The sequence below is a fragment of the Duganella sp. AC917 genome, assembly GCF_979258245.1.
The window spans coordinates 1829454-1887124 of the sequence record NZ_OZ409848.1 but is presented as its reverse complement, the minus strand read 5'-3'; the positions used below and the strand labels follow the sequence as shown (position 1 = coordinate 1887124).

The following is a 57671-nucleotide window of genomic DNA, read 5'->3' as shown; positions in this document are numbered from 1 at the left end:
GGTCAATTGCTCGTAGAGCGACTGCTTGGTATGCGACAACTCCAGCACCCGGCGTGCGCTCTCCTGGTTGAGTTTGGTGATCTCGTCCTGCTTGCCCCGCACGGTAAGTTGTTGCTGCCGCAGCTCTATCTTCGTCTGCTCGAGACGATCCTTCAAATCGGTCGCCTGCTGCGCGGCTGTATGGCGTGCGGCGGTCTCGGCCTGCAATGCCGCGCGCGTCTTGGCGTGGCCCGCCGTTTCGGCTTGGAGGCGCCCTTCCAGTTCACGGGAGGCCTCGCGGGCGGCAAGCAGGTCGTTTTCCAGTTTCTGGAGCGCCTGCGCATGAGCCAGTTCCCTGGCGCTGAATTCCTGTGTCGCTAGCTCAACCCGAACGTCGGCTTCTTCCGCAAGGCGCGCCGCAAGACGTGCGACCAGGTCGTGCAACGCTTCGCTGATTGGCGCTTTCTGGTCTCGGGCGCGCGCGCCGCCGTCCTCCTCGTCCAGCTCCTTCAGGTATTTATGGATCGTGGTCTTGGACCCGGTATTGCCAAGCGCGATACGCACCGCATCCACCGATGGATACTGGGATTGGGCGACCAGGCTGTCCCTTGCCTTCCTTACCTCAGACTTCTCAAGCCCCACTCTCGCCATTCTTTTCCCCGTTATCATATCGTACTGTATTACATACCACGTATTATGTACCACTTCTACTTGCTGCGCCACTCATTTGATGTCCGCCTCGTCGTCGTCCGCGACATATGGGATAACACGGCTGCGACCGGCGCTTTTTGCTTGGTATAACGCGCGATCCGCGCAAGCCATCAAGCGCTGCGAGCTCGGCGGTCGAACGTCTGCGGCGGCTGCCACGCCGGCCGAAAACGCATAGGTAAAGCCGGGCGCGACCGCGTCAACGGTTTCGCGGGCTAGTTGATCCACCACACGGCGTAATACAAACATTGCCTCTTCGATACCGGTTTCCGGCAACAGCACTGCGAACTCCTCGCCACCCAGCCGGCCGACGATGTCAGCCGCGCGCAGTCGCTGGCCAATAAAATCGGCGAAGTGGCGCAGCACGGCGTCACCGGCCGCATGACCGTAGCGATCGTTGACGTGCTTGAAGTGGTCAAGGTCAAGTATCGCCAGGCAGAGCGGATAGCCGTAACGGTCGGCCCGCGCCAGTTCGCTCTCGAATTGGGGAAAGAAATGGCGTCGGTTAGGGATGCCGGTCAGCTCGTCGGTCAGCGCCAGCCGACGCAGCTCTGCCTGCGCGCGTTTCAGTTCAAACTCGGTCTTTTTCAGACGGGTGATATCGGTGCACATCACCACCATTTCGCCGATCGCGCTCACCTGCTCGGTGATCAGCAGCCAGCGGCCGTCGATCAGGTCCACTTCGAAACTGCGAAAGCGGGCGCTGCGCTGGCGGGTATGCACATGGCACAACCACTCATCGATGCTTGCCGCTTCGATGAGCGGGCCGCAGCGCTGGGTGTAGGCCCAGATCATCATGTCGTCGTAGTGCTTGCCGACCATACTATCGCCGGGAAAGCCGAACATCCGGGCGTAGGCTTGGTTGTGGTAAAGGAAGATGTTGCCGGCGTCGAGCAAGGCAATGCCGTTATCGCTGTCGTCGGCGTTGCGCAGCAAGGTAGCTGGCAGGTTGCCGGCCGGCCGCCTGTCAACGATGGAGGCTGGGGCACCGGACTGCGCTGCACCGCCGGCCGGGCCCAAGCTGGACTTGCGTGATGTCATGCGGTGGTTTCCGTTCAGCGGGTTCTCGGCCGATCGCCGCAGGAACCTGGACATATTTCTGATCGAGAAATAGGTTCCCACGGCAATTACGGTACCACATCCGGGAATGCCACGGCACAAACATCCGCCAAATCCGCCGCGCGAAAATCAAACGTTTCTTACAAATGCGTGTGGATCAGTCCGCCGCGCGGGCGCTCCGGCGACGCGCCACCATGCCCAGCATGCCCAATCCGGCCAGCAGCATGCCGTAGGTCGCCGGCTCCGGCACCGCCGTGACGTTGATGTTGGCATCGGGCGCGAAGTCGGCCAGGCGGCCGAGCCCAGCGACGTTGGTATCGATCGACCACACGGTCCAGGTGTAATCCTTGAACGCAAGGCCGTTCGATGGCAGCAGCGATGCCGACACCGTGGTGAAGATCCGGTTGCCGACAATTTGCTCGGTGATCGGCGTCGCGCCGACACCAGCGGTGCCATTGGCGCGCAAGGTCACCGTGCGGTTGAACACCGCGCCCGGCAGCCCGACCGAGGTGAATGGCGCGACGGTCGTGCCGCCGGCGTCAAGGCCGAAAACATAGGCCGCGCCGTTGACGCCGGCGATTGCGCCCGCCGCCGTCGTACTGAACACGAACTCATTGGTGGCGGCGTTGAAGCTGACGTCGGCCGACAGCACGTCGAAAGCGGCGTCGCGGCTGCCGGTATAGCCCGCCAGGAAATCGCCTGCGACGTCGCTGACCGCGTAGGCCGGAGCGTGGGCGGCCAGGGCCAGGGCGGCAAGCGCCAATGTCTTGTGTAACAGCTTTTTCATATCGTCATCCTTATCGTTGTGGGAGGCGCCGGTTGGCTGCCTACCGTACATTCCAGCCGAGTTGGGAATAGTTCAAGAAACTTGGCATTTTTTTACGCCCTGCCCTCTCCATTTCGATGGTGGACGGCAAGGTCCACCGGATGAGATACTTGCACGCTGAACAATCAGCGACGGCATCAGCGCGCACGACGGAACAATATGGCACACGGATTTCTCTTACACATGGTGTTTTATCTGGTGGCGGCCGTCGTGCTGGTGCCGCTGGCCAAACGGGCCGGCATGGGCGCGGTGCTCGGCTATCTGGCCGCTGGCGCCCTCATCGGCCCGTGGGGGCTTTCGCTGATCGGCAATGTCGAAGACGTGCTCAGCGTCTCCGAGTTCGGCGTCGTGCTGATGCTGTTCCTGATCGGCCTGGAGCTGGAACCGAAGAAGCTGTGGTCGCTACGACGGCCGATCTTTGGCTGGGGCGGCGTGCAGGTGGTCCTCGTGGCCGCCGCGCTGACGGCGGCTGCCATCGCGTTCGGCGTCGACTGGAAGATTGCCCTCGTCGCCGGCCTCGGCATGTCGCTGTCGTCGACCGCCATCGTGCTGGCCACGCTGGGCGAACGCAAACTGATGCCCAGCCCGGCCGGCTCTGCCAGTTTTTCCATTTTATTGTTTCAGGATATCGCCGCGATCCCGATGATCGCGCTGGTGCCGCTGCTGGCCGGCGTGGCCGCCGAGCATGCGAGCGGCGGATGGATGCGCGCGGTCAAGCTGGTGGCCGTTCTGCTGACCTTGGTCGCCTTCGGCCGCTGCATGGTCAACCCGGTGATGCGCTTCCTGGCCCGTACCGGCCTGCGCGAACTGTTCACCGCCTTCGCGCTGCTGCTGGTGATCGGCATCTGCCTGCTGATGGAATCGGTCGGGTTGTCGCTGGCGCTGGGCACGTTCACGGCCGGCGTGCTGTTGGCCGATTCCGAATACCGCCATCAACTGGTTAGCGACCTGGAACCATTCAAGGGACTGCTGCTGGGCCTGTTCTTCATGGCGGTGGGCATGTCGGCCGACTTTGGCGTGCTGCTTGCCCATCCGCTGCTCGTGGTGGGATTGACCTGCGGCCTGCTGCTGCTCAAGGGCGGCCTGCTGTACGGCATGTCTTTCTGGTTCGATATTCCGCGCGGCCAGCGCCTGTTCTTCGCGCTGCTGATGTCACAGGGCGGCGAATTCGCGTTTGTCGTGTTCGGCACTGCGGTCGAGGCCAGGGTGCTGGCGCCGGAAACCTCGGCCATGCTGGTGATGGTGGTCACGCTGTCGATGGTGGCCACGCCGCTGTTGCTACTCCTTTACGACAAATTGGCCGCGCCGCGTCTGCGCACGGCAAAAAAGAAGCGCGAAGCGGACAAGATCACCGTCGAGCATCCGGTCATCATCGCCGGTTTCGGCCGCTTCGGCCAGATCATCGGCCGTCTGCTGGCGGCCAACCGCATCGGCGTCACGGTGCTCGACCACGACCCGGACCAGATCGAGCTGCTGCGCAAATTCGGCTATGAGGTGTTCTACGGCGACGCCACCCGCATCGACCTGCTCGAGGCGGCCGGCATCGGCAAGGCCACCACGCTGGTGATCGCGATCGACGCCGTCGACGACAGCCTGACGCTGGTCGACGCTGTGCGCGAGCGCTATCCATCGCTGACGATCCTCGCGCGGGCGCGCAACGTGACCCACTACTATGAACTGCTGGACCGGGGTGTGACGCTGATCGAACGCGAAACCTTCGAAGCGTCGCTGCAGCTGGGCACCAAGGTGCTGCAGCAGCTCGGCTTTGCCGCCGATTGCGCCGAGCACGCCGCGCGCACCTTCCGCACGCACAACCTCAAGATGCTGATGGAAGTCTATCCGCACCAGCAAGACCAGGACGAGGTGGTCTCGCTCACGCGCAAAGGCCGTCTGGAGCTGGAAGAAATGTTCGCCGGCGATGCCGCCGCCTTCCAAAACGCCGATACAACTCTACGCGGGCTGGACGGGCGCGGCGGCGAATGACAGCAGCGCGGCGGCACCGACCGGCCTCGAGATGTGGTATCCCTGTAAGTAGTGACAGCCCATGGCCTTCAGTGCGCTGGCCTGCCCGGCCGTTTCCACGCCTTCGGCCACCAGTTGCAAACCCAGGCTGTGGCCCATGGCGATGATGGTGGCCACCAGCGCGTTGCTGCGCGGGCTGTCGACCATGTCGGTGACGAAGCCGCGGTCGATCTTGAGCGTGTTGATCTGGAACTGGGTCAGGTAACTGAGCGAGGAGTAGCCCGTGCCGAAATCGTCCAGCGATAGGCTGACACCGAGTTCCCTGAGCCTGCCCAGCGCGACCCGCACCTGCGCGCCGTCGCCGATGAGCACGCGCTCGGTGAGCTCGAGTTCGAGCCGGGCCGGCGCCAGGCCGTTGTCCGCCAACGCCCGCTCCACCAGTGCGATGAACCCGGGATCGAGCAGCTGACGCGCGGAGACGTTGATGCTGACGATCAGCCCGGGCAGGCTGTCGCGCCAGGCCGCCAATTGACGACAGGCCGCGTCGAGCACCCAGGCGCCCAGTTCGATGATCAGGCCGCTGTCCTCGGCCACCGGGATGAACCGGTCCGGGCCGACCGTGCCCAGCGACGCGCTGTGCCAGCGCAGCAGCGCTTCGACCTTGTCCATGCTGCCGCTGGCGGCGTTGGTGATCGGCTGGTACGCAAGGCTGAGCTCGCCTGCGACGATGGCGCCGCGCAGCGCGCCGTCGATCACCAGCGCGTCGCGCGCGTACGCGCTCATGGCCGCATCGAAGAAGCGTAGCTCGCCCCTGCCCGTCTTTTTGACGTCGTGCATGGCGATGTCGGCGTTGCGGGTCAGCGTGTCGGCGTCGTCGCCGTCGGCGGGATAACAGGCCAGGCCGATGCTGGCCGAGACGGTGATCAATTGCGGCGACAGCTGGAAGCCGGCGTCCAGCGCGCGCAGGATCTGTTGCCCGCACGCCGCCGCCGCGCCGCCGACGTCGGCCTTGGGCAGGTCCGTCAACACACCGATGAACTCGTCGCCGCCGAAGCGCGCCAGCAAGTCGGCCTCGCTGGCGACGCCGCGCAGCAATTGCGCCATTTGCGTCAGCAATTGGTCGCCTGCCGCATGGCCGAAGCTGTCGTTGACCCGTTTGAACTTGTCGATGTCGATGAACAGCACCGCGCAGGCCTTGTCGTCCGCGCCCGCGCGCGCCAACGCGGCGGCCAAGCGCGGCGACAGGCCGTTTCGGTTCAGCAAGCCGGTGACGCTGTCGAAGTTGGCGGCGCGGTGCAACAGGTCGTCGTTCTTCTTGCGCTCGGTGATGTCCATCGCCAGCATCATGCAATGCAGCTGGCCGCGCTCATAGTGCGGCGAGGCGATCAACTCGAGCGGCAGTTCGCGCCCGTCGCCGCCGTCGAGCACCACCGTCTCGACGTACGGATAGCGCGCGGCCGCAGCGAAACGCTGGAAATGTTCGGCAACTTTCCGGCGCCCGATGGCCGGCACCCAATCGGCGATATGGCTACCGAGCAGCTGTTTGACGCCAGGCGCGCCAAGCAGGCGGGCGCTGCTTTCGTTGGCCGAGCGGATCAGGCCGTCGCGGTCGTACACCAGGAAACCCTTGCTCAAACTGTCGATGGCGCGCGTGTAGCGCTTCTGGATTTTCTCCTGCACGGCATGAATCAGGCACAACATCGAGCTTGCCTTGACCAGGAGCGACCAGATGAACCAGGCTTCGTAGGCCGGCGGCACCAGGCTCAGGCCGTTCGCAAGGTTGAGCACGCCGCGCGCGATCAATATCAGGCCCAGCAAACGGTAATGGTTGCGGTTGGCCGCAAGGCGCCAGCCGACCCAGAGGAAGGTCAGCGCATAGACGAACGCGGTGACGGTCTCGACCGATTGTCCCAGCAGCGTCCAGGCCGCGTAAAGAACGCAGCCGAGCAGCACGAATGACAGCACGGCGACCCGCACATGGCGGCGCTTGAGGTTACCGAGGAAAAATTCGGTGCCCACCCAGAATCCGGCCACGCTGACGGTAACGGTGGCGGCCGCGAGCGCGTGCCGAGGCCAGTCCGCTGGTCCCAGGTACCAGAACGCGGCGCCGGCGGTGAGCGCCAGTTGACCGACCGCCCAGGCGATCGCCTGCTTTTCGTCGCTGTGCCGCCACCACAGGAACACCAGCACCGCGCACAGGATCAGGTCCGTGCCGAGCGAGAACAGGATGAAGGTGTTGGGCGATACGTTCATGCAAGCAATATGCCTGAGCATGGACTTTTAAGCAATGCCGGGCGGGTCCGGGGCATCGCCGCGCTAAACAAAATTGCCGCAGAGCTACTCAAATTTTAGGCCGGTTTCATAGGAGGATCGCGCGCACTGAAAGTCAATTGAAAGCTTGGGGCATTTATAGTATTCGCACTACTTATGCAGCTTATGCATAAAGCCTATAACGCCGACAAGCAATCACGCCGGCGGAGTGACACTGAGGAGGGGTCGTCTCAGAAAACGGAAAATAAAGCACGCTAAGGCATAGCCGAACCTGCCAAGCTTGCTCCACCCTGTAGTGACGCGATCAGCGGGCAGGAAACGTTCCCCCTTCGCGCATGGCAGGCGCACACCAACTCAGACAGCACGGCCTCCATGCGCGCCAGGTCAGCCATTTTCTCGCGCACGTCCTTGAGCTTGTGCTCGGCCAGACTGCTGGCTTCCTCGCAATGGGTGCCATCCTCCAGCCGCAGCAGCTCGGCGATCTCATCCAGGCTGAAGCCCAGCCGCTGGGCTGATTTCACGAAGCGCACCCGCGTTACATCCGCCTCGCCATAGCGGCGGATGCTGCCATAGGGCTTGTCAGGCTCCAGCAACAAGCCCTTGCGCTGATAGAAACGGATGGTCTCCACATTGACCCCGGCCGCCTTGGCGAAAACGCCAATGGTCAGGTTCTCCAAATTGTTTTCCATATCGCTTGACTCCGTACATGAGTACGGAAGTAAGGTTACGCTATCCAATTTCAATTCGAAAGGACAAGCGCATGTCTGAACCAAAAACCGGGCGCGGCGCGCTCTTCACTGGAGGGCTTGCCGCCATCCTCGCCTCGGCTTGCTGCCTCGGGCCGTTGGTTCTGATCGCCTTGGGGTTCAGCGGCGCTTGGATCGGCAACTTGGCGGTGTTGGAACCCTATCGCCCCATCTTTATCGGCGTGGCGCTGGTGGCGTTGTTCTTCGCCTGGCGGCGCATCTACCGGCAGGCAGCGGCCTGCAAACCGGGTGAGGTCTGCGCGATTCCCCAAGTGCGAGCTACTTACAAGCTCATTTTCTGGATCGTGGCCGCGCTGGTTCTGGTCGCGCTCGGATTTCCCTACGTCATGCCATTTTTCTACTGATCGGAGTTCACCATGAAGAAACTGTTTGCCTCCCTCGCCCTCGCCGCCGTTGTTGCCCCCGTCTGGGCCGCCACCCAGACCGTCACGCTGTCCGTACCGGGCATGACCTGCTCCGCCTGCCCGATCACTGTCAAGAAGGCGATTTCCAAGGTCGAAGGCGTCAGCAAAGTTGACGTGACTTTCGAGACACGCCAAGCGGTCGTCACCTTCGACGATGCCAAGACCAGCGTGCAGAAGCTGACCAAGGCAACCGCAGACGCGGGCTATCCGTCCAGCGTCAAGCAGTGAGTCACTGAAAACGGCACCGCAGCACAACGGACGTCATTGTCTGGCGCCACAAACGATAAAGGATCTGTTGCATGACCCATCTAAAAATCACCGGCATGACTTGCGACTCGTGCGCGGCGCACGTCAAGGAAGCGCTGGAAAAAGTGCCAGGCGTGCAGTCGGCGCTGGTGTCCTATCCGAAGGGCACAGCGCAACTCGCCATCGTGCCGGGCACATCGCCGGACGCGCTGACTGCCGCCGTGGCCGGACTGGGCTACAAGGCAACGCTAGCCGATGCGCCACTGGCGGACAACCGCGTCGGACTGCTCGACAAGGTGCGGGGATGGATGGCCGCCGCCGAAAAGCACAGTGGCAACGAGCCCCCGGTGCAGGTAGCGGTCATTGGCAGCGGTGGAGCCGCGATGGCGGCGGCGCTGAAAGCCGTCGAGCAAGGCGCGCAGGTCACGCTGATCGAGCGCGGCACCATCGGCGGCACCTGCGTCAATGTCGGCTGTGTGCCGTCCAAGATCATGATCCGCGCCGCCCACATCGCCCATCTGCGCCGGGAAAGCCCGTTCGATGGCGGTATTGCGGCAACTGTGCCTACGATTGACCGCAGTAAGCTGCTGGCCCAGCAGCAGGCCCGCGTCGACGAACTGCGGCACGCCAAGTACGAAGGCATCCTGGGCGGTAATCCGGCCATCACCGTTGTGCACGGTGAGGCGCGCTTCAAGGACGACCAGAGCCTTACCGTCCGTTTGAACGAGGGTGGCGAGCGCGTCGTGATGTTCGACCGCTGCCTGGTCGCCACGGGTGCCAGCCCGGCGGTCCCGCCGATTCCGGGCTTGAAAGAGTCACCCTACTGGACTTCCACCGAGGCCCTGGCGAGCGACACCATTCCCGAACGCCTTGCCGTAATCGGCTCGTCGGTGGTGGCGCTGGAGCTGGCGCAAGCCTTTGCCCGGCTGGGCAGCAAGGTCACGGTCCTGGCGCGCAATACCTTGTTCTTCCGTGAAGACCCGGCCATCGGCGAGGCGGTGACAGCCGCTTTCCGTGCCGAGGGCATCGAGGTGCTGGAGCACACGCAAGCCAGCCAGGTCGCCCATATGGACGGTGAATTCGTGCTGACCACCACGCACGGTGAATTGCGCGCCGACAAACTGCTGGTTGCCACCGGTCGGACACCGAACACGCGCAGCCTCGCGCTGGACGCAGCGGGGGTCACTGTCAATGCGCAAGGTGCCATCGCCATCGACCAAGGCATGCGCACGAGCAACCCGAACATCTACGCGGCCGGCGACTGCACCGACCAGCCGCAGTTCGTCTATGTGGCGGCAGCGGCCGGCACCCGTGCCGCGATCAACATGACCGGCGGCGATGCGGCGCTCGACCTGACCGCAATGCCGGCCGTGGTGTTCACCGATCCGCAAGTGGCGACCGTGGGCTACAGCGAGGCGGAAGCCCACCACGACGGGATCGAGACCGACAGCCGCACCTTGACCTTGGACAACGTGCCGCGTGCGCTCGCCAACTTCGACACACGCGGCTTCATCAAGTTGGTTATCGAGGAAGGCAGCCATCGGCTGATCGGCGTACAGGCGGTCGCGCCGGAAGCGGGTGAACTGATCCAGACGGCGGCTCTGGCCATTCGCAACCGCATGACGGTGCAGGAACTGGCCGACCAGTTGTTCCCCTACCTGACGATGGTCGAGGGGTTGAAGCTCGCGGCGCAGACCTTCAACAAGGATGTGAAGCAGCTTTCCTGCTGCGCCGGGTGAGAAAAAGGAGGTGTTCAATGAACGCCTACACGGTGTCCCGGCTGGCTCTTGATGCCGGGGTGAGCGTGCATATCGTGCGCGACTACCTGCTGCGCGGATTGCTGCGCCCGGTGGCGTGCACACCAGGCGGCTACGGCTTGTTCGATGACGCCGCCTTGCAACGGCTGTGCTTCGTGCGGGCGGCCTTCGAGGCGGGCATCGGCCTCGACGCGCTGGCGCGGCTGTGCCGGGCGCTGGATGCGGCGGACGGCGACGAAGCGGCCGCGCAGCTTGCCCTGCTGCGTCAGTTCGTCGAGCGTCGGCGCGAAGCGTTGGCCGATCTGGAAGTGCAGTTGGCCACCCTGCCGACCGAGCCGGCACAGCACGCGGAGAGTCTGCCATGAACAACCCCGAGCGCTTGCCGTCCGAGACGCACAAACCGATCACCGGCTACCTGTGGGGCGGACTGGCTGTGCTGACTTGCCCCTGCCACCTGCCCATCCTCGCTGTCGTGCTGGCCGGCACAACCGCCGGTGCTTTCCTCGGCGAGCATTGGGTCATCGCGGCGCTCGGTTTGACCGGCCTGTTCCTTCTGTCCCTGTCGCGGGCGTTGCGGGCATTCAGGGAAAGAGAATGAGCGCTTTCCGGCCGGATGGATGGACGACGCCGGAACTGGCCCAAGCGGTCGAGCGCGGGCAGCTTGAACTGCACTACCAGCCCGTCGTCGATCTGCGCAGTGGTGGGATTGTCGGCGCGGAAGCCCTGTTGCGCTGGCGTCATCCGACGCTCGGGCTGCTGCCGCCCGGCCAGTTCCTGCCTGTGGTCGAATCGTCCGGCCTGATGCCGGAAATCGGTGCCTGGGTGCTGGGCGCAGCCTGCCGCCAGATGCGCGAGTGGCGGAAGCTGGCGTGGCAACCGTTCCGGCTGGCCGTCAATGTTTCGGCGAGCCAAGTGAGACCGGGTTTCGACGGGTGGGTAAAGGACATGCTGGCTGATGCCGAGTTGCCCGCCGAGTCTCTTGAAATCGAGCTGACCGAATCGGTCGCATTCGGTAATCCGGCGATCTTCCCCGCCCTGGAAGCCTTGCGACAGATCGGTGTGCGCTTCGCCGCCGATGACTTCGGCACCGGCTATTCCTGCCTGCAACACCTGAAGTGCTGCCCGATTAGGGGTCTCCTCGTTTTCAGTGCAATAAGTGACGGTACGCAAAGCTAGCACTGGCGCGGGGGTGGTCTGGGTAGACCGTTGATTTCATTGACTTTCCTGTTCGCTTTGTAAACGGGTATGGTGGCCTCCCACTTTTGAGGTTCACGATGCAGGGTTGGCACACAACGTTTTTGGGGATGCGTGGGCTCCCCCGCGATATCAGCGACTTCGAGATGAAGGCATTTTTCACCTTCGATGGTGCCGAGCGCGACGCAATCAATGCACGCCGAGGTGATTCCCACAAGCTTGGTCTGGCGCTCCATATTGGTTTCCTGCGCATGAGTGGGCGTTTGCTCGGTGCCTTTCGGGTAATTCCAGTAGCCTTGTGGCGCCACCTTGGCAACGAGCTTGGCATTGCAGCACCAGAAGTCGCCTCGCTGAGAGCCATGTATGAACGCGGGCGCACGCTATTCGATCACCAACAAGTAGCCTGCACGGTCCTTGGATTCCAGTGGATGAGCGAGCACCAGCGCCGCTCACTGGTACGTGAACTGCGCGACGAAGTGGCGCGCTGCGCCGACCGCGATCAGCTACTCGTGCGGGCGCGTCAATGGCTGTACAAGAACAAGCTGGTGATCGTGCACGAGCGGGCAATTCGGACACTGATTGCGGCGGCACTTGCCCAGCTTGAAGTTGAAACAGGCACCGCCATCGCCGCCAGCGTTGATCCAGCAACACTTGATCGCTGGCGAGCCTCAGTTTCAGAGCTGCGCCCAGATGGACAAACCCAGCAGAGTTGGCTATGGGCTGCACCGGCGAAACACTCAACCCGCCAAATCAGCGAGGTACTGGAGCGCATCGACCTGCTTTACACGCTGGACGTTCATAAGCACCTGGCAGACATCCCCGATCTCATCTTGCGCCGCTACGCGCGCCGACTTGTCTCCAGGCCGCCCTCAGCCGGAGCCAAGATCAAAGAGCCAGCGCGCACCGTGGAGGTCGCATGCTTTCTTCGGTATTGCCTGTTCACCACCACAGACCAGTTGATCCTTATGGTGCAGCGCCGGATCGCCGATCTGTGGCGTCAGGCTGCCGCCGATGTCCCCGCTACCGTCAATTGGGCCGCAATGTACAAAACGCTGCTCGGCGAACTTGTTGCCTTGAGCGCGCAAGGTGCGGTGCCAGATGCTGAGTTGCGTGCCCGTCTTGAAGCCTTGATCACCGAAACCCAGAAACGCAAACCACCGAGCAGGGCCTCCCTGGTCCGCGAGGGATTGATTGATGGAATTCGCCCCGTGCGGTCGTTGCTCGTCGCCATTGCAAAGCTGCCCTGGCAGGCCACCGGCGAGCATCCTGCCATCGAGTACCTTGCCAAGCTGCAAGCTTTATATCTCAAAGGATCCAGAAAGCTGCCAGTTGAAGTGGTGGCACCAAGTCTGGGAATGATCTGGCAGGTTTCGATCTCCAGCCCAGACCGGGAACGGGCGTTTCAGGCGTTGGAGGTGGCCACCCTGTTTGCCCTGCGCCGCGCGGTGCGCAATGGCTCGGTCTGGATTGAGCACAGCCTGAGCTTTCGGGGTCGTGCGCGCTTGTTCTTCACGGACGAGCGTTGGCAGGCAGAGTCCAAGAAACACTATGCCCGTCTATCGTTACCCAGCAAGGCTGCCACTTTCTTGAAGCCTTTGCTGGCCAGAGTAACTGCCGGTGTCGATGCGGTGGCCGCTGCAGCCCGCAGTGGCGTACTGCGCGTGGATGATGAACTCCATTTGTCGCCATTGCCCGCAGAGGACGAAGACCCAGAAGTGACCAAGCTGCGCGCGGCTTTGGATCACCGCATCGGTGAGGTTCAATTGCCGGAAGTGATTCTGGCCGTTGACGCCCAGGTGCGCTTTAGCTGGATCATGCTCGGACGTGAGCCGCGCTCTACCGACGAGCTGCTGATGGTCTATGCCGGCATCATGGCCCACGGCACCAGTCTGACTGCGGTCGAATGCGCGCGCATGATTCCGCAATTGTCTGCCACCAGCATTCGCCAGGCCATGCGCTGGGCGCGGGACGAACGGCGTCTGAGCCAGGCCTGCCAGGCTGTGCTGGAATTCATGCAGCGACACCCGATTGCCGCCACCTGGGGGCGGTCCGATTTGGCATCTTCTGACATGATGAGCATGGAGACCACCAAACGGGTGTGGCAAGCCCGGCTTGATCCTCGGCGCAACACACCTTCCATTGGAATCTACTCCCATGTAAAAGACCGGTGGGGCATCTTCCATGCGCAGCCCTTTGTGCTCAATGAGCGCCAGGCGGGCGTGGCCATTGAAGGTGTCATCCGCCAAGAAAAGCTGGAGACCAGCCAGCTTGCTGTGGATACCCATGGCTACACCGACTTTGCCATGTCACATGCCCGTTTGCTTGGTTTTGATCTTTGCCCGCGGTTGAAGGAACTCAAACAGCGCCACCTCTTTGTGCCACGCGGCACCAAAGTGCCCGCAGAAATCGCTGCGGTGTGCGAAGCCAATGTCGACGTCGCTTTGATCGAAAAGCATTGGGATAGTCTGGTGCACCTGGCAGCCTCGGTCATGAGCGGACATGCCAGTGCGGTGGCAGCTCTTGCGCGGTTCGGTTCTGCCGCCCAGGGCGATCCAATCTATGAGGCTGGCGTGCAATTGGGGCGGTTGCTGCGTACGGCGTTTTTGGCTGACTACTTTGTCAAGGACGCTTTCAGGAACGAGTTGCGCCGGGTGCTCAATCGGGGCGAGGCTGTTAACGCCCTCAAGCGCGCCATTTATACCGGCCGGATCAGCCCGGCGCAGGCCAAACGTGTCGATGAAATGCAGGCTGTGGCCGATGCGTTGAGCCTGATGGCCAACATCGTGATGGCGTGGAATACCTCACAGATGCAGGCGGTCCTGGATCGCTGGTCGAACCGCCGCCAGGTCATTCCACCGGAACTGATCGGGAAGATTGCGCCCACCAGGCTGGAGAGCATCAACTTGCGGGGTGTGTTTCGCTTCCCGGTTGACCGCTATGCTGACCAAATCCTGCCTTCGCGGCCAAATGCATCGATAACTGGCACCAATGGATGAAACCGACCACGGTTTGACGCCACGAATCGCAGATTTGAAAGTGAACAGGAAAGTCAATGAAATCAACGATCTACCAACACCACCTCCGCGCCAGTGCTAGCTTTTCGTACCGTCACTTATTGCACTGAAAACGAGGAGACCCCAACGTGGACATCCAGATGCGCACCAATGTGCCGCACATCTTCGCCATCGGCGACATCGTGGGCCAGCCCATGCTGGCGCACAAGGCGGTGCACGAGGCGCATGTGGCGGCGGAAGTGATCGCCGGCGAATTGCAGGGCAACAAGGAACTGGCCAGCGCCGCCTTCAACGCCCGCGTGATCCCCAGCGTGGCCTACACCGACCCCGAAGTGGCCTGGGTGGGCCTGACCGAAGACCAGGCCAAGCAGCAGGGCATCAAGGTCAAGAAGGGCCTGTTCCCCTGGGCGGCCTCGGGCCGCGCCATTGCCAACGGCCGCGACGAAGGCGTCACCAAGCTGCTGTTCGACGACAGCCCCGAAGCAGGATCAGGAGACGGCCATGCTGGCCGGGGCCACGGCAAGATCCTGGGCGGCGGCATGGTCGGCACGCATGCGGGCGACATGATCGGCGAGATCGCCCTGGCCATCGAGATGGGTGCGGACGCTGTCGACATCGGCAAGACCATCCACCCGCATCCGACGCTGGGCGAGAGCATCGGCATGGCGGCGGAAGTGGCGCATGGCAGCTGCACGGATGTGCCGCCTGCGCGCAAGTAAGTCCGCAGCCAAGCTACCCTGACAAGGCCCGAACTGGCGACGGTTCGGGCCTTGTGCTTTGCGTACCCAAACAATCGCCGCAGAATACTGTGCATTTGTACAGTATTCATGTCAGCCACTTCCAAGCCCAAGCTCTACAACCCACGCCACCCCGAACGCACGCTGCTCTACCAAATGGTAGCCGAGCACTACGAGACCTGGCTAGAGTTGGCCAGCGCGGGTCAGTTCGACGGCCAGGGCGACCACCACACCCCCAAGCCCTTCGTGCGCAAAGCGTTTGCCAAGTATCTTGAGTGCGGCATCTTTGCCCATGGCTTTGCCCGCGCTCGCTGCGGCGACTGTGGGCACGACTACTTTGTAGCCTTCTCCTGCAAAGGCCGGGGAGTCTGCCCCTCGTGCACCACGCGGCGGATGGTGGAGACGGCGGCACACCTGAGCGACCACGTTTTCCCCCGCCTGCCGGTGCGCCAGTGGGTGCTCTCCGTGCCCAAGAGGTTGCGGTACTTCATGCAACGCGACGGAGCGGTGCTGAGCATGGTGCTGCGCATCTTTCTGCGGGTGATCGCACAAACTCTGCAGACCCACAGCCCCGGTGCGGCCCATATGGACAAGGCAGGCCTGCACATCGGTGCCATCGCCTTCATTCACCGATTCGGCTCCAGCCTCAATGAACACGTCCACTTCCACGTTTGTGTGGTGGACGGGGTGTTTGAGGAAGTGGAGGGCGAGGGCGATGCTGATGCGACCCCTCGAATCTCATCGCCGGGTGTCATCTTTCACGCGGCCACCGGCATCGATGCGGCTACCGTGGCCCCAGTGCAGACCACACTGCAAAAACGCATCCTGCGCGCCTTCGTTGCTCGGGGCCTGCTGGAGAACTGTGACGCCAAAGACATGCTGGGCTACAAACACAGCGGCTTCTCGGTGGACGCCGGTGTCTGCATCGAAGCCCACGACCGCGCTGCGCTGGAGCGGCTGCTGCGCTATTGCGCGCGTCCACCGTTTTCCATGGAGCGCCTACGCAAAGAGGGAAGCAAACTGGTGTACCGCTGTGCCAAACAGCGCAGCGAGCCCACCAGTGACAAGCGTGGTGCCAAGGCAGATGAGCTGCACCTCACACCGCTGGAACTGATCGACCGCATCGCCGCGCTGGTGCCACCGCCACGCACCCACCGGCACCGCTACTTTGGTGTGCTGGCACCAAACTCGCCGCTGAGAGCGGCGGTAACGGCGCTGGCTCAGCCTGCTGCGTCGCAACCAGCCACGGTGGAGACTGCACAACCTGGCGCGGGCGTACCTGGGGTGGCGGCGCCGGGCAACGCGGCCACACCCACACCCGAACCTGAAGCACGCCCGAAGCGAGCGGCGCATTACTTGTGGGCGGTGCTGATTGCCCGCATCTACGAGGCATTTCCGCTGCTGTGCCCCATGTGCGGTGGGCAGATGCGCATCATTGCCTTCATCACCCACAGCGCCGAAATCCGCCACATCCTGAACCACATCGGGGTGGAGTCTGCCCCCCCGCACATCACCCCGGCACGCGGGCCACCGCTGTGGGAGGGCTGCGACGCGCCGGTGGATGATGGTGCGCAAGGCGAGCCGGATTGGGATCTGGCAGCTCAACCCGACGAGGTAGACCAGCGCGTCAATTGGTGACCCAGTGAAGCGGCGGTATCCATCGCTGCGGGGAAGCAGCTGCGCGCGCGCCAGGCCCAAATGCATACTGCCTCCCAAGCTCTTGCCATTGAGCGGCAAGCGAGCGCTCAACCTTCCTTGGCCGAACGTGTTTCGAGGCCCAAAACTCGTGCCATACTTGGCCTCATGCGGTTGAATTTCCTATCCGTGATCAGCCTCACCTCCTATCTCTTTTACAGCGGCTTCTATTACCACTCCCGGCATCAGCTTTTTAGCAATCGCTCCTGCGGCAACAAGCCCCGTGGTCAAACGAGCACTGAAGTGCCCACCACCACGATAGTCTTCATTACCGCCATATTTTTGATGCGCCACCATATCTGCATGACCAGGACGCGGAAAGCTGCGTTGCTTTTCATAATCGCCGCTTCGGGTATTATTATTTTCAAAAAGAATCGTGATCGGTGCCCCGGTGGTTTTTCCATTGAACACGCCACTCTTAAAAAAGGGATAATCAGCTTCCTGCCGCGGCGTTGTCCCCTTCTGTTTTCCGCCTTTACGCCTTTCCAGGTCCGGTAAAAGATCTTCTTCGGACAATGACAGACCAGCAGGACAACCATCAATAACGATGCCTACTGATTCACCATGTGATTCGCCAAAAATATGCACCCTGAAGATGCGGCCGAAGCTATTCATGAGAAATTAAATTGATGGTTTAAAGATACAACACCGCCAAGTTGTTTAAGATCGCTGTAAAAATCCGGGTAGGATTTATTCACCGCTTCTGCATGTTCGATGGTTGTTTCACCCACAGCTTTTAAAGCAGCCACCGCGCAAGCCATCGCAATGCGATGATCGTGCCTTGAACTAACTTCAGCTCCTTTTACGCCTTTCCCTCCGATCACGCGCATCAGATCTCCCTCAAGGTGGATTTCAACACCCATTTTCCCGAACTCGTCCTGCAGCGTCAATCCTCTGTCACTTTCTTTATGCGCCAGCCTGCTTACGCCTTTGATCTTTGTTTCTCCTTTGCAATAAGACGCCAAAGCAACCAATGGCGGAAAAAGATCCGGGCAATCAGTAGCATCAAATTCAAATGCATTGAGATCAGCAGGATGAAGTTTGATCTCTTTTGCATCAATCGCAATACCTGCGTTCGCACTCATCAAAGCCTGAACGATCGCTTTATCAGCCTGCGTCGAAGCTATATCCAAACCTCTTACCGTGATCGGCCCGGCAATAGCCCCCGCTACCAGTAAAAAAGCACCACCGCTCCAGTCGCCTTCTACGGTGTATCGTTGCATTTTCGTTTCATCATATACATTCCCGGCTTTGAAATAAAACTCTTCATAGTTTCGATTCTCGGGAGTCTTCAAACCAAACCGCTTCATCACATCCAGTGTAAGATCGATATACGGACGGCTTTTGAGATTCGTTACTTTTATCGCAACATCGCTTGCATCTGCGGCCGCATATGCAAGCAACAAACCTGTAAGGAACTGAGAGCTTAAGGACCCATCAACCGTAACGTCTGCTGGTTTCAATGGCCCCTGTATAACGAGAGGCAATTTACCCTGGTTAGATTTAACTTTTACACCGAGATGCGGAAGAATTTCATCAAAGAAATCCATTGGTCTTGTAACAAGGCTTCCAGATCCTTTGATCGTCACCTCTTCTTTACTCAACGCAACAATCGGAGTAAACATCCGGATACTTAAACCAGATTCACCGCAGTCAATAAAAGGAGCGACAGGTTTTACGCCTTCACTTGTTATCTGCAAAGAACCATCAGGCTGATCTTCAAGCCTGGCACCAAGCCGGCTTACAATATCCCTGGCAGCTTTATCATCATTGCTATGACCGGGATTAATGATCTCACTTATTCCTTTTGCAACCAGTGCAGCAGCACAAGCTCGCTGCATCGAACTTTTTGAAGCGGGTGACTGGATAATTCCAGTCAGATCTCCGGGCTGTATTGTTACTTTCACTTTGGTAATGCTTGAATGATTTTTTCTAATTGAACCAGTGGAATACTCTTCACCACTCCCTTCCCTACTTTTTCCAGCAACACATAGTTCATTTCCTTTTTTTCACGCTTCTTGTCCATTTTCAACAGATTAAAAGCCTTTTCCCTATCGAATGCCATATAAGTCGGTAACCCATATTGTTCCAACACTTCTACCACGCGATTTGTTTGTTTGAATCCAGACAATTGCTCAGAAATATGACACGCGTATGTCATTCCTATAGCAACCGCATGGCCATGCATCAACGCATATTCATTTTCGATGGCATGCCCCAATGTATGACCAAAGTTCAACAAACGCCTTACCGACTTTTCGAACTCATCCTCCTGAACAACCTTCGCTTTTAACTGAGCATTACGCTGAAGAAGCACTGCAATCAGCTTTGGCTTTTTCTGATATACCGCAAGATTGTTCGCTTCCAGTTCACGGAACATGGCAGCATCCTTTATACAAGCATGTTTTATGATCTCGGCAAATCCGTTCACCCATTCCTTGTGCGGAAGACTCTTCAATAAACTAATATCATGCAGGATAAATGATGGCTGACGGATCACACCAACCATGTTCTTATACAGCCCCACGTCAATACCATTCTTACCGCCAACAGATGCATCCACCAGTGCCAGCAATGAAGTCGGAATAAATCCAAACTTTAATCCGCGCATATAAACCGCCGCAACATAACCAGCAATATCTGTGATCACACCGCCGCCAATTCCTACCAGCGTTGTTTTTCTATCAGCTTCCAATTCTATCAACTGATCGATAATATCGTCAACTGTCGACTGAATCTTATACGCTTTTTCCCCCGCCTGCCGGTGCGCCAGTGGGTGCTCTCCGTGCCCAAGAGGTTGCGGTACTTCATGCAACGCGACGGAGCGGTGCTGAGCATGGTGCTGCGCATCTTTCTGCGGGTGATCGCACAAACTCTGCAGACCCACAGCCCCGGTGCGGCCCATATGGACAAGGCAGGCCTGCACATCGGTGCCATCGCCTTCATTCACCGATTCGGCTCCAGCCTCAATGAACACGTCCACTTCCACGTTTGTGTGGTGGACGGGGTGTTTGAGGAAGTGGAGGGCGAGGGCGATGCTGATGCGACCCCTCGAATCTCATCGCCGGGTGTCATCTTTCACGCGGCCACCGGCATCGATGCGGCTACCGTGGCCCCAGTGCAGACCACACTGCAAAAACGCATCCTGCGCGCCTTCGTTGCTCGGGGCCTGCTGGAGAACTGTGACGCCAAAGACATGCTGGGCTACAAACACAGCGGCTTCTCGGTGGACGCCGGTGTCTGCATCGAAGCCCACGACCGCGCTGCGCTGGAGCGGCTGCTGCGCTATTGCGCGCGTCCACCGTTTTCCATGGAGCGCCTACGCAAAGAGGGAAGCAAACTGGTGTACCGCTGTGCCAAACAGCGCAGCGAGCCCACCAGTGACAAGCGTGGTGCCAAGGCAGATGAGCTGCACCTCACACCGCTGGAACTGATCGACCGCATCGCCGCGCTGGTGCCACCGCCACGCACCCACCGGCACCGCTACTTTGGTGTGCTGGCACCAAACTCGCCGCTGAGAGCGGCGGTAACGGCGCTGGCTCAGCCTGCTGCGTCGCAACCAGCCACGGTGGAGACTGCACAACCTGGCGCGGGCGTACCTGGGGTGGCGGCGCCGGGCAACGCGGCCACACCCACACCCGAACCTGAAGCACGCCCGAAGCGAGCGGCGCATTACTTGTGGGCGGTGCTGATTGCCCGCATCTACGAGGCATTTCCGCTGCTGTGCCCCATGTGCGGTGGGCAGATGCGCATCATTGCCTTCATCACCCACAGCGCCGAAATCCGCCACATCCTGAACCACATCGGGGTGGAGTCTGCCCCCCCGCACATCACCCCGGCACGCGGGCCACCGCTGTGGGAGGGCTGCGACGCGCCGGTGGATGATGGTGCGCAAGGCGAGCCGGATTGGGATCTGGCAGCTCAACCCGACGAGGTAGACCAGCGCGTCAATTGGTGACCCAGTGAAGCGGCGGTATCCATCGCTGCGGGGAAGCAGCTGCGCGCGCGCCAGGCCCAAATGCATACTGCCTCCCAAGCTCTTGCCATTGAGCGGCAAGCGAGCGCTCAACCTTCCTTGGCCGAACGTGTTTCGAGGCCCAAAACTCGTGCCATACTTGGCCTCATGCGGTTGAATTTCCTATCCGTTCGTGCCATACTTGGCCTCATGCGGTTGAATTTCCTATCCGTCGTGGACAATGCAGCCGAGCAGACCATGCCCGCAATACAACACCGCCTGCTTCCGTTGCCCTGCGAACCAGTGCATGCGCCGCCGGACATTCGGCCCTGGATGGCGCCCTGCTTGGTCCGCACCCCGTCCGCCTCCATCCCAGGGGCCGTGCCATGACGGTGCTGAGCCTGTCGATGGTGGTGCTGGCGGCACTGATCCACGCCACCTGGAACCTGCTGGCCAAGCGTGCCGCCCATGCGGGCACGGCCTTCGTCGGCGCCAGCACCGTGGTGGCCTGCGTCGCCTACCTGCCCTGGGTGGTGTGGCAGCTCATGCATGGCGGCATGCCCATCAACGCGCCGGTCGTGGCCTGCATCGTGGCCAGCGGCCTGCTGCACCTGGTCTACAGCATGTGCCTGCAGAAGGGCTACCGCGTGGCCGATCTGTCGGTCGTGTATCCGGTGGCCCGCGGAACCGGACCGCTGCTGTCCTCGGTCGGCGCCTTCGTGCTGCTGGGCGAGGTGCCCTCGCTGCACGGCCTGCTGGGCCTGGCCGCCATCGTGCTGGGCATCGGGCTGATCTGCACCGACGGCCACCTGGCCATGTTCCGCAAGCCCGGCGCCCTGGCCGGCGTGCGCTGGGGCGGCGCCACGGGGGCCCTCATCGCCGGCTACACCGTGGTCGACGCCTGGGGCGTGAAGGTGCTGGGCGTCGGACCGGTGGTGCTGGACTGGTTCTCCAACCTGGTGCGGCTGTGCGTGCTCGCGCCCTGGATGCTGCGCAACCGCGCAGCCACGGTGGCGGCCATGCGCGGGCACTGGTGGCTGGCCGTGGCCGTGGGCCTGCTCTCGCCGCTGTCCTACATCCTGGTGCTGGCTGCGCTGGAGATGGGCGCGCCGGTCAGCGTGGTCGCGCCCACGCGCGAGATGTCGATGATGGTCGGCGCGCTGTTCGGCATGCTGGTGCTGCGCGAGCGGGTGGGCCCGGGCCGCGCCGCGGGCTGCGTGCTGGTGGTGCTGGGCGTGGTGCTGCTCAGCGGGGCCGTGTGAGAAGCTGTGCACCGGGCCCTCGCGGCCACGCGAGAGGCGGGATCGGCCGGTGCAGGCCCGAAGGCACGCGCGCCGACCAATCCCACACCAGCACCTGGGCGCGACAATCCCCGCCGTGCCGACCAGCCGCGCCGACGGCCGCGCGATGGCGCAACGCATCCTGCGCCGCGGCCCTGCTGCTGGCCTACCTTCATCGGAGCAAGCCCCTATGACTTCCTTCATCGTCGTGCTGAACTGCGGCTCGTCGAGCATCAAGTTCGCGCTGTTCGACGCCACCGGCACGGACCGCCACCCCGCCTGGAACGGCAAGGTCCAGGGCATCGGCGGCCCGGCGCCCGACTTCGGTGCCACCACGGTGCCGGTGCGGCCGGTCGACCTGGGCAGCGAGCAGCCCTACACGCGGGCGCTGCAGACCATCCGCGAGGAGATCGTGCGCTGGCTCGACGGCCGCTCCGTGGCGGCGGTGGCACACCGCGTGGTGCACGGCGGCGCCCGCTACCTGGCGCCGCAGCGCGTGGACGCCCAGGTGCTGGCCGAACTCAAGGCCCTGGTGCCGCTGGCGCCGCTGCACCAGCCCTTCGCGCTGGAGGCGATGGAGATCCTGCTGCGCGAGCAGCCCGGGCTGCCGCAGGTGGCCTGCTTCGACACGGCCTTCCACCGCAGCCTGCCGCTGGTCGAGCAGGTCCTGCCCCTGCCCTACGCGGCCTTCGAGCGCGGCCTGCGCCGCTACGGCTTCCACGGCCTGTCGTACGAGTACATGGCCGTGGCGCTGCAGGAACGCCACGGCGCGCTGGCACGCGGCCGCACCGTGGTCGCCCACCTGGGCAGCGGCGCCAGCCTGTGCGCCATGCAGGCGCTGCAGAGCGTGGCCACCACCATGGGCTTCTCGGCGCTGGACGGCCTCATGATGGGCACGCGCACGGGCGCGCTGGACCCCGGGGCCGTGCTCTACCTCATGGAGATCGAGAAGCTTTCGCTGCAGCAGGTGGGCCGTGTGCTGTACCACGAGTCGGGCCTGCTGGGCGTCTCGGGCATCTCGTCCGACCCGCGCGTGCTGCTGGAGCGCGAGGCCGACGCGCCGCGCGCCGCGCTAGCGCTGGCGCTGTACGTGCGCCGCATCGTGCGCGAGGTGGGCGCGCTGGCAGCGGTGCTGGGCGGGCTGGACCTGCTGGTCTTCACGGCCGGCGTGGGCGAGCACAGCGTGGTGCTGCGCCAGCGCATCTGCGCGGCGCTCGACTGGCTGGGCGTGGCGCTGGACGAGGATGCCAATGCCCGCAACGCCAGCGTCATCTCGGCCGCCGCCAGCCGCGTGCGTGTGGGCGTGGAGCCGACCAACGAAGAGTGGGTGGCGGCGCGCCATGCGCAGGAGGTGCTGGCCCTGGGATGAGAACCATCGGGATGTCCATGCCGCTGCGCCGTTGCTGCATCGCCTTGTTCGCCGCAGTGCTGGCGCTGCTGGCCGGCTGCGCGCAACTGCCTTCGCTGGAGGGTCGCAGCGCGAGCCGGCTCGACCCGGACACCGCGGCCACGCGGCTGGGCCGCGCCGTGCGCCAGGCCGCTGCGCTGCAGTCGCCCGGGCACTCGGGCACTCGGGCATGTTCCTGCTCGACCAGGGCCGCGACGCCTTCGCCACGCGCGTCTTGCTGGCCGAAGCGGCCGAACGCACGCTGGACGTGCAGTACTACATCTGGCGCGACGACATGTCGGGCCGGCTGCTGTTCGAGGCGCTGCGCCGCGCAGCCGACCGCGGCGTGCGCGTGCGCCTGTTGCTCGACGACCTGGGCAGCGCGGGCCTGGACGCCACCTTGGCCGACCTCGACGCCCACCCGCGCATCGAGGTGCGGCTGTTCAACCCCTTCGTCCAGCGGCGCTTCAAGCCGCTGGGCTTCGTGACCGACTTCGGGCGCGCCAACCGGCGCATGCACAACAAGTCGTTCACGGCCGACAACCAGGCCACCGTGGTCGGCGGCCGCAACGTGGGCGACGAATACTTCGGCGCCGAGGTCGACACGCTGTTCGTGGACCTGGACGTGCTGGCCATCGGGCCCGTGGTGCAGGCCGTCTCCGAGGATTTCGACCGCTACTGGGCGAGCGGCTCGTCCTATCCGCTGGCCTTGCTGCTGGACGCGGCCGACGCCACGCCGCCGCCGCCCAAGGACCTGCAGAACCTGCCCGACCGCACGCGCCAGTACCTGGACGCCGTGGCGCGCTCGTCCTTCGTGGCCGAGCTGCTGGCAGGGCGGCTGCCGCTGCACTGGGCGCCGGTCGAATTCGTCAGCGACGATCCGGCCAAGGGACTCGGACAGGCGGACGATGCCGACCTGATGTTCGCGCGCACGGCCCGGCTGGTCGACACGCCTGCGCACAGCCTGAAGCTGGTATCGCCCTACTTCGTGCCCACGGCGCGCGGCACGGCGCTGTTCGAGAAGCTGGCGGCCCGCGGCGTGGACGTGGCCATCCTCACCAATGCGCTGGAGGCCACGGACGTGGCCGTGGTGCACGCCGGCTACATGCCTTGGCGCGTGCCGCTGCTGCGCGCCGGTGTGCAGCTGTACGAGATGCGGCGCGAAGCCGACACGCAGGCGCCGGACGCCAAGCTGCGCCTGGGCAGCAGTTCGGCAGAGAGCCTGCACGCCAAGACCTTCGTGGTCGACCAGCGCCAGTTGTTCGTGGGATCGTTCAACTTCGATCCGCGCTCGGCCCGGCTCAACACCGAACTGGGCTTCGTCATCGACAGCCCGGCGCTGGCCGCGCAGCTGGACACCCAGCTGCGCGAGAAGGCCAGCGCGCGCGGCTACCAGCTGCAGTTGAGCCCGCATGGCCGACTGCAATGGCGCGACGGCCGCAGCGAGCCGCCGCAGCTGCTGGAACGCGAACCCGGCGCGCCGCTGTGGCTGCGGCTGGGCCTGCGCCTGCTGTCCTGGTTGCCGATCGACTGGCTGCTGTAACCCTAGATTCGGCAGTTGGATGCGCCCGATGGCGCCGTGATCGGCGTGCCAGGCAAGGCGCGACGACGCGGCGCACTTCTGTGCGCAAGGAGGAGCAACGCGGCATGGCGCGGCGAGCGCGGTGCCGGCGGGTGCATAGCGTCCTCACCTCGAAGGTGAGAGCCATCGAAGACGCTCGCTTCAGTGTCCATGCGGTGTTTCTGAAGGTGGCGAGCGGTCAACTGCCGAATCTAGGGCAACTCAATCCAGCCGGATCGGTGGCCGCACGCGCGCCTGGATGCGGTCGGCCAGCCACAACAGGCCGCCGCGCCAGAAGCCGTGCAGCCGTGCCTGGTGGCTGCGGTACAGCATGGCATGGCTCAGCTGCGCCAGGCGCCCGCGGATGATGCCGCCGTCGAAGAAGCCGAACTGGCCCAGCGATCCGAACGCATCGTAGTCGGCCAGCGACACCAGCGCGCCGAAGTCGCGAAAGCGGAACGGCGGTACCGTGGCCCCGGCCGCCAGCACCTGCGGCAGGTGGCGCACCAGGTGCTGGGCCTGCTGGTGGGCCACCTGGGCCGTGGGCGGCAAGGGCCGCTCGCTGCCGGGCAGCGTCAGGCTGGCGCAGTCGCCGACGGCGTAGATGGAAGCGTCGCGCGTGGTCTGCAGCGAAGGATGCACCAGCAGCTGGTGGTTGCGGTTGGTCTCCAGGCCGTCCAGGTCGGCCAGCACCGCCGGCGCCTTCACGCCGGCGGCCCAGACCTTGAGCGAGGCCCGCAGCAGGCTGCCGTCGGCCAGCTCGAAGCCCTCGGCCAGCGCCGCTTTGACCTGCGTGTCCGTGCGCACGCGCACCCCGAGCGCGCGCAGACGCCGCAGCGCGGCCTCGGAGATGTCCTGCGGGAACGAGGCCAGCAGCCGCGGCCCGGCCTCCACCAGTGTGATCGTGAGCCGCTCGCCGAGACCCGTGGCGCCATAGGCCTCGGCGGTCTCGGTCAGCTGCACGAGTTCGGCCGCCAGCTCCACGCCCGTGGCGCCACCGCCGACGATGGCGATGGACAGCGGCTGCCCCATGGCCACGCACTGCAGCATGCGCAGCCGCACTTCGCGGCTGAAGGCATCGGCCTGCAGCCGCGAATCGATGGCATGGCAGTGCTCCGCCACGCCCGGCGTGCCGAAGTCGTTGGCCTGGCTGCCCAGGGCCAGCACCAGAACGTCGTAGGGCAGCCTGCGCGCAGGCACGAGCAGGCGGCCGTCCTCGGCATGCAGCGGCGCGACCTGGACCAGGCGCTGCGGCCGGTCCAGGCCACTCAGCGCACCGGGCTGGTAGACGAAGCCCGCGTCGCGCGCCTGGGCCACGAAGGTGGTCTGCTGCTGGGCGATGTCGCGCGTGCCGGCCGCGATGGTGTGCAACATCGGCTTCCAGACATGGGCGGCATCGCGGTCCAGCAGCGTGACCGTGGGCGCGCCCGGCCGGGCACGCCAGCGCCGGCCCAGCGACGTGGCGATCTCCAGGCCGGCGATGCCGCCGCCCACGACCAGAACGCGGGCGCCGGGTGTGTCGGGTGTGCCGAATGCGGTCGTGTTCATCGGACCATTACAGCACCGGCCACGGCGCCAGGGCCTGCAGGCGCGCACGCCGCAGGGGATTGCTGCGGCGCCGTCCTACGCCGCTACGGCGTGCGCCGCACCCGCTTGCGCCACGGCCTCGCGCAACAACCACGCCTGCAAAGCCTCGCGCTCCATCGGCTGCGCGATGTGGTAGCCCTGGCCCTCGTGGCAACCCATGTCCACCAGGGCCTGCAGCGTGTCCGCATCCTCGATGCCCTCGGCCAGCACCTGCAGGCCCAGCCGGCGGCCCAGCTGGGCCACCGTCTCGGCGATGCGGGCGCTGCGGGCCTGGCGCAGCTGGCGCACGAAGCCACGGTCGATCTTGATGCGGTCCAGCGGCAGCCGCTCCAGGTAGCTCAGCGAGGAGTAGCCGGTGCCGAAGTCGTCGACCGCGATGCTGATGCCCTCGGCACGCAGCGCCGTCAGCGTGGACTCCAGCAGCTGCGTGGGCAGCACGGCGGCCGACTCGGTGATCTCCAGCTCCAGGTGCCGGCCCTGCAGGCCGTGCTCGGCCAGCGCGCCGCGCACGGTCGCGAGGAAGGCCGGGTCGCGCAGCTGGGCCACGGCCACGTTGACCGCCATGCGCCGCGGCGCGCAGCCCTGGTCCAGCATGGCGCGCATGGTGGCGCAGGCCGTGGCCAGCACCCACTGGCCCAGCGGCACGATCAGGCCGGAGTGTTCGGCCACCGGGATGAAACGGTCCGGCGGCACCAGCCGTCCGTCGGCGGTGCGCCAGCGCAGCAGCGCTTCCAGGCCCACGAGCGCCTGCGTGCGCAGGTCGCGCTGCGGCTGGTAGACCAGGTACAGGCGTGCCTGGTCGATGGCCGCGCGCAGCTCGGACAGCAGCAGCGCGCGCTCGCGCGCCTCGGCCCCCATCTGCTCGGCGTAGCGCAGCTCCTGGCCACGGTGCTCGCGCTTGGCGCGCTGCAGCGCGATGGTCGCGTCCTTGAACAGGTCCACACCGGTCTGGCCCGCGTCGGCCAGCAGCACGTAGCCGCAGGTCAGCGAGACCTTGTGCGGCACGCCGTCCAGCAGCAGCGGCTGGCGCACACAGGCCAGCAGGCGCTGGGGCAGCACCTGCGCGCGGCTGCCCAGCACGCCGAAGGTGTCCGACCCCACGCGCGCCAGCAGCACGCCCGGCGGCAGGGCCTGGGCCAGTTGCTGCGCCACCGCGCGCAGCAGCCGGTCGCCGAAGCGGTGGCCCATCACGTCGTTGGTGGCGCTGAAGTCGTCGATGTCCAGCAGGGCCAGGATGTGGTCGCGCGCGCCGCGGCGCGCGCATGCGTCCACCTGCTCGGTGAAGTGCGCGCGGTTGGGCAGGGACACCAGCGCGTCGTGGTAGGCGGACTGGTGCAGGCGCTCGAGCAGGCTGCGGTTGTGCCGCAGCGTGCGCAGGTGGGCGCAGAACACCTCCAGCAGGCGCGGCTCCGGCGCCTCGCGCAGCGCGGGCGCGTGCACGTAGACCGCCATGGCCTGGCCGGCGTGCTGCCCCATGGGCAGGGCCAGACCGCCCGACGCACCACCGTGGGCGGGCAGGCCTTGCACCAGCGCGCGGTGCAGCAGCAAGGCGGCGTTGGAGGTCTGCAGGCGGCGCCGACGCGCGGCGAAGTCGCCGGTCGCGGCCAGAACACGGCAGCCGCTGGCGGCGCCCGTCTCGCGCACGCAGACCAGGCCCTGCGGCGCCACGCCCAGCAGGCCGGCCAGCTGGGTGATCACGGCCGCCGCGAAGCCGCGCAGGTCGGTCTGCTCCATCAGCGCCGCGCCCGATTGCACGATGCGCGCCAGGCTGCGCCGGTTCGCATCGATGCGGCAGTGCTGCACGTAGGCACGCACCGCGCCGGCCAGCACCGCGCGCAGACGCTGCGGCGACAGCTCCGCCTTGCGGCGGTGGTCGCCGATGTCGTGGCGGGCCAGCATCGGCAGCGCGAGCGAGCGGGCCTCGGTGCGCAGCACGATGCGCATGTTCACGCGGCCGGCCTGCTGTCGCGCGAAGCCGGCCAGGCCGCCGGACGCGGCGCCGCCCAGCAAGGCGTCCAGCAGCAGCACCGCGAGATCGTCCTCCTGCAGCAACAGGTGGCGGGCCCGTGCCGCATCCTGTGCATGCAGCACGACCACGGGCCGCCCGAACAGTACCAGTCCCTGCACGGCAGCACGGGCCGCTGCATGCACCTGCAGGTCGTGGTCGGCCACCAGCACGCGCCAGGCCGGCGACTGCTCCGTGCCGCGGTCGGCGCCCGCCCGCTCAGCCTGGCTGCACATGCAGGTCGTTGCCGGCATGTGCCACGCGGTTGCGTCCTCCGCGCTTGGCGGCGTACAGGGCTTCGTCGGCCAGCATCTTTGCCCGCGGTTGAAGGAACTCAAACAGCGCCACCTCTTTGTGCCACGCGGCACCAAAGTGCCCGCAGAAATCGCTGCGGTGTGCGAAGCCAATGTCGACGTCGCTTTGATCGAAAAGCATTGGGATAGTCTGGTGCACCTGGCAGCCTCGGTCATGAGCGGACATGCCAGTGCGGTGGCAGCTCTTGCGCGGTTCGGTTCTGCCGCCCAGGGCGATCCAATCTATGAGGCTGGCGTGCAATTGGGGCGGTTGCTGCGTACGGCGTTTTTGGCTGACTACTTTGTCAAGGACGCTTTCAGGAACGAGTTGCGCCGGGTGCTCAATCGGGGCGAGGCTGTTAACGCCCTCAAGCGCGCCATTTATACCGGCCGGATCAGCCCGGCGCAGGCCAAACGTGTCGATGAAATGCAGGCTGTGGCCGATGCGTTGAGCCTGATGGCCAACATCGTGATGGCGTGGAATACCTCACAGATGCAGGCGGTCCTGGATCGCTGGTCGAACCGCCGCCAGGTCATTCCACCGGAACTGATCGGGAAGATTGCGCCCACCAGGCTGGAGAGCATCAACTTGCGGGGTGTGTTTCGCTTCCCGGTTGACCGCTATGCTGACCAAATCCTGCCTTCGCGGCCAAATGCATCGATAACTGGCACCAATGGATGAAACCGACCACGGTTTGACGCCACGAATCGCAGATTTGAAAGTGAACAGGAAAGTCAATGAAATCAACGATCTACCAACACCACCTCCGCGCCAGTGCTAGCTTTTCGTACCGTCACTTATTGCACTGAAAACGAGGAGACCCCTCACCGGGCCGGTGGCCCTCGCCGCTGGGCTTTGCGGCCCTGACGGGCCTTCCTGGCCCGTTTCCGGGGCCTTCCCTGCCCTGCCCCACCGGCGCGGCCGTTGTGGACAGTTTCGGGACAAGTCGGCCGAGGCCGGCCGGCGCAGCCCTGACGTTGACACTTGAGGGGCAGCGGGGCCGGCGCGATGTTGACACTTGGGGGGCAGCGGCCGATTTCGGCCTGGTCGAGCCGTCCAGGCGGCCGCCGAGGCGGCCTAAGTGCCTGATCGGCATGGAGTTATCCACCGAAGTTGTGGATAACCCTGTTAGGAACCCTGCCCCGGTATTGACACTTGAGGGGCGGCCCTACTGACACTTGAGGGGCGCGGTTCTTGACACTTGAGGGGCAGCGTATTGACACATGGGGGGCTTATCCATTGACACTTGAGGGGCGGCCTCTTCGCGCTTTTCCTTGGCGTGACAACGGTTTACGCGCGTTTTTCGGTCATGCTAACCAGGTTTTTAACCGTCTTTATAACCTTTTTATATAACCAGGTAGTTTTAACCAGAGGCTGGCGAAAAAAACGGCAACACGGCCCAAGCTACCGCGCAGCATGACCGGCCGCCGAAGGGGGGAAACCCCCCTTCTCGATCCCACCCGGCCGCAAGCGGCCTCCCATCCCCCCAGGGGCTACGCCCCTCGGCCGCCTTGCGGCCTCACCCCACAATGGAGCGCCTTCGGCGCTACGGCTTAGGAGAGCCAGGCGCAAGCGCCTGGCGGAAGGCAGTAAGTTCGAGAGCTTGCGAGGGGGCAAAGCCCCCTCACACTCCCCAACCAGGTCGCCGCGGTTCGACCGGCCGCGCGATCCTCAAGCATCGCAGCAGCTCCACCGCCGCAGGTTTTACGCCAAGGAAGGGGGTCGGCCAGCTCGGCCGGTGGCGCGGAAAGCGCCCCTCAAGTGTCAATGAAACGTGAGACGCGGGGCCAGGCCCGCGCCGATCACAAGCCGAGTTCGGAGTGAGAGCCGAGGCGCACCAGGCGCAGCGTGTCGGCGTCGGGCTTCTGGTAGATCAGCACCAGGTCGGGCTTGACGTGGCAATCCCGGTGATCCTTCCAGTCCCCGGTCAGCGCGTGGTCGCGGTGCCGAGGTTCCAGCGGCTGGTCGTCGGCGAGCGCGACCAGGACGGGCACCAGGTCGGCGTCGAGCGTGGCCCGGTGCTGCCCTTTCGCCTCGCGCTTGTAGTCGCGCTTGAACTGGCCGGTGCGCTCAATCTGCCGCATGCAGATCGGCCATCAGATCGTTGACGGTGGCGAAGCGCGGCAGCTTGCCCTTGCGGGCTTCCTTCATCGCCTCGATGGTGGTGGCGTTCGGAATCAGCGGCTCGAAGGGCAGCGCCTTGTCCTGGGCCACCTTCGTGAGCAGCAGCCGCACCGCGTCGGACACGGTAAGGCCCATCGCGGCCAGGACGGCCGCCGCTTCTTCCTTGATCGCGCCGTCGATGCGCGTTTGTACGAGCTGGTTTGCAGCCATGATTGGTTCTCCGGTTGGGTTCGTGAATTACATTGTAATGCACGCCAAGGGAAAGGGCAAGGTTTAGCGGCTAAAACGTTTAGCTAAAGTGCTTGACGATTAGGACATTTTGCCCTAATATAGCACTTGAAGGCCGGGCATTTCGCCCAGGTCAACTACCGGAGAAAGTCCGATGAACACCCAAGGGGTCGTCTCAGAAAACGGAAAATAAAGCACGCTAAGGCATAGCCGAACCTGCCAAGCTTGCTCCACCCTGTAGTGACGCGATCAGCGGGCAGGAAACGTTCCCCCTTCGCGCATGGCAGGCGCACACCAACTCAGACAGCACGGCCTCCATGCGCGCCAGGTCAGCCATTTTCTCGCGCACGTCCTTGAGCTTGTGCTCGGCCAGACTGCTGGCTTCCTCGCAATGGGTGCCATCCTCCAGCCGCAGCAGCTCGGCGATCTCATCCAGGCTGAAGCCCAGCCGCTGGGCTGATTTCACGAAGCGCACCCGCGTTACATCCGCCTCGCCATAGCGGCGGATGCTGCCATAGGGCTTGTCAGGCTCCAGCAACAAGCCCTTGCGCTGATAGAAACGGATGGTCTCCACATTGACCCCGGCCGCCTTGGCGAAAACGCCAATGGTCAGGTTCTCCAAATTGTTTTCCATATCGCTTGACTCCGTACATGAGTACGGAAGTAAGGTTACGCTATCCAATTTCAATTCGAAAGGACAAGCGCATGTCTGAACCAAAAACCGGGCGCGGCGCGCTCTTCACTGGAGGGCTTGCCGCCATCCTCGCCTCGGCTTGCTGCCTCGGGCCGTTGGTTCTGATCGCCTTGGGGTTCAGCGGCGCTTGGATCGGCAACTTGGCGGTGTTGGAACCCTATCGCCCCATCTTTATCGGCGTGGCGCTGGTGGCGTTGTTCTTCGCCTGGCGGCGCATCTACCGGCAGGCAGCGGCCTGCAAACCGGGTGAGGTCTGCGCGATTCCCCAAGTGCGAGCTACTTACAAGCTCATTTTCTGGATCGTGGCCGCGCTGGTTCTGGTCGCGCTCGGATTTCCCTACGTCATGCCATTTTTCTACTGATCGGAGTTCACCATGAAGAAACTGTTTGCCTCCCTCGCCCTCGCCGCCGTTGTTGCCCCCGTCTGGGCCGCCACCCAGACCGTCACGCTGTCCGTACCGGGCATGACCTGCTCCGCCTGCCCGATCACTGTCAAGAAGGCGATTTCCAAGGTCGAAGGCGTCAGCAAAGTTGACGTGACTTTCGAGACACGCCAAGCGGTCGTCACCTTCGACGATGCCAAGACCAGCGTGCAGAAGCTGACCAAGGCAACCGCAGACGCGGGCTATCCGTCCAGCGTCAAGCAGTGAGTCACTGAAAACGGCACCGCAGCACAACGGACGTCATTGTCTGGCGCCACAAACGATAAAGGATCTGTTGCATGACCCATCTAAAAATCACCGGCATGACTTGCGACTCGTGCGCGGCGCACGTCAAGGAAGCGCTGGAAAAAGTGCCAGGCGTGCAGTCGGCGCTGGTGTCCTATCCGAAGGGCACAGCGCAACTCGCCATCGTGCCGGGCACATCGCCGGACGCGCTGACTGCCGCCGTGGCCGGACTGGGCTACAAGGCAACGCTAGCCGATGCGCCACTGGCGGACAACCGCGTCGGACTGCTCGACAAGGTGCGGGGATGGATGGCCGCCGCCGAAAAGCACAGTGGCAACGAGCCCCCGGTGCAGGTAGCGGTCATTGGCAGCGGTGGAGCCGCGATGGCGGCGGCGCTGAAGGCCGTCGAGCAAGGCGCGCAGGTCACGCTGATCGAGCGCGGCACCATCGGCGGCACCTGCGTCAATGTCGGCTGTGTGCCGTCCAAGATCATGATCCGCGCCGCCCACATCGCCCATCTGCGCCGGGAAAGCCCGTTCGATGGCGGTATTGCGGCAACTGTGCCTACGATTGACCGCAGTAAGCTGCTGGCCCAGCAGCAGGCCCGCGTCGACGAACTGCGGCACGCCAAGTACGAAGGCATCCTGGGCGGTAATCCGGCCATCACCGTTGTGCACGGTGAGGCGCGCTTCAAGGACGACCAGAGCCTTACCGTCCGTTTGAACGAGGGTGGCGAGCGCGTCGTGATGTTCGACCGCTGCCTGGTCGCCACGGGTGCCAGCCCGGCGGTCCCGCCGATTCCGGGCTTGAAAGAGTCACCCTACTGGACTTCCACCGAGGCCCTGGCGAGCGACACCATTCCCGAACGCCTTGCCGTAATCGGCTCGTCGGTGGTGGCGCTGGAGCTGGCGCAAGCCTTTGCCCGGCTGGGCAGCAAGGTCACGGTCCTGGCGCGCAATACCTTGTTCTTCCGTGAAGACCCGGCCATCGGCGAGGCGGTGACAGCCGCTTTCCGTGCCGAGGGCATCGAGGTGCTGGAGCACACGCAAGCCAGCCAGGTCGCCCATATGGACGGTGAATTCGTGCTGACCACCACGCACGGTGAATTGCGCGCCGACAAACTGCTGGTTGCCACCGGTCGGACACCGAACACGCGCAGCCTCGCGCTGGACGCAGCGGGGGTCACTGTCAATGCGCAAGGTGCCATCGTCATCGACCAAGGCATGCGCACGAGCAACCCGAACATCTACGCGGCCGGCGACTGCACCGACCAGCCGCAGTTCGTCTATGTGGCGGCAGCGGCCGGCACCCGTGCCGCGATCAACATGACCGGCGGCGATGCGGCGCTCGACCTGACCGCAATGCCGGCCGTGGTGTTCACCGATCCGCAAGTGGCGACCGTGGGCTACAGCGAGGCGGAAGCCCACCACGACGGGATCGAGACCGACAGCCGCACCTTGACCTTGGACAACGTGCCGCGTGCGCTCGCCAACTTCGACACACGCGGCTTCATCAAGTTGGTTATCGAGGAAGGCAGCCATCGGCTGATCGGCGTACAGGCGGTCGCGCCGGAAGCGGGTGAACTGATCCAGACGGCGGCTCTGGCCATTCGCAACCGCATGACGGTGCAGGAACTGGCCGACCAGTTGTTCCCCTACCTGACGATGGTCGAGGGGTTGAAGCTCGCGGCGCAGACCTTCAACAAGGATGTGAAGCAGCTTTCCTGCTGCGCCGGGTGAGAAAAAGGAGGTGTTCAATGAACGCCTACACGGTGTCCCGGCTGGCTCTTGATGCCGGGGTGAGCGTGCATATCGTGCGCGACTACCTGCTGCGCGGATTGCTGCGCCCGGTGGCGTGCACACCAGGCGGCTACGGCTTGTTCGATGACGCCGCCTTGCAACGGCTGTGCTTCGTGCGGGCGGCCTTCGAGGCGGGCATCGGCCTCGACGCGCTGGCGCGGCTGTGCCGGGCGCTGGATGCGGCGGACGGCGACGAAGCGGCCGCGCAGCTTGCCCTGCTGCGTCAGTTCGTCGAGCGTCGGCGCGAAGCGTTGGCCGATCTGGAAGTGCAGTTGGCCACCCTGCCGACCGAGCCGGCACAGCACGCGGAGAGTCTGCCATGAACAACCCCGAGCGCTTGCCGTCCGAGACGCACAAACCGATCACCGGCTACCTGTGGGGCGGACTGGCTGTGCTGACTTGCCCCTGCCACCTGCCCATCCTCGCTGTCGTGCTGGCCGGCACAACCGCCGGTGCTTTCCTCGGCGAGCATTGGGTCATCGCGGCGCTCGGTTTGACCGGCCTGTTCCTTCTGTCCCTGTCGCGGGCGTTGCGGGCATTCAGGGAAAGAGAATGAGCGCTTTCCGGCCGGATGGATGGACGACGCCGGAACTGGCCCAAGCGGTCGAGCGCGGGCAGCTTGAACTGCACTACCAGCCCGTCGTCGATCTGCGCAGTGGTGGGATTGTCGGCGCGGAAGCCCTGTTGCGCTGGCGTCATCCGACGCTTGGACTATTGCCACCGGGCCAGTTCCTGCCCGTGGTCGAATCGTCCGGCCTGATGCCTGAAATCGGCGCTTGGGTGCTGGGCGAAGCCTGCCGCCAGATGCGTGACTGGCGAATGCTGGCATGGCGACCGTTCCGGCTGGCCGTCAATGTTTCGGCGAGCCAAGTGGGACCGGACTTCGACGGGTGGGTAAAGGGCGTGCTGGCTGATGCCGAGTTGCCCGCCGAGTATCTCGAAATCGAGCTGACCGAATCGGTCGCGTTTGGTGATCCGGCGATCTTCCCCGCCCTGGACGCCTTGCGGCAGATCGGTGTGCGCTTCGCCGCCGATGACTTCGGGACGGGGTATTCCTGTCTGCAACATCTGAAGTGCTGCCCAATCAGCACGCTCAAGATCGACCAATCGTTTGTCGCCGGGCTCGCCAACGACCGCCGCGACCAAACCATCGTGCACACCGTGATTCAGCTTGCGCACGGGCTGGGCATGGATGTGGTGGCTGAAGGCGTGGAAACATCGGCGAGTCTTGATCTATTGCGACAAGCGGACTGCGACACAGGACAAGGCTTCCTGTTCGCGAAGCCAATGCCGGCGGCGGCATTCGCCGTCTTCGTCAGTCAATGGAGGGGTGCCACCATGAATGCAAGTGACTCGACCACCACCAGTTGCTGCGTGTGCTGCAAGGAAATCCCGCTCGATGCCGCCTTCACCCCGGAAGGCGCGGAATACGTCGAGCACTTCTGCGGGTTGGAGTGTTATCAACGCTTCGAAGCGCGTGCCAAGACAGGGAACGAAACCGATGCCGATCCGAACGCCTGCGACTCGCTACCGTCAGATTGAGGCATACCCTAACTTGGCGTCAGACCATCCGGCGCTAAATCGTCAGAATAGAGTTGCCTTCCGAATTGATTGACATACGCCGTCAAGGGTCATAGATTTCTTCCTGACACATTTCCCTCAGGAGGATACCTTGCACGGTCAGCGCATCGGTTACGTCCGCGTCAGCAGCTTCGACCAGAACCCAGAACGGCAGCTCGAACAGATCCAGGTGGATAAAGTGTTCACCGACAAGGCGTCGGGCAAGGACACACGGCGGCCCGAACTGGAACGGCTGCTCGCCTTCGTGCGCGAAGGCGACACGGTCGTGGTGCACAGCATGGATCGTCTGGCGCGCAACCTCGACGACCTGCGCCGCCTGGTGCAGGGCCTCACCCAGCGCGGCGTACGCATCGAGTTCCTTAAGGAGCATTTGACCTTCACCGGCGAGGACTCGCCGATGGCGAACCTGATGCTGTCGGTAATGGGCGCGTTCGCCGAGTTCGAACGCGCCTTGATCCGCGAGCGGCAGCGCGAGGGCATCGCGCTCGCCAAGCAGCGCGGGGCCTACCGTGGCAGGAAGAAATCCCTGTCGTCTGAGCGTATTGCCGAACTGCGCCAACGTGTCGAGGCTGGCGAGCAAAAGACCAAGCTGGCTCGTGAATTCGGAATCAGTCGCGAAACCCTGTATCAATACTTGAGAACGGATCAGTAAATATGCCACGTCGTTCAATCCTGTCCGCCGCCGAGCGCGAAAGCCTGCTGGCGTTGCCGGACACCAAGGATGAGTTGATCCGTCACTACACGTTCAGCGAAACCGACCTCTCCATCATCCGGCAGCGGCGCGGCCCGGCCAACCGGCTGGGCTTCGCCGTGCAGCTCTGTTACCTGCGCTTTCCTGGTGTCATCCTGGGCGTCGATGAGCCGCCGTTTCCGCCCTTGTTGAAACTGGTCGCCGACCAGCTCAAGGTCAGCGTCGAAAGCTGGGACGAATACGGGCAGCGGGAGCAGACCCGGCGCGAGCACCTGGTCGAACTGCAAACGGTGTTCGGCTTCCAGCCCTTTACCATGGGCCACTACCGGCAGGCCGTCCAGTTGCTGACCGAGATGGCCTTGCAGACCGACAAGGGCATCGTGCTGGCCAGCACCTTGATCGAGCACCTGCGGCAGCAGTCGGTCATTCTGCCTGCCCTCAACGCCGTCGAGCGGGCGAGCGCCGAAGCAATCACCCGCGCCAACCGGCGCATCTACGATGCCTTGGCCGAACCGCTGTCGGACGCGCATCGCCGCCGCCTCGACGATCTGCTCAAGCGTCGGGACAACGGCAAAACGACCTGGCTGGCCTGGCTGCGCCAATCGCCCGTCAAACCGAATTCGCGGCACATGCTGGAACACATCGAACGCCTCAAAGCGTGGCAGGCGCTCGACCTGCCTTCTGGCATCGAGCGGTCGGTGCACCAGAACCGCCTGCTCAAGATCGCCCGTGAGGGTGGCCAGATGACGCCCGCCGACCTGGCCAAGTTCGAGGCGCAGCGACGCTATGCCACCCTGGTGGCGCTTGCCATCGAGGGCATGGCCACCGTCACCGACGAAATCATCGACCTGCACGACCGCATCCTGGGCAAGCTGTTCAACGCCGCCAAGAACAAGCATCAGCAGCAATTCCAGGCGTCCGGCAAGGCGATCAACGCCAAGGTGCGGCTGTTCGGCCGCATCGGCCAGGCGCTGATCGAGGCCAAGCAGGCGGGCCGCGATCCGTTCGCCGCCATCGAGGCCGTCATGTCCTGGGATGCCTTCGCCGAGAGCGTCACCGAAGCGCAGAAGCTTGCGCAGCCCGAGGACTTCGATTTCCTGCACCGCATCGGCGAAAGCTACGCCACGCTGCGCCGCTACGCGCCGGAATTCCTTGCCGTGCTCAAGCTGCGGGCCGCTCCCGCCGCGAAGGACGTGCTCGACGCCATCGAGGTGCTGCGCGGCATGAACAGCGACAACGCCCGCAAGGTGCCCGCCGACGCGCCGACCGAGTTCATCAAGCCGCGCTGGCAGAAGCTGGTCATGACCGACACCGGCATCGACCGGCGCTACTACGAACTGTGCGCGCTGTCGGAGATGAAGAACGCGTTGCGTTCCGGCGACATCTGGGTGCAGGGGTCGCGCCAGTTCAAGGACTTCGAGGACTACCTGGTGCCGCCCGCGAAATTCGCCAGCCTCAAGCAGGCCAGCGAATTGCCGCTGGCCGTGGCCACCGACTGCAACCGGTACCTGAACGACCGGCTGACGCTGCTGGAAACACAGCTTGCCACCGTCAACCGTATGGCGACGGCCAACGAGCTGCCGGACGCCATCATCACCGAGTCAGGCTTGAAGATCACGCCGCTCGACGCGGCGGTACCCGACACCGCCCAAGCGCTGATCGACCAGACGGCAATGATCCTGCCGCACGTCAAGATCACCGAACTGCTGCTGGAGGTGGACGAATGGACGGGCTTCACTCGGCATTTCGCGCATCTGAAATCGGGCGACCCGGCCAAAGACAAGAACCTGTTGCTGACCACGATCCTCGCCGACGCGATCAACCTGGGCCTGACCAAGATGGCGGAGTCTTGCCCCGGCACGACCTACGCCAAGCTGGCTTGGCTGCAAGCCTGGCACATCCGCGACGAAACCTACGGGGCGGCGCTGGCCGATCTGGTCAACGCACAGTTCCGCCATCCCTTCGCCGAGCACTGGGGCGACGGCACCACCTCATCGTCGGACGGCCAGAACTTCCGCACCGGCAGCAAGGCCGAGAGCACCGGCCACATCAACCCGAAATACGGGAGCAGCCCAGGGCGGACGTTCTACACCCACATTTCTGACCAGTACGCGCCATTTCACACCAAGGTCGTGAACGTCGGCGTGCGCGATTCGACCTACGTGCTCGACGGCCTGCTGTACCACGAGTCCGACTTGCGGATCGAGGAGCATTACACCGACACGGCGGGCTTCACCGATCACGTCTTCGCCCTGATGCACCTCCTGGGCTTCCGCTTCGCGCCGCGCATCCGCGACCTGGGCGACACCAAGCTCTACATCCCGAAGGGCGACGCCGCCTATGACGCGCTGAAACCCATGATCGGCGGCACGCTCAACATCAAGCACGTCCGCGCCCATTGGGACGAAATCCTGCGGCTGGCCACCTCGATCAAGCAGGGCACGGTGACGGCCTCCCTGATGCTCCGAAAGCTCGGCAGCTACCCACGCCAGAACGGCCTGGCCGTGGCGCTCCGCGAGCTGGGCCGCATCGAGCGCACGCTGTTCATCCTGGACTGGCTGCAAAGCGTGGAACTGCGCCGCCGCGTGCATGCCGGCCTGAACAAGGGCGAGGCGCGCAATGCGCTGGCCAGGGCAGTGTTTTTCAACCGCCTGGGTGAAATCCGCGACCGCAGTTTCGAGCAGCAGCGCTACCGGGCTAGCGGCCTCAATCTGGTAACGGCTGCCGTCGTGTTGTGGAACACGGTCTATCTGGAACGGGCTGCGCACGCGCTGCGTGGCAACGGCCATGCCGTTGATGACGCGCTGTTGCAGTACCTGTCGCCGCTCGGTTGGGAGCACATCAACCTCACCGGCGATTACCTCTGGCGCAGCAGCGCCAAGATCGGCGCGGGCAAGTTCAGGCCGCTACGACCGCTGCAACCGGCTTAGCGTGCTTTATTTTCCGTTTTCTGAGGCGACCCCTGAGGAGAATTAAATGTTGACCGTACTCGCCTATTCCATGGTCGTAGTCTTTATGTTCTTGATCATGACCAAACGCCTGCCGGCGATGGTCGCGCTGATCCTGGTGCCGATCGGCTTCGGCCTGATCGGCGGTTTCGGCGCGGAGCTGGGCCCGATGATGCTCGCCGGCATCAAGCAGCTTGCCCCCACCGGCGTGATGCTGATGTTCGCCATCCTGTACTTCGGCGTCATGATCGACGCCGGCCTGTTCGACCCGGTCGTGCGCCTGATCCTCAAGCTGGTCAAAGGCGACCCGATGAAGATCGTGGTCGGCACCGCCGTGCTGACGATGATCGTCTCGCTCGACGGCGACGGCGCCACCACCTATATGATCACCGTCTCGGCCATGCTGCCGCTGTATCAGCGGCTCGGCATCAGCCGTCTGGTCATGGCGTGCGTGATCATGCTGGCCGGCGGCGTCTTCAACATCCTGCCGTGGGGCGGCCCGACCGCCCGCGCCGCCAGCGCGCTGGCCGTGGACGTCAGCGACATCTTCGTGCCGATGATACCGGCCATGATCGCCGGCGTGTGCTGGGTGCTGTTCGTGGCTTACGTGCTGGGCCGCAAGGAGCGCAACCGTCTCGGCGTGGTCGAGCTGCTGCCAGCCAAGGCCACCAAGGCGGTTGCGGCGGAAGTCGACGCGGTCGGCGTGCAACCCGCTTACACCGGTGTCGCCCAGCTGCAGCAAGTGAACGCGGCCATGGGCATGCACGGCGCGATGGGCGGCTCTGGCCAGATCGGCAACGCCGGTCGCCCCCGCCAGGTCAACGTCAATGCCGACCAGAGCGCCGCGTTCGCCAAGGTGGTCCACCTTCACGGGGCGCCGAACAGCGGCGAAGACGGTTCCGGCGGCGACATCAAGCTGACCGACCCGCAAACCGCGCGGCCAAAGCTGATCTGGATCAACCTGGCGCTGACCTTGGCGCTGATGGCGATGCTGATCAAGGGCGCGCTGCCGCTGCCGGTGCTGTTCATGATCGCCTTCGCGATCGCCATCATGATCAACTATCCGAAGCTGGAGGATCAGAAGGAACGCCTGACCGCCCATGCCGCCAACGTGCTGCCGGTCGTCTCGCTGATCTTCGCCGCAGGCATTTTCGTCGGCATCCTGCAAGGCACCAAGATGGTCGACGCCATCGCCGCCAGCGTGATCACCGCCATTCCGACCTGGATGGGACCTTACCTGGCCATCGTCACCGGCGTGCTGAGCATCCCGTTCACGTTCTTTATCTCGAACGACGCGTTCTACTTCGGCGTGGTGCCGATCCTGGCGAAGGCGGCCGCCGTGTATGGCATCACCGGCGCCGAAATCGGCCGCGCCTCGATCATCGGCCAGCCGGTTCACTTGCTCAGCCCGCTGGTGGCGTCGACCTACCTGCTGGTCGGCATGGCCAAGATCGAGTTCGGCGACCATCAGCGCTATACCTTGATGTGGGCCATCTCCGCCTCGCTGGTGATGCTGGTCGCCGCGCTGGTCTTCGGTGTGATTCCTTTCATGGGCCGCTGAGTAAGCATTAAACGCCCTCCCGGCGGGATGTCGTGGCAGAATGCAATGATGCCTCGATGTCCCGCCAAGGAGCGGCCATGCAAAATGTGCTGTATCACTTTCGCTTCCCAGACGGGGTCACGGCCAGTTGCGCGGTCTCCGACGGTGGCGAGGCGCAGACCGCCGACCTCCCGGCCTGGACCGCGCTGGAGTTCGAGCAGTGTCCCAACTGCCCGCTGGTCCCTGCCACCACACCGCGCTGTCCGATGGCGGTACGCTTCATCCCCCTGATCGACATGATCGGCAAGCTACGCTCGTATGAGCAGGTCGAGGTGCGGGTGCAAACGCGGGAGCGCAAGGTCGGCAAGGTCACCACGGTGCAGCGCGGCGTCGGCGCACTGATGGGCTTGCTTGCGGCCGGCAGCGCCTGCCCGCACGCGGCCTTTCTACGGCCGATGGCGCATTTCCATCTGCCGTTCGCCTCGGAGGAAGAAACCATCTACAGGGCGGCCTCGACCTATCTGCTGGGACAGTATCTGCTGGCCAGGCAAGGCGGCACGCCGGACTGGGAGCTCGATGGCTTGAAGGCGCGCTACCTGGCGCTCCAGACCGTCAACGGCGCCATGGCCAGACGGCTGCGGCACGCGGTCGACGATGACGGCGCCATCAACGCCCTCATCGTGCTCGACCTGCTGGCCAAGGCGCTGCCCTACTCCATCGACGAACAACTGGACGACATCAAGGCCATCTTCCTGGCCGCCGGCACGCCACCGGTATAGGCTTATCCGCCCAGGGACTGGAACAAGGCGACGGTGTCGGTGTAGCGCGCGGCGCGGGCCGGTATCAGCGCAATTGCCGCCTGTTGATATGCCTGTTGTGCCTGCAGCACGGCCGGATAGGCGATCGCGCCCAGCTGCCATTGACGCTGCGCGATCGTCAGGCTCCTGCGCGCGGCGCGTTCGCTGGCCGATGCCGCTTGCAGGGTTTGGGCGTCGGCCTCGACCGCGTGCAGCGCGGCGGCGACGTTCTGGAACGCCAATAGCACCACCGAGCGATATTGGGCGGCGACTTGTTCGTAGGTGGCCTCGGCGGCGCGTTGCTGATGCATCAGCGTCCCTGCCCGGAACACCGGTTGCAACAGATCCGCGCCGATGCTCCAGAAACCGGCGCCGGCCTTGAACAGCGTGCCGGCATCGAGCGCCGAGCTGCCCAGGGTGGCCGTCAACGAGATGTTCGGTAGCCGGGCCGCTTGCGCGATACCGATCTGGGCGCTGGCGGCGCGCAGCTGGGCTTCGGCGGCGCGGATATCCGGCCGCCGTTCGACCAACCGGGCGGGCAAGCTCAATGGCAAGGGCTCGGTCAGCGCCAGACTGTCGAACGCGATGCGCTGGACGATGCCGTCGCTGGGCATGCGCCCGACAAGCACTGCCAGCAGGTCGCCTTGCTGGGCCAACTGTTTTTCCAGCGGCGGCAGGCCGCCTTCGATTTGGGCCACCATCGCCTCCTGCGCCGCGACGTCGGCCGCGCCCAACTGGCCGGCGCGTTGCTGCTTGCGCACCGCGTCGAGCTGCGCGCGCGCCATGTCCACCAGCTCGCGCGTCGCGTCGAGCTGGGAGCGCACGGCAGCCTCGCCGATAACAGCGGCCACCAGATTGGCAATCAGCGCCGAGCGCGCCGCCTCGCGCTGAAAGCGCGCCACGTCGGTCTGCGCATCCGCCGCCTCGACCTGCCGCCGCACGCCGCCGAAAACATCGGGTGCGTAGCCGACGCTCAGCTGCGCCGTATGCAGGGTGTACAGATTGACGCCAGACGCGGTCGGGCTTGAGAGCGGATCGGCGATCCGCTGGCGGGTCGGCATCAGATGCAGGTCGATGCCGGGAAAGTAGGCGCCGCGTTGGGCGGCGGCGGTTTCCTGTGCCGCGCGCAGCGCCGCTTCGGCCGCCGCCAAGTCCGGACTGGCGGCCAGCGCCGCGTCGACCAGATGGTTCAAGTCGTCGGAGCCGAACGTGGTCCACCATTGCTCCGGCATCTCCTGTCCCTCCACGAAACGCTGGGCCGCGCCGCCGCCAACCTCCGTGGCGGCGGTTTCCGGCGCCAGCGGCTTGGCGGTGTAGCGCTGCGCCGCCGGTGCGGCCGGGCGCACATAATCGGGGCCGGCAGCGCAGCCGGCCACCAGGGCCGCCGACAACATGGCGGCAATTTGTGCTGGTAAGGTTTTCTTCATGCGCCTTCTCCTTCGACCACGTCCACGGCCGCATTGGCTGCCCGGGGCAGGCGCCGCGAGGCATATTGCTCTATTAAATAGTACAGCGCGGGCAGCAGGACCAGCGTCAGCACCGTGGCGGTCACCAACCCGCCGACGACCACCGTCGCCAGTGGGCGCTGGACGTCGCTGCCCAAGCCATGGGCCAGCGCGGCCGGCACCAGGCCAAGCGCCGCCACCGTGGCGGTGGTCAGCACCGGGCGTACCCGCTCGCGCGCGCCGTTGATGACCGCCGAACGCAGATCATCTGGCAGCAGCGCGCGCCAGCGGTTCAGGTTCGACAGCATGACCACCGCGTTCAGCACCGACACGCCGAACAACGCGATGAATCCGACCGCCGACGACACGTTCAAGGTCATGCCGCGCAGTTGCAGCGCCACCAGCCCACCCAACAGCGACAAGGGCACCGCCAGCAGGATCAACCCGGGCTGGCGCAGATTGCCGAAGGCTGAGAACAGCATCACGAACATCAGCGCAAGCACCGCCGGCACGATCACCGCCAGACGCGCCTGGGCGCGCTGCTGGTTCTCGAACTGGCCTCCCCACGTGATCTGGTAGTGCGCGTGGTCGTACGGTATCTCACGCGCGATCCGGCCTTGAGCGTCGGCCAGGAAGGTCGACAGGTCGCGGCCGCGCAGATTGGTGCGCACGGTCAGGTGGCGGCGGTTCATCTCGCGCGTGATGGTGGTTTCACCTTCGGCCAGGCCGATGTGCGCGACCTGCGCCAGCGCCACCTGTGCGCCGCCGGCGGCGGTCAGCATCAGGTCGCCGATGGCCTGCGGGTCGTTGCGCGTGGCGCCCCCGAAGCGGGCGGCGACATCGTAGCTGCGGTCGTCCACGTAGACCTGCGTCACCGGGCTGCCGCCGATGCCGGTCTGGATCAGCGCCATGATGTCGGCCACGTTGATGCCGAGCCGTGCGGCGGCGGCCCGGTCGACGTCGATGCGCACCTGAGGCAGTGGCGGTTCCTGGTCGATGATGACGTCCTGCGCGCCCGGCACGCCGCGCAGCAGATGCTCGACGGCGCCTGCCAGCTTGCGGGTCTCGCGGAAGTCCTCGCCGTAGACCTTCACCACCAGATCGCTGTGCGCGCCGGCCAGCTTGTCGAGCACACCGTCGATCATCGGCTGGGAGAATCCGATTTCGGTGCGCGGCAGCTCGCGGAAGCGCGCCGACAGCCTGTCGACGAGGTCCTGCTTGACCATGCCCGACGGCCATTCGCTGTAGGGATGCAGTGTCACCGCGCATTCGATGTGCGACGGCGTGAAAGGGTCGGTGCCCTCGTCGTTGCGGCCCAGTTGCGTGACCACGTGCGCCACCTGCGGTTCCTTCAGCGTGGCCTCGCGCAGCGCGTCCGCCATCTGCGTCGCCTTGGCCAGCGAAATTCCGGGCGGCAGCGTCACCTGCAGCCAGATCGAGCCTTCGTCGAGCGTCGGCAGGAAGTCGCGGCCGGTCGCGCCGCCCAGTACAATCACCGCCGCCAGCGTCGCCGCCGCCATGGCCAACACCAGCCGGGTCTCACCGACCAGCCGGTGCAACAGCCCTTCGTAGCGCGGCAAGAGCCACGCCAGCACCGGATTATGGAAGATCTTGCGCGGCTTGCGGAAGGCCTGGTAGGCCATGCCGGGTATGAGCGTCATCGTCATCAGCAAGGCGCCCAGCAACGCGAAGCCCACCGCGAACGCCATCGGCGAAAACAGCTTGTACTCGATGCGCTGGAACGCGAACAGCGGCAGATAGGCCACCATGATGACCAGCATGCCGAAACAGGTCGGCTTCATCACCTGCAAAGCCGCTCCGGTCGCGTCCTCCTCGCTCATGACGCCCTCGGGCTGTTCCTCGCGGCGGCGCAGCACCGCCTCCAGCACGAAAATGGCGCCATCGACGATAATGCCGAAGTCGATCGCGCCCAGCGACAGCAGGTTGGCCGGAATCTTAAAGTGGTGCATCAGGACGAAAGCGACCATCAGCGACACCGGAATGGCGGCCGCCGCGATCAGCGCCGCGCGCACGCTGCCCAGGAACAGCGCGAGCACCAGCGTCACCAGCACCACGCCTTCGATCAGGGTCTTGCCGACCGTGTGCACGGTGGCTTCCACCAAGGTGCTGCGGTCCATGTACGCGACCACCTTGACGTCCTTGGGCAGCAGATGGTCGTTCAACTCGCGCACCGCTTCGTGGACGCCGGCGATCACGCGCGACGGATTCTCGTTCTTCAGCAGCAGTACGATGCCGGACACCGTGTCCGGCACATGGTCCTTGCCCAGCACCCCGTGCCGCTCCTGATTACCCAGCGTGACGTTGCCCAGGTCCTTGACCAGCACCGGCACCCCGTTCTTCTGCGCGACGACGATGTTACCCAGGTCGTCCAGGCTGTGGATCAGCCCCACCCCGCGCACGACCAGGCCTTGTTCGCCGCGTGTCATCACGCTGCCGCCGGCGTTGGCGTTGTTGGCGGCGATGGCCTGCGTGATCTGCGTCAGCGACAGGTGGTATTTGGACAGCTTGAGCGGGTCGAACTCCAGCAGAAACTGCGTGCTCAGGCCACCGAAGTTGGTGACGTCGACCACGCCGGACGCCTGCTTCAGGCGCGGGATCACCTTCCAGCGCTGCAGCTCGGACAATTCGCGCAGGCCGCGCGTCTTCGATTCGAGCGTGTAGCGGTAGATTTCGCCGATCGGCGACGTCAGGGCGTCAAGCCCCGGCTGCGCGCCATACGGAAGGCTGACGGCGGCGATGCGCTCCTGCAGGCGCTGGCGCGACCAGTAATCCTCCGCGCCGTCCTCGAACACGACCGTGATCAGCGACAGACCGAAGGTCGACTTCGAGCGCATCACATGCATGCCGGGCGTGCCCATGATCTCGCGTTCGAGCGGAATGGTGATCTGCTGCTCCACCTCCTCGGCTGCCAGGCCGTTGACCTGGGTGACCACTTGCGAGGTGGTGTCGGCGATGTCGGGATAGGCTTCCAGTGGCAACTGGGTCCAGCAATAGCCGCCGTACAGCGTCACCAGCAGGAAGATCAGCGCGACGATGCCGCGCCGGTTAAAGCACAGGGTGACGATGCGATCAATCATTGAGCAGCACTCCATCTTTGACCACGATGCGCTCGCCCGTTTTCAAGCCGGCCACCACCTCGATCTGCTGGCCGATCTGCGCGCCCAGCTTGACGTCGCGCGGGGCGAAGCGCCATGGCGCCACTTCGACGAAGGCGCGGCTGGAGAAGCCGCCCTGGATCACCGCAGCCATCGGCACCAGGATGGCCTGGTGCGGCCGCGACGACAGCGTGGCCTCGGCGAACATGCCGGGTTTGAGGCGGCCGTCGCGATTCTCGAACGGCAGCCGCACTTTGACCGTGCGGGTATCCGCATCCAGCAGTTCGCCGACGTAGCGTACCTGACCCGCCAGCGGCGCCGCATAGGCGTCCAGCTTGACGCTGGCCTGCTGGCCCGCGTAGAGCCGCGCCAGGTCCTTTTCCTGCGCGTTGGCGCTGACGAAGACGCGGGACAGGTCCGCCACCGTCATCAGCGGCGCGGTGGCGTCGTTCCAGTAGGCGCCTTCGGCAGCCGCCAGGTCCACCACGCGGCCGGCGATGGGCGAGCGCACCGCCAGCTTGCCGTCGGCTGCAGCGCCGGCACGGGCACCGGTCTGCCGCAGGCGGGCCTCGGCACGCGCCGCTTCGCTGGTCGCCTGGGCGAAATCGCTCAGCGCTTGCTCCAGGTCTCGGCGCACCGCAAGGTCCGATTTGTCGAGTTCACGCTGTCGCTCCAGGCTATGCGAGGCCATTGTCAACGCGGCGCGCGCCTTGCCCGCGTCGGCGATGACTTGGGCGAAATCGGGCGAATCGATCGTGAACAGCACGTCGCCGGCCTTGACCTGGTCTCCCAGCTGTTTGTAAGCACGGACGATACGGCCCGCCAGCGGCGTCATCACCTTGACCAGGCGCGCCGGATCGGCTTCCACCACGGCGGGGAGCGTGAACGGCACCGCCACGCTTTGCTCCACCACCGCAGCCACCAGCAGCGATTTTCTCAGTGGGGATTTTTCCGGTATCAGCAGGGCATCGCCGTCATGTACGAGGACCGGCGTGGCCGCTTCCGGCGACGCCTCCCTGGCGTGCAGGCCAAACAACCCCCAGCCGGTCAGTCCGAATGCGGCCAGGCCCACAAGGCCGGGCAGGATTGCTTTGTGCTGTGATATTTGTTTCATGTGATTCTCCCTTGGGCCGGGATGGTACGAAATTTTGCTGCACCGCATCCTGAATTCTTCTTCAGGAAATGCCCGCGTCGACGCTGCTATACTCCGGCTCTTGTCGAGGGACGTTTCATGCATATTCTGTTGGTGGAAGACGATCACAAAGCGGCCCGGCTGCTGGCGCGCGGCCTGGAGGAAGAAGGTTTCCAGGTCGTGGTCGCGCATTCGGCGCAGCAGGCGGCCGCCCAACCGCTGGCGCGGTTCGACATGGCTATCCTCGACTGGATGATGCCGGGTAAAGACGGCGTCGCCCTGTGCGCCGAATGGCGCCAAGCCGGACACCTGTTGCCGGTATTGATGCTGACTGCCCGCGACGCTGTGGCCGACCGGATCACCGGCCTCAATACGGGCGCGGACGACTACCTGACCAAGCCCTTTGTCTTCGACGAGCTGCTGGCCCGCGTGCGGGCGCTGCTGCGGCGTACCGAGCGCGCGCAGCCGGCCACCTTGCGGGTGGCCGATCTCTGGCTCGACCCCGGCACCCGCGCCGCCGGCCGCGCCGCCGCCGGTTTCGACCTCACGCCCAAGGAGTACGCCATCCTGGAACTGCTGATGCGGCGTCCCAGCTCCATCATCAGCCGGCTGCAACTGGCGGAGCATGTCTGGCATGCCGACCTGATCGCCATCGACAATCTGATCGACGTGCACATGAAGAACCTGCGCCGCAAAGTCGACCCGCCCGAACTGCCGGCACTGATCGAAACGGTGCGCGGCCGTGGCTTCCGCCTGGCGGCGCCCGACTCGCCGGACGGCAGCGATGCTTAGCACGCGCCGGAGGCTGGTGCTGTTGCACATGCTGGCGATCCTGGTTGCCGTCGGCGTCACGGCGGGCGCCGGCTGGTGGATGATGTCGCGCTCCGTCAACCGTCAACTGGACAGCGCGCTGCTGGCCCTGGCCGAAGCCGAAGTGGCCATGTTGGCCGACAGCGACGGCGGCAGGTTGCCTATCCGGGTCCACGAAGCACCGGTCGGCAGCGCCCCGCCGTCGCTGACGCGGCTCGACCGCCTGATCCAGATCATCGACGGCCAGGGCCGCGTGGTGGCGCGCAGCGCCAATCTGGGCTCGGAGACCCTGCCCGTCCTTCCCCCTGTGCTGGAGCGGCTTGCGGCCGGCAAGACCGTGTTCGAAACGCTGCCCGACACCAGCGAGGAACCGCTGCGCATGGTTTCGTTGCCGACGCAGGTGCGCGGCCAGCGCTTCGCCGTGCAGGTGGCCGGCTCGCTGGACGACGTGAACCAGATCCTGCGCTCGGCCGCCATGCTGTTCGCCTTGATGGCAGCCGCTTTGCTCGCAGCCCTGGGCTGGGCGGGCGCCCGCCTGTCCAGCAAGCTGTTCGTCGCCATCGAAAACATCGTCGACCAAGCGCGCGAGATCGAGGACGGCAACCTGCACCGGCGCCTGCCGCATCCGGGCGACGACGGCGAGATCGGCCAGTTGGTCCAGACCCTGAACGCGATGCTGGAACGCATCGAGCAGGCCTTCGACACGCAGCGGCGCTTCACGGCCGACGCTTCGCACGAGTTGCGCTCGCCATTGTCACGGCTGCGCGCCGAGATCGAGATCACGCTCCGGCGTCCGCGCGACCGCGGCGACTACGTCACCGCGCTGCGTTCCTGTCTGGAGGAAGTTGAACGCCTGACCACGCTGGTGGAGGAACTTCTGATGCTGGCCCGGATCGACGCCGGCCAGGAACGCGGATCGGCCGCGCCGGTGTCGTTGGCGGCGCTGGCGCGCGACATCATCGAGCGCCTGACGCCGCAGGCGCGTGCGCGCGGCATCGCCATCACGCTGAGCGACGACTTGCCGCAGGCCCTGGACGTCGACGGTGCGCCACTGGGACTGGTGTTGCGCAACGTCCTCGACAACGCCGTCAAGTTCTCGCCACCGGGCGGCCGCATCGACGTGCGCCTCGCCGACGGCGCCCACGGAATGGTATTGACGGTGGCCGACCAGGGGCCTGGCATCGGCGATGACGAGCTGCCGTTCCTGTTCGATCGTTTCTTCCGAGGCGATGGCGCGCGCGCGGACGGTATCGACGGTGTCGGCCTGGGACTGGCCCTGTGCCAGGCCATCCTGCGCGCCGCCGGCGGAAAGATCGAAGTGGCGAACCAGCCGCAAGGCGGTGCGCTTTTCAGCGTTTGGCTACCGCGCAGGAAATAGCCCGACCGCAGAAGTCGCAGCCAGCGCTGCCGTCAGTAGATCGAGGCCTTTTTCGCGGTGTTGCTGATGCCGTACTGGTCGTACCACACCGTGTTGCCCCAGCTGGTGGTGGTCGACCAGTTGCTCATCAGGTCGAGCCAGGCGTTGGCGCCGTCATTGCCTTGCGTCGACCAGGCGACGTAGCCGACACCGAACTCCTGTGCGTACCGCATCAGCAGGGGCGCATCGACTTTGGAGCCCAGGTTGTTGTTGCCGTTGTTGTAGTTGTAGCCGAATTCACCGATCAACAAGGGCAAGTTGTTGCTCTTGTAGTTGTTCATCATGTTGTAGATATCGTTCGGGTTGTTGAATCTGACGTAAGCGTGCACCGAGAACAGCAGGTTGTGCCTTGGATCGTGGTTGAGCAACTCCGGGCCGTACAACAGGCCGGCGCTGGCGTCCTGGCCCCATGCGGGACTGTCGATCACGATGGTGGTCGTAAAGCCGGCGTTGCGCAAGGTTGTGATCGGCTGCTTGTAGGCGTTGCGCCACTGCAGCGGTGTCAAATCGTTGTCGCCCCACTCGTTGGCGATGTTGATCATGGTGCTGCGCTCGTGTTTTTTGAGGACGGCGGCGACATCGCTGCGTGCCCAATAATTGGCCATGTCCTGCAACAGCGTGGTGCTATTGCTGCCTGTCCCGTCATGCAACTCGACGATGGACACCATCTGCTGCGCTTCGATGGCGGTCAGGATTTGGTCCAGGCGCGAGGCGGCGCCGTTCATCGTCCAGACCACGCGGATCAGGTTGGTCTTGCGCGCCGCCAGATTGCCCAGCACATTGTAGGCCTGGGTGTCGAACCACGCATGCGGATTGTTGACGCCACGGGCGATGAAGGCGTTGCCGTTGGCGTCCTTCAGCACGCTGCCGGACACCGTGAAGCCCTTCGCCACGCTGGACACGACCATGCACGACTGGCCGTTTTCCCAGCCCCAGCCGTCGCCGTCCGGGTCCGATGACGCGTTCGCGCACTTCGGCGCGACCTTGCAGGACTGGTTGTTTTCCCAGCCCCAGCCGTCGCCGTCCGGATCGGACGCCGCGCTCGAACAATTCGGCGTCTGCGACCAGGCCTGGCCCGCCGACGCCAACACGATCGCAGAAGCGACCAACAGCTGCTTGATATATTTTTTCATCCATGCTCTCCAGTATTGTTATTGAGGGGAAGCCCCTGTTTTTATTATATGGAAGCAAATGATGTGACTTTTGATCGAGGCTGTTTTTTACAATCAGTTTAGCGTCCGGGTTGCTAAACGGGGCTTGGATCCCATTGCGGCGTCCTTCGCGACAGCTTTCACAGCCTTATCCACCGCGATCTTATCTTTGGCATCAAGCTTCTTGACGGCTCTCGACAATCCCGTGCCTCGTGCCGCGCGGCGCCGCGCCATGGCGCCGACCAGACCCAGGCCCGCCAGCATCATCGCGTAGGTTTCCGGCTCGGGGACCGCCGTCACGCCCATGGTCCAGGTGCCCGGCGTGGTGATCGAGCCCTGGAAGTAATAGTAGCTCTCGGTGCCGCCCACCACGCTGTCGCCGGTGTTGGAGGTGGAAATGCTGCTGATGTCTTCCCTGCCCTCCGGCGTGTGCAGTTGACGCAGCAGACCGATGTCCCACACTGTCGGCAGGCCGTTGGCGTCGACCGCGCCGATGCTCATATTCACCGTCCAGTTGGGATTCCACACCGAGCCGGGCGGCCGGGTCGGGTCGGCGTCGGTATTCGGATAGAGCAGCGACTGCGGGTGGGTCGGCTCATCGTTCGAATACCGGTTCATGTAGATGACCGTGTCGGGCGACCACGCAGAGCCGGCCGTCAGCAGCGTCGGCGTGAAGATCTGCACCGTGATCACGCTGTAATGGGTGAAGGTGAAATCGCTCCGATACGAGGTGTGTTCGACCGGGATCACCTGGCTGACATAGTTGTACTGGAACGCGTGCGCCGCGCCGCCAAACAAACTGGCTAGCGAAATGCACATAACAATCAACAATCTACGCATATTGCCTCCTGTATTTTCGACCGCGCCAATTGACGCAACGCGAGCTTAATACAGTTAGCAATTCTGCATGATAGTATTTTTATTCAGGATCAGCTCGGCATTGAAGTATCCGGCAATCGGGCCGATCCCTGGTCGGCAGCGGGCCGTCAGATACTTCTATTCAGCAAGCGTTGGCACGCCCCGTGAAACAGGCGCCGGGCCGGCGAAAGCAGGTGTTCCGGACGCCGTGCGGCGCCGAAGCCGGCAGCGTCTCCGGCGTCTCCGCCCTCGCCCAGCAGCGTCAGCTTATCGCAACACTCATACACCAGCGCCGCCAGCACGACATCGACCTCCAGCCGGCCCTGCGCTACCTCCGTCTGCATGTGCTCGGTGATATGGATGAAGGTCGCCACCGCCGCCTCGCCCAGCATCTGGCGGCGCGCTTCGACAACCTCGGCCGTGTTCATGTCGCGGTCCTCCAGCATCTGATCGATCAGATGCAAGACCGAGCGGTATTCCCTGACATATTGTTCATAATGTTCGTATAGCGGCGCCGTGATCATTGAAATCCTCCTTCGATGCCGTGACAATGCATCATTCCGGAGCTCTGCACTATCAGGCGGGTCGGATAGCTGGGTAGGGATTTCCCTAACTTCGTGTAGGGAAAACAGTGGCAGCAGCGCTCATGGCGGCCGCCGCCTTCACAGCGTCAGCTCGTACTTGTGGGCGACCCAGCGCAGCGCCGCGTGGGCGCCGTCGAAATCGCGGTCGTCCAGGCTTCGCTGGATCGCCTCGGCGTCCCAGTGGCCGAAGCTGGCCGCGAAGTCGGCGGCGTCGGCGGAGAACAAGCCGACCGCCGCGTCATCGCCTGCCTGCATCAGCGCGGCCAGCCGGCGCAAATCGCCGAGCCAGGCCGTCGGCGGGCGCGCGGCGCTGATGGCGGCCACGGCCTCCGCTGGCAACCGCAGGTCGAGGCGCCCACACAAGGAGCCCAGCTCGACGTCGAGCGCGTCGAGCGTTTTGTGCATGTCGGTCAAACTGGCGGTCGGCGCCCCGTCAAGCCCAGAACCGCGTCGTGCGGACCGCTCCAGGACGCCTGCCAGTTCCGCCACCCGTGCCGCGCCGATGCTCTCTGCCAGTCCGCGCAGCGAGTGGGCGTGGCGCTCGGCGCCCGCAAGGTCGCCCCCGCACAACGCGTCGCGGATCCGTTCGGCGCGGTCACGTTCGTCGCGGCAAAACATGCGCAGCACTTTCAGCAGCAAGGCCTCGTCACCGTCGACGCCGGCGAGCGCGGCCGCCAGGTCGAGGCCGGGGACACCTCCTTCCAGCAACGGCGCCGCCTGGCGTTGTCCGCGCCAGCCGGCGGGCGTGCCGGCCACCAGGTGCTCGCCCAACAACCGGTACAGTTCGGCCGGAATCAACGGTTTGCCGAGATGGTCGTCGAAGCCCTCATCGCGGCAACGCTGGCGCTCGGCAGGCATCGCGTTGGCGGTCATCGCGATGATGGGCAACCTGTCGTACCGGGCGTCGCGCCGCAGCCGCACGGTGGCGGCGTGTCCGTCGAGCTCGGGCATATGCAGGTCCATGAATACCAGTTGATAGCGGCCTGCCGCATCGACCGCGTCCAGCCTGTCGAGCGCCTCGCGGCCGTTGTTGGCCAGTTCGACATCGATCCCGCAGGCCTTCAGCAGGCCGACGGCGATTTCCTGATTGATCGCGTTATCTTCGACCAGCAGCACGCGCGCGCCGTCGAACCGCGGCGGTTGCAGGCGCCGGCCCGACGTGCCGTGGCCTTGTCCGCGCGCGAACAGTCGCAGCAGCACGTCGGCCATGGCGGCCCGCGTCACCGGCTTGACCAGGCAGGCTTCGATGCCGCCAACGCGCGGCGGCACGTCGGGCTCATCGCCGGCCGCACTGGCCAGTAGCGCCAGCTTGGGCGTTACACCGTGGTGCGCGGCGGCGCCCAGCAGCGACGCCAGCGCTGGCGAACTCGTGTCCGCCGCAGCGTTGCTGCCGTCCGCGTCAACGCCGGTACCCATGAACGTCAAGCCGGCGTCGACCAGCAACAAGTCGTAGCGCGTATCACCAGCCATCAGGCGCGACGCTTCAGGCATGCCGTCGACCGCTTCGGCCTCCAGCCCCAGCGCGGCCAGCGTGCCCAGCAGCGCGGCGCGCGCGGTGGCGTTGTCGTCGACGACCAGCACCCGCAGGCCGCCCAGCGCCGCAGGCAGGCCCGGCGCCGGCGTCAGCGCGTCCGAAGCACAGTCGAGCCATAGCGTGACGACAAACCGGCTGCCCACGCCGGGCGCGCTGTCGACGGCTATCGTGCCGCCCATCAGGTCGACCAGATTCTTGCAGATGCTCAGGCCGAGGCCGGTGCCACCGAAGCGCCGCGTCGACGAGCCGTCGGCCTGGGTGAAGGCCTGGAACAGCTTGCCGATCTGCGGCGCCGACATGCCGATGCCGCTGTCGCGCACGCTAAACTCCAGCCGCAACCGTTCGGCCTGCGCGTCAAGCGCGCGCACCGCCAGCGCCACCTCGCCGTCGGCGGTGAACTTGAGCGCGTTGTTGAGCAGGTTGATGAGCACCTGACCGAGGCGCTGGGCGTCGCCGCGCAGGCGCCTGGGCACGGTCGCCGGCACGTCGAAGTTGCACTCGAGTCCGGCGCCGCGCACGCCGCCGGCGATCGCGGCCACGTGGGCCAGCAGTTCGTCGAGGTCGAAATCGGCGCTCTCGAGTTCGAGCTTGCCCGCCTCGATCTTGGAAAAGTCGAGGATGTCGTTGATGATGCCCACCAGCGAATTGCCGGCGTTGTGGATCTTTTGCAGATAGTCGCGCTGACGCGACGGCGAGCCCGTGCCCAGCGCCAGGTGCGACAGGCCGATCACCGCGTTCATCGGCGTGCGGATTTCATGGCTCATGTTGGCCAGGAACATGGATTTGGCCTGCGTGGCCTCTTCGGCCCTGGCGCGGGCCGCCTCGGCCTGCTGGAACAAGCGGGCATTTTGTAGTGCCGCACCCAGATGGGCGGCGATGGTGTCGAGCAGGCGCTGGTCGCTGCCCTGGTACGGCCCGCCGGCGCCGATGCCGCGTCGCACCGACACCGCGCCCCTGACCACACCATTGGCTATGATGGGCACGCACAGGCACGACATTTCGCCCGGCTCGTGCCCGATCAACTCGCCCTGCCCGCTTGCGACCACCCGGTCCAGCGCGGCGTCGTGCGCGTCGGCCTGGTCGTGACCGTGGCCGTGGGCGTACGCCAGCCGCAGTGCGCCGTCCGTGTCGTCGAGCAGCGTGATGCAGGTGCGCCCGGCGTGGAACTGGCGCCGTACCTGCTCGCCGACCAGCGCGATCAATTGGTCGAGCTCCAGTTTTCCGGCCAATATCTGCGCCACCGCGTTGACCGCCGCCAGCTCGGCGTTGCGCTCGCTGGCCTGGTGATGCTGGCGCTCGGCCTCGCCGCGCTGTTGGTCGGCCAGCGCCTTTTGCCGCAGCACTTCGGCCGTGCGCGCGGCCACCTCGCGTTCGAGCGCGCCGCGCTGGGCCGCCAGGCGCCAGACCCGCAGCCGGTGGGCGCCGTACAGCGCCGCCAGGGCCAGCAGCGCGGCGGCGAGGCGGAACCACCAGGTTTGCCACCACCACGGCAAGACCCGCACCGGCAGCGCCAGCTCGCGTCCGCTCCAGACCCCGGCCCGGTTGGTGCCCCGGATCAGCAGCCGGTACGCGCCGGGCGGTAAATTGGTGTAAGACGCCAGCCGGTGCGCGGCGTCGGCGTAGGTCCATTCCTGGTCGAAACCGTCGAGACGGTAGGCGTAGCGGTTGAGTTCGGGCGCGGTGAAATCGAGCGAGGCGAAGGCCACCGCGAAGCTGTTGGCCTCGGCTGGCACCTCCAGCGTCCCCGGGTCGGCGCCGGTCCGGTCGTAGCGGCCCGGCGGCACCGTCTTGCCGCCCAGGCGCACCTCGGTGACAGCCAGCGGCGCCGCCAATCGCCACGGCCGGTAGCGCTCCGGGCGCAGGATGGTGACCCCGCCCGAGCCGCCGAACAGCAACTCGCCGCTGGCGCTGACGACGCCCGAGCCGCCCCAATAAGGCGAGTAGCGGGCGCCCTCGGCCGCGCCCAGCACGCCTATCGCGAAAGTGTCCGGATCGATGACGGCGATGCCGTCGTCGGTGCTGGCCCAGATGCGTCCCTGTGCGTCCTCGAGCAGACGGGCGATGTTGGTGTTGGGCAGACCTTGCGGCTTGCCGATCCGGCGGAAGCGGCGTGCGCCGCCCCTCGGCGCCTCGAGCACATCGATCCCGCCGTTGCCGCCCACCCACAACCTGCCGCGCCGGTCGGTCAGCAAGCTGCTGATAGTGGGATGCGACAGCGACGCCGGATCGGCGCGGTCGGCGCCTATCGATTCCAGCACGGCGCCGTTGGCCGGGTCGATCCGGCTCAAGCCGGTGGTGGTCGCGGCCCACAGCGAACCGCCCGGCCCGGGCTGCAGGTCGGTGATTTCCATGCCGCTCAGGCCGTCGATCTCGCGAACCTTGGACAAGCCGCCGCGGTCATCGAAGCGCGCCTGCAGCAGGCCACCGGCCGCGGTGCCGATCCACAGGCTGCCGCCGACCTCGTTGAGCACGCGCACGTGCAAGCGGTGGTCGAGCCAGGGCGCGTCGACCGGTCCCCGCGCGCCGCCGTCCGGATCGGCGCGGAACAGTCCGGACTCGGTCGCCAGCAGAATCTTGCCGCTGTGGTCGGCGTACAAGGCGGTGACGTTGGTCGGCGAACCAAGCGCCTCCCGGCGTTCCGGGCCCGGCGGCCAATGCCCGATCCGGCGCCGTTGCGGGTCGACCACATCGGCTCCCTGGCGCAGCATGCCGACCCACAGGCTGCGGTCGGGCGCCTCGGCCATGGTGATGGCGTCGCCGTCGCGCAGGCCGGGACGCGCATTCTGGCGCGGCGCCAGCGACAGCGCCGCCTGCGCCGGCGCCCGCTGGTTCAGCCCGTTGTCGGTGCCGACCCACAGCGCGCCTGCGCGGTCGGCGAACAAAGCCCGCACCACGCCGCTCGACAACCCACCCGGCACCAGCGCCTCGTAGGCCAGGTGGCGTACGCGGCCGGTAGCGCGATCGATCACGTCCACGCCGTACGAATAGGAGCTGACCCACACCTCGCCGGGCACCGGCTCGGCAAAGGCGGTGACGTTGACGTGTTTCATCAGCGCGGCGGCCTCGGCGCCGGGCGCATGCGGGCCGATGCGGCCGCTGCGCGGATCGAGCACGAACACGCCGGCGCCGTTGGTGCCGATCCATAGCATGCCGGCATGGTCGACAAACAACGCCACCACGGCCACGCCTTTGGCCGGGGCGCCCGGCAAGGCCACCTTGGTGAAGCCGGCGGCGCCGGGCGCGCGCCGCGCCAGGCCGTCGTCGGTGCCGGCCCAGACCGTGCCGTCGGCGCCAACCGCCAGCGAGCCGACCAGATCGGCCGGCAGGCTGGCCGCGTCGCCCTTGTCGTGACGGTAGCGGGTGGCGCGCACGCGGGCGAGGTCGTCGGGATGGTCCAGGTGGACCAGTCCGTTGGTGGTGGCCAGCCACAGGCCGTCGCCGCCGTCGCCAGCGATCGCGCGCACGCCGCCGGCGGCCAGTCCCGCCGCTTTGGCGTTGTAGGTGACGAAGGCGTCCTCCTCCGGCACATAACGCGCCAGGCCGCCGCTGGAGGTGCCCACCCACAGCCGACCCTTGCGGTCGGTGTGCAGCGAGATCACATAATTGTCGGGCAGCGAGCGCGGATCTTCGGGGACGTTGCTGTAGTTGTGGAAGCGGTAGCCGTCCCAGCGCGACAGCCCACCGGCGGTGGCCACCCACAGAAAACCGTGCGGGTCCTGCTCGATGGCGAGCACCAGCACGTTGCCCAGCCCCTGCGGCGCGCCGACAGCCTGGAACATCGGCAGCGTTAGCTCCGACCAGGGCGACGGCGCGGCCACGGCGGCCGCTGCGGACACCGGCCGCTGTGGCGCCTGGACAATGGCGGA

At 65.0% G+C, this 57671-nt stretch carries 42 protein-coding genes and 5 pseudogenes (2 of these 47 cut by a window edge); 27 read left to right on the top strand and 20 right to left on the bottom strand.

Translation table 11 applies throughout. The annotated features are described in order from the left end of the window. From ACZ0BA_RS08255 to ACZ0BA_RS08245, 3 genes are all read right to left on the bottom strand, one after another. A protein-coding gene (locus ACZ0BA_RS08255; protein WP_463450806.1) for a DNA-binding protein crosses the window boundary here: on the bottom strand, positions 1-630 show its 5' portion. It extends 285 nt beyond the left edge of the window; 630 of the gene's 915 nt are visible here — the first part of the coding sequence; the start codon lies at positions 628-630; its stop codon lies beyond the left edge, outside the window. Between the two features lie 72 nt (positions 631-702). Next, the gene (locus ACZ0BA_RS08250; protein ID WP_463450805.1) at positions 703-1728 is read right to left on the bottom strand and encodes a GGDEF domain-containing protein; all 1026 of its coding nucleotides are present in this window, start codon (positions 1726-1728) and stop codon (positions 703-705) included. A 175-nt stretch (positions 1729-1903) separates the two neighbouring features. Then, on the bottom strand, positions 1904-2533 hold the full coding sequence (locus tag ACZ0BA_RS08245; RefSeq protein ID WP_463450804.1) for an FxDxF family PEP-CTERM protein: 630 nt from the start codon (positions 2531-2533) through the stop codon (positions 1904-1906). A 198-nt stretch (positions 2534-2731) separates the two neighbouring features. On the opposite strand from ACZ0BA_RS08245, the gene kefC reads away from it, so the two are divergent. Next, positions 2732-4555: a glutathione-regulated potassium-efflux system protein KefC gene (kefC, locus tag ACZ0BA_RS08240; protein WP_463450803.1), complete on the top strand. Its 1824-nt coding sequence runs from the start codon at positions 2732-2734 to the stop codon at positions 4553-4555. Here kefC and ACZ0BA_RS08235 read toward each other — a convergent pair. Further along, positions 4523-6787: a putative bifunctional diguanylate cyclase/phosphodiesterase gene (locus tag ACZ0BA_RS08235; protein ID WP_463450802.1), complete on the bottom strand. Its 2265-nt coding sequence runs from the start codon at positions 6785-6787 to the stop codon at positions 4523-4525. The two genes, kefC and ACZ0BA_RS08235, sit on opposite strands and share 33 nt — an antisense overlap. Before the next feature lie 272 nt (positions 6788-7059). Further along, positions 7060-7494 carry a mercury resistance transcriptional regulator MerR gene (locus tag ACZ0BA_RS08230; RefSeq protein WP_003131969.1) on the bottom strand — a complete coding sequence of 145 codons (435 nt, stop codon included), beginning with the start codon at positions 7492-7494 and terminating at the stop codon, positions 7060-7062. Between the two features lie 71 nt (positions 7495-7565). Here ACZ0BA_RS08230 and merT (ACZ0BA_RS08225) point away from each other — a divergent pair, with 71 nt between their 5' ends. The 9 genes and pseudogenes from merT (ACZ0BA_RS08225) to ACZ0BA_RS08185 all read left to right on the top strand — a co-directional run bounded on the left by merT (ACZ0BA_RS08225) (position 7566) and on the right by ACZ0BA_RS08185 (position 16562). After that, complete coding sequence (gene merT / locus ACZ0BA_RS08225; protein ID WP_003131974.1) at positions 7566-7916, top strand: mercuric ion transporter MerT; 351 nt, start codon at positions 7566-7568, stop codon at positions 7914-7916. 12 nt (positions 7917-7928) lie between these two features. Further along, complete coding sequence (gene merP / locus ACZ0BA_RS08220) at positions 7929-8204, top strand: mercury resistance system periplasmic binding protein MerP (protein ID WP_003131987.1); 276 nt, start codon at positions 7929-7931, stop codon at positions 8202-8204. A 71-nt stretch (positions 8205-8275) separates the two neighbouring features. Beyond that, entirely contained in the window at positions 8276-9961 is a 1686-nt protein-coding gene (merA, locus tag ACZ0BA_RS08215; protein WP_003158917.1) for a mercury(II) reductase, read from the top strand. 17 nt (positions 9962-9978) lie between these two features. Then, on the top strand, positions 9979-10344 hold the full coding sequence (gene merD / locus ACZ0BA_RS08210; RefSeq protein ID WP_000995360.1) for a mercury resistance co-regulator MerD: 366 nt from the start codon (positions 9979-9981) through the stop codon (positions 10342-10344). After that, positions 10341-10577: a broad-spectrum mercury transporter MerE gene (gene merE, locus ACZ0BA_RS08205; protein ID WP_003132004.1), complete on the top strand. Its 237-nt coding sequence runs from the start codon at positions 10341-10343 to the stop codon at positions 10575-10577. Before merD (ACZ0BA_RS08210) ends, merE (ACZ0BA_RS08205) begins: the two co-directional genes overlap by 4 nt. Beyond that, positions 10574-11155, top strand: a complete 582-nt coding sequence (locus ACZ0BA_RS08200) for an EAL domain-containing protein (protein ID WP_441301351.1) — start codon at positions 10574-10576, stop codon at positions 11153-11155. The genes merE (ACZ0BA_RS08205) and ACZ0BA_RS08200 overlap by 4 nt, the downstream gene beginning before the upstream one ends. Positions 11156-11253: 98 nt before the next feature. Further along, positions 11254-14169: a Tn3-like element IS1071 family transposase gene (locus ACZ0BA_RS08195; protein WP_003049965.1), complete on the top strand. Its 2916-nt coding sequence runs from the start codon at positions 11254-11256 to the stop codon at positions 14167-14169. Positions 14170-14300: 131 nt separating this feature from the next. Then, positions 14301-14906 (top strand): annotated as a pseudogene (locus ACZ0BA_RS08190) (FAD-dependent oxidoreductase); the annotation flags it as partial. Between the two features lie 108 nt (positions 14907-15014). Beyond that, on the top strand, positions 15015-16562 hold the full coding sequence (locus ACZ0BA_RS08185) for an IS91-like element ISCR8/ISPps1 family transposase (RefSeq protein WP_011117152.1): 1548 nt from the start codon (positions 15015-15017) through the stop codon (positions 16560-16562). 180 nt (positions 16563-16742) lie between these two features. Here the strand turns inward: ACZ0BA_RS08185 and ACZ0BA_RS08180 are convergent, their stop codons facing one another. Genes ACZ0BA_RS08180 through aroB form a run of 3 tightly spaced genes read right to left on the bottom strand, consistent with a single transcriptional unit; the run spans position 16743 to position 19323 of the window. Continuing rightward, a complete protein-coding gene (locus tag ACZ0BA_RS08180) occupies positions 16743-17234 on the bottom strand; it encodes a chorismate synthase (RefSeq protein ID WP_273759457.1) in 492 nt (163 codons plus the stop codon). Beyond that, positions 17231-18526 (bottom strand): 3-phosphoshikimate 1-carboxyvinyltransferase, encoded by a 1296-nt coding sequence (aroA, locus tag ACZ0BA_RS08175; RefSeq protein ID WP_039262295.1) that lies wholly within the window; start codon positions 18524-18526, stop codon positions 17231-17233. The genes ACZ0BA_RS08180 and aroA overlap by 4 nt, the downstream gene beginning before the upstream one ends. Continuing rightward, positions 18523-19323 (bottom strand): 3-dehydroquinate synthase, encoded by an 801-nt coding sequence (gene aroB / locus ACZ0BA_RS08170; protein ID WP_370620243.1) that lies wholly within the window; start codon positions 19321-19323, stop codon positions 18523-18525. The genes aroA and aroB overlap by 4 nt, the downstream gene beginning before the upstream one ends. A gap of 45 nt (positions 19324-19368) precedes the next feature. Between aroB and ACZ0BA_RS08165 the strand changes: the two are divergent. From ACZ0BA_RS08165 to ACZ0BA_RS08150, 4 genes and pseudogenes are all read left to right on the top strand, one after another. Then, positions 19369-20577, top strand: a pseudogene (locus ACZ0BA_RS08165) (IS91-like element ISCR8/ISPps1 family transposase); the annotation flags it as partial. Between the two features lie 383 nt (positions 20578-20960). Next, positions 20961-21836, top strand: coding sequence for an EamA family transporter (locus tag ACZ0BA_RS08160; RefSeq protein ID WP_047748381.1), 876 nt, complete (start codon positions 20961-20963; stop codon positions 21834-21836). Between the two features lie 208 nt (positions 21837-22044). Continuing rightward, positions 22045-23223: an acetate/propionate family kinase gene (locus ACZ0BA_RS08155; protein WP_047748382.1), complete on the top strand. Its 1179-nt coding sequence runs from the start codon at positions 22045-22047 to the stop codon at positions 23221-23223. Between the two features lie 17 nt (positions 23224-23240). Continuing rightward, positions 23241-24784, top strand: a pseudogene (locus ACZ0BA_RS08150) (phospholipase D family protein). Between the two features lie 240 nt (positions 24785-25024). Here ACZ0BA_RS08150 and ACZ0BA_RS08145 read toward each other — a convergent pair. Both ACZ0BA_RS08145 and ACZ0BA_RS08140 read right to left on the bottom strand, forming a co-directional pair. Further along, the gene (locus ACZ0BA_RS08145) at positions 25025-26350 is read right to left on the bottom strand and encodes an NAD(P)/FAD-dependent oxidoreductase (RefSeq protein WP_047748383.1); all 1326 of its coding nucleotides are present in this window, start codon (positions 26348-26350) and stop codon (positions 25025-25027) included. A gap of 75 nt (positions 26351-26425) precedes the next feature. Continuing rightward, on the bottom strand, positions 26426-28630 hold the full coding sequence (locus tag ACZ0BA_RS08140) for a putative bifunctional diguanylate cyclase/phosphodiesterase (protein ID WP_047748384.1): 2205 nt from the start codon (positions 28628-28630) through the stop codon (positions 26426-26428). Positions 28631-28697: 67 nt separating this feature from the next. Here ACZ0BA_RS08140 and ACZ0BA_RS08135 point away from each other — a divergent pair. Next, positions 28698-29369, top strand: a pseudogene (locus ACZ0BA_RS08135) (Tn3 family transposase); the annotation flags it as partial. A 1121-nt stretch (positions 29370-30490) separates the two neighbouring features. On the opposite strand, the gene ACZ0BA_RS08130 reads toward ACZ0BA_RS08135, so the two are convergent. The 3 genes from ACZ0BA_RS08130 to ACZ0BA_RS08120 all read right to left on the bottom strand — a co-directional run bounded on the left by ACZ0BA_RS08130 (position 30491) and on the right by ACZ0BA_RS08120 (position 31674). Further along, complete coding sequence (locus ACZ0BA_RS08130; RefSeq protein WP_011114071.1) at positions 30491-30772, bottom strand: type II toxin-antitoxin system YafQ family toxin; 282 nt, start codon at positions 30770-30772, stop codon at positions 30491-30493. Next, positions 30759-31022, bottom strand: coding sequence for a type II toxin-antitoxin system RelB/DinJ family antitoxin (locus ACZ0BA_RS08125; RefSeq protein WP_011114070.1), 264 nt, complete (start codon positions 31020-31022; stop codon positions 30759-30761). Before ACZ0BA_RS08125 ends, ACZ0BA_RS08130 begins: the two co-directional genes overlap by 14 nt. A 217-nt stretch (positions 31023-31239) precedes the next feature. Continuing rightward, positions 31240-31674: a mercury resistance transcriptional regulator MerR gene (locus ACZ0BA_RS08120; RefSeq protein ID WP_003131969.1), complete on the bottom strand. Its 435-nt coding sequence runs from the start codon at positions 31672-31674 to the stop codon at positions 31240-31242. Positions 31675-31745: 71 nt separating this feature from the next. Between ACZ0BA_RS08120 and merT (ACZ0BA_RS08115) the strand changes: the two genes are divergently transcribed. The 10 genes from merT (ACZ0BA_RS08115) (at position 31746) to ACZ0BA_RS08070 (ending at position 41740) form a co-directional block, all read left to right on the top strand. After that, positions 31746-32096, top strand: a complete 351-nt coding sequence (gene merT / locus ACZ0BA_RS08115) for a mercuric ion transporter MerT (protein WP_003131974.1) — start codon at positions 31746-31748, stop codon at positions 32094-32096. 12 nt (positions 32097-32108) lie between these two features. Continuing rightward, positions 32109-32384: a mercury resistance system periplasmic binding protein MerP gene (gene merP / locus ACZ0BA_RS08110; protein ID WP_003131987.1), complete on the top strand. Its 276-nt coding sequence runs from the start codon at positions 32109-32111 to the stop codon at positions 32382-32384. 71 nt (positions 32385-32455) lie between these two features. After that, complete coding sequence (gene merA, locus ACZ0BA_RS08105; protein ID WP_003156770.1) at positions 32456-34141, top strand: mercury(II) reductase; 1686 nt, start codon at positions 32456-32458, stop codon at positions 34139-34141. A 17-nt stretch (positions 34142-34158) separates the two neighbouring features. Continuing rightward, entirely contained in the window at positions 34159-34524 is a 366-nt protein-coding gene (merD, locus tag ACZ0BA_RS08100) for a mercury resistance co-regulator MerD (RefSeq protein WP_000995360.1), read from the top strand. Beyond that, positions 34521-34757: a broad-spectrum mercury transporter MerE gene (gene merE, locus ACZ0BA_RS08095; RefSeq protein WP_003132004.1), complete on the top strand. Its 237-nt coding sequence runs from the start codon at positions 34521-34523 to the stop codon at positions 34755-34757. Before merD (ACZ0BA_RS08100) ends, merE (ACZ0BA_RS08095) begins: the two co-directional genes overlap by 4 nt. Beyond that, positions 34754-35743: a DUF3330 domain-containing protein gene (locus tag ACZ0BA_RS08090; protein ID WP_003132006.1), complete on the top strand. Its 990-nt coding sequence runs from the start codon at positions 34754-34756 to the stop codon at positions 35741-35743. Before merE (ACZ0BA_RS08095) ends, ACZ0BA_RS08090 begins: the two co-directional genes overlap by 4 nt. A 130-nt stretch (positions 35744-35873) precedes the next feature. Beyond that, complete coding sequence (locus tag ACZ0BA_RS08085; protein WP_003124096.1) at positions 35874-36434, top strand: recombinase family protein; 561 nt, start codon at positions 35874-35876, stop codon at positions 36432-36434. 2 nt (positions 36435-36436) lie between these two features. Further along, positions 36437-39403 (top strand): Tn3 family transposase, encoded by a 2967-nt coding sequence (locus ACZ0BA_RS08080; protein WP_001138070.1) that lies wholly within the window; start codon positions 36437-36439, stop codon positions 39401-39403. 46 nt (positions 39404-39449) lie between these two features. Continuing rightward, positions 39450-40982, top strand: coding sequence for a CitMHS family transporter (locus ACZ0BA_RS08075; RefSeq protein ID WP_463450801.1), 1533 nt, complete (start codon positions 39450-39452; stop codon positions 40980-40982). 77 nt (positions 40983-41059) lie between these two features. After that, positions 41060-41740: a DUF6901 family protein gene (locus tag ACZ0BA_RS08070; protein ID WP_463450800.1), complete on the top strand. Its 681-nt coding sequence runs from the start codon at positions 41060-41062 to the stop codon at positions 41738-41740. A 2-nt stretch (positions 41741-41742) separates the two neighbouring features. Here ACZ0BA_RS08070 and ACZ0BA_RS08065 read toward each other — a convergent pair whose 3' ends face one another. The 3 genes from ACZ0BA_RS08065 to ACZ0BA_RS08055 are packed head-to-tail and all read right to left on the bottom strand — an operon-like array spanning position 41743 to position 47433. Then, positions 41743-43185, bottom strand: a complete 1443-nt coding sequence (locus ACZ0BA_RS08065; protein ID WP_463450799.1) for an efflux transporter outer membrane subunit — start codon at positions 43183-43185, stop codon at positions 41743-41745. Next, the gene (locus ACZ0BA_RS08060) at positions 43182-46301 is read right to left on the bottom strand and encodes an efflux RND transporter permease subunit (protein ID WP_463450798.1); all 3120 of its coding nucleotides are present in this window, start codon (positions 46299-46301) and stop codon (positions 43182-43184) included. Before ACZ0BA_RS08060 ends, ACZ0BA_RS08065 begins: the two co-directional genes overlap by 4 nt. Further along, a complete protein-coding gene (locus tag ACZ0BA_RS08055; RefSeq protein WP_463450797.1) occupies positions 46294-47433 on the bottom strand; it encodes an efflux RND transporter periplasmic adaptor subunit in 1140 nt (379 codons plus the stop codon). The genes ACZ0BA_RS08060 and ACZ0BA_RS08055 overlap by 8 nt, the downstream gene beginning before the upstream one ends. A gap of 117 nt (positions 47434-47550) precedes the next feature. Here ACZ0BA_RS08055 and ACZ0BA_RS08050 point away from each other — a divergent pair, with 117 nt between their 5' ends. Together ACZ0BA_RS08050 and ACZ0BA_RS08045 are read left to right on the top strand one after the other, a co-directional pair. Continuing rightward, on the top strand, positions 47551-48243 hold the full coding sequence (locus tag ACZ0BA_RS08050) for a response regulator transcription factor (RefSeq protein ID WP_463450796.1): 693 nt from the start codon (positions 47551-47553) through the stop codon (positions 48241-48243). Next, positions 48236-49639, top strand: coding sequence for a sensor histidine kinase (locus ACZ0BA_RS08045; RefSeq protein WP_463450795.1), 1404 nt, complete (start codon positions 48236-48238; stop codon positions 49637-49639). Before ACZ0BA_RS08050 ends, ACZ0BA_RS08045 begins: the two co-directional genes overlap by 8 nt. Before the next feature lie 32 nt (positions 49640-49671). On the opposite strand, the gene ACZ0BA_RS08040 is transcribed toward ACZ0BA_RS08045, so the two are convergent. From ACZ0BA_RS08040 to ACZ0BA_RS08025, 4 genes and pseudogenes are all read right to left on the bottom strand, one after another. Next, entirely contained in the window at positions 49672-50811 is a 1140-nt protein-coding gene (locus tag ACZ0BA_RS08040) for a cellulase family glycosylhydrolase (RefSeq protein ID WP_463450794.1), read from the bottom strand. Positions 50812-51048: 237 nt separating this feature from the next. Next, positions 51049-51669: pseudogene (locus ACZ0BA_RS08035) on the bottom strand (FxDxF family PEP-CTERM protein); the annotation flags it as partial. A gap of 146 nt (positions 51670-51815) precedes the next feature. Next, entirely contained in the window at positions 51816-52211 is a 396-nt protein-coding gene (locus tag ACZ0BA_RS08030) for a hypothetical protein (RefSeq protein ID WP_463450793.1), read from the bottom strand. A gap of 138 nt (positions 52212-52349) precedes the next feature. Further along, positions 52350-57671, bottom strand: the 3' portion of a protein-coding gene (locus ACZ0BA_RS08025; RefSeq protein ID WP_463450792.1) for a hybrid sensor histidine kinase/response regulator. It continues 99 nt past the right edge of the window; only the last 5322 of its 5421 coding nucleotides appear in the window; the start codon falls outside the window, past its right edge; its stop codon occupies positions 52350-52352.

What these genes read in the sequence shown, in the direction of transcription:
- ACZ0BA_RS08250 (WP_463450805.1), bottom strand. Translation starts at nt 1,728, where the DNA reads ATGACATCACGCAAGTCCAGCTTGGGCCCGGCCGGCGGTGCAGCGCAG.
- ACZ0BA_RS08245 (WP_463450804.1), bottom strand. Translation starts at nt 2,533, where the DNA reads ATGAAAAAGCTGTTACACAAGACATTGGCGCTTGCCGCCCTGGCCCTG.
- kefC (WP_463450803.1), top strand. Translation starts at nt 2,732, where the DNA reads ATGGCACACGGATTTCTCTTACACATGGTGTTTTATCTGGTGGCGGCC.
- ACZ0BA_RS08235 (WP_463450802.1), bottom strand. Translation starts at nt 6,787, where the DNA reads ATGAACGTATCGCCCAACACCTTCATCCTGTTCTCGCTCGGCACGGAC.
- ACZ0BA_RS08230 (WP_003131969.1), bottom strand. Translation starts at nt 7,494, where the DNA reads ATGGAAAACAATTTGGAGAACCTGACCATTGGCGTTTTCGCCAAGGCG.
- merT (WP_003131974.1), top strand. Translation starts at nt 7,566, where the DNA reads ATGTCTGAACCAAAAACCGGGCGCGGCGCGCTCTTCACTGGAGGGCTT.
- merP (WP_003131987.1), top strand. Translation starts at nt 7,929, where the DNA reads ATGAAGAAACTGTTTGCCTCCCTCGCCCTCGCCGCCGTTGTTGCCCCC.
- merA (WP_003158917.1), top strand. Translation starts at nt 8,276, where the DNA reads ATGACCCATCTAAAAATCACCGGCATGACTTGCGACTCGTGCGCGGCG.
- merD (WP_000995360.1), top strand. Translation starts at nt 9,979, where the DNA reads ATGAACGCCTACACGGTGTCCCGGCTGGCTCTTGATGCCGGGGTGAGC.
- merE (WP_003132004.1), top strand. Translation starts at nt 10,341, where the DNA reads ATGAACAACCCCGAGCGCTTGCCGTCCGAGACGCACAAACCGATCACC.
- ACZ0BA_RS08200 (WP_441301351.1), top strand. Translation starts at nt 10,574, where the DNA reads ATGAGCGCTTTCCGGCCGGATGGATGGACGACGCCGGAACTGGCCCAA.
- ACZ0BA_RS08195 (WP_003049965.1), top strand. Translation starts at nt 11,254, where the DNA reads ATGCAGGGTTGGCACACAACGTTTTTGGGGATGCGTGGGCTCCCCCGC.
- ACZ0BA_RS08185 (WP_011117152.1), top strand. Translation starts at nt 15,015, where the DNA reads ATGTCAGCCACTTCCAAGCCCAAGCTCTACAACCCACGCCACCCCGAA.
- ACZ0BA_RS08180 (WP_273759457.1), bottom strand. Translation starts at nt 17,234, where the DNA reads ATGAATAGCTTCGGCCGCATCTTCAGGGTGCATATTTTTGGCGAATCA.
- ACZ0BA_RS08160 (WP_047748381.1), top strand. Translation starts at nt 20,961, where the DNA reads ATGACGGTGCTGAGCCTGTCGATGGTGGTGCTGGCGGCACTGATCCAC.
- ACZ0BA_RS08155 (WP_047748382.1), top strand. Translation starts at nt 22,045, where the DNA reads ATGACTTCCTTCATCGTCGTGCTGAACTGCGGCTCGTCGAGCATCAAG.
- ACZ0BA_RS08145 (WP_047748383.1), bottom strand. Translation starts at nt 26,350, where the DNA reads ATGAACACGACCGCATTCGGCACACCCGACACACCCGGCGCCCGCGTT.
- ACZ0BA_RS08140 (WP_047748384.1), bottom strand. Translation starts at nt 28,630, where the DNA reads ATGTGCAGCCAGGCTGAGCGGGCGGGCGCCGACCGCGGCACGGAGCAG.
- ACZ0BA_RS08130 (WP_011114071.1), bottom strand. Translation starts at nt 30,772, where the DNA reads ATGCGGCAGATTGAGCGCACCGGCCAGTTCAAGCGCGACTACAAGCGC.
- ACZ0BA_RS08125 (WP_011114070.1), bottom strand. Translation starts at nt 31,022, where the DNA reads ATGGCTGCAAACCAGCTCGTACAAACGCGCATCGACGGCGCGATCAAG.
- ACZ0BA_RS08120 (WP_003131969.1), bottom strand. Translation starts at nt 31,674, where the DNA reads ATGGAAAACAATTTGGAGAACCTGACCATTGGCGTTTTCGCCAAGGCG.
- merT (WP_003131974.1), top strand. Translation starts at nt 31,746, where the DNA reads ATGTCTGAACCAAAAACCGGGCGCGGCGCGCTCTTCACTGGAGGGCTT.
- merP (WP_003131987.1), top strand. Translation starts at nt 32,109, where the DNA reads ATGAAGAAACTGTTTGCCTCCCTCGCCCTCGCCGCCGTTGTTGCCCCC.
- merA (WP_003156770.1), top strand. Translation starts at nt 32,456, where the DNA reads ATGACCCATCTAAAAATCACCGGCATGACTTGCGACTCGTGCGCGGCG.
- merD (WP_000995360.1), top strand. Translation starts at nt 34,159, where the DNA reads ATGAACGCCTACACGGTGTCCCGGCTGGCTCTTGATGCCGGGGTGAGC.
- merE (WP_003132004.1), top strand. Translation starts at nt 34,521, where the DNA reads ATGAACAACCCCGAGCGCTTGCCGTCCGAGACGCACAAACCGATCACC.
- ACZ0BA_RS08090 (WP_003132006.1), top strand. Translation starts at nt 34,754, where the DNA reads ATGAGCGCTTTCCGGCCGGATGGATGGACGACGCCGGAACTGGCCCAA.
- ACZ0BA_RS08080 (WP_001138070.1), top strand. Translation starts at nt 36,437, where the DNA reads ATGCCACGTCGTTCAATCCTGTCCGCCGCCGAGCGCGAAAGCCTGCTG.
- ACZ0BA_RS08075 (WP_463450801.1), top strand. Translation starts at nt 39,450, where the DNA reads ATGTTGACCGTACTCGCCTATTCCATGGTCGTAGTCTTTATGTTCTTG.
- ACZ0BA_RS08070 (WP_463450800.1), top strand. Translation starts at nt 41,060, where the DNA reads ATGCAAAATGTGCTGTATCACTTTCGCTTCCCAGACGGGGTCACGGCC.
- ACZ0BA_RS08065 (WP_463450799.1), bottom strand. Translation starts at nt 43,185, where the DNA reads ATGAAGAAAACCTTACCAGCACAAATTGCCGCCATGTTGTCGGCGGCC.
- ACZ0BA_RS08060 (WP_463450798.1), bottom strand. Translation starts at nt 46,301, where the DNA reads ATGATTGATCGCATCGTCACCCTGTGCTTTAACCGGCGCGGCATCGTC.
- ACZ0BA_RS08055 (WP_463450797.1), bottom strand. Translation starts at nt 47,433, where the DNA reads ATGAAACAAATATCACAGCACAAAGCAATCCTGCCCGGCCTTGTGGGC.
- ACZ0BA_RS08050 (WP_463450796.1), top strand. Translation starts at nt 47,551, where the DNA reads ATGCATATTCTGTTGGTGGAAGACGATCACAAAGCGGCCCGGCTGCTG.
- ACZ0BA_RS08045 (WP_463450795.1), top strand. Translation starts at nt 48,236, where the DNA reads ATGCTTAGCACGCGCCGGAGGCTGGTGCTGTTGCACATGCTGGCGATC.
- ACZ0BA_RS08040 (WP_463450794.1), bottom strand. Translation starts at nt 50,811, where the DNA reads ATGAAAAAATATATCAAGCAGCTGTTGGTCGCTTCTGCGATCGTGTTG.
- ACZ0BA_RS08030 (WP_463450793.1), bottom strand. Translation starts at nt 52,211, where the DNA reads ATGATCACGGCGCCGCTATACGAACATTATGAACAATATGTCAGGGAA.